The 54,898-nt window shown below is 71.3% G+C and carries 60 protein-coding genes (2 of these 60 running past the window's edge); 25 read left to right on the forward strand and 35 right to left on the reverse strand.

Annotated features, from left to right (window positions below; all coding sequences use genetic code 11):
• Nucleotides 1-211, forward strand: the 3' portion of a protein-coding gene (locus ACZ3I4_RS37060; RefSeq protein WP_465386767.1) for a DUF1028 domain-containing protein. It extends 635 nt beyond the left edge of the window; the window shows 211 of its 846 coding nt (coding positions 636-846); its start codon lies off the left edge, out of view; the stop codon is at nt 209-211.
• Here ACZ3I4_RS37060 and ACZ3I4_RS37065 read toward each other — a convergent pair.
• On the reverse strand, nt 188-1,645 hold the full coding sequence (locus ACZ3I4_RS37065) for a polysaccharide biosynthesis protein (RefSeq protein ID WP_465386768.1): 1,458 nt from the start codon (nt 1,643-1,645) through the stop codon (nt 188-190). The two genes, ACZ3I4_RS37060 and ACZ3I4_RS37065, sit on opposite strands and share 24 nt — an antisense overlap.
• A 4-nt stretch (nt 1,646-1,649) precedes the next feature.
• On the reverse strand, nt 1,650-2,252 hold the full coding sequence (locus ACZ3I4_RS37070; protein ID WP_465386769.1) for a TetR/AcrR family transcriptional regulator: 603 nt from the start codon (nt 2,250-2,252) through the stop codon (nt 1,650-1,652).
• A 70-nt stretch (nt 2,253-2,322) separates the two neighbouring features.
• Between ACZ3I4_RS37070 and ACZ3I4_RS37075 the strand changes: the two genes are divergently transcribed.
• From ACZ3I4_RS37075 to ACZ3I4_RS37120, 10 genes are all read left to right on the forward strand, one after another.
• Complete coding sequence (locus ACZ3I4_RS37075; protein ID WP_465386770.1) at nt 2,323-3,738, forward strand: MDR family MFS transporter; 1,416 nt, start codon at nt 2,323-2,325, stop codon at nt 3,736-3,738.
• The gene (locus ACZ3I4_RS37080) at nt 3,735-4,415 is read left to right on the forward strand and encodes a hypothetical protein (protein ID WP_465386771.1); all 681 of its coding nucleotides are present in this window, start codon (nt 3,735-3,737) and stop codon (nt 4,413-4,415) included. The genes ACZ3I4_RS37075 and ACZ3I4_RS37080 overlap by 4 nt, the downstream gene beginning before the upstream one ends.
• A gap of 98 nt (nt 4,416-4,513) precedes the next feature.
• A complete protein-coding gene (locus ACZ3I4_RS37085) occupies nt 4,514-6,061 on the forward strand; it encodes a long-chain-fatty-acid--CoA ligase (RefSeq protein WP_465386847.1) in 1,548 nt (515 codons plus the stop codon).
• A gap of 94 nt (nt 6,062-6,155) precedes the next feature.
• A complete protein-coding gene (locus ACZ3I4_RS37090; protein ID WP_465386772.1) occupies nt 6,156-7,484 on the forward strand; it encodes a hypothetical protein in 1,329 nt (442 codons plus the stop codon).
• Nucleotides 7,484-8,452: a glutamate ABC transporter substrate-binding protein gene (locus ACZ3I4_RS37095; RefSeq protein WP_465386773.1), complete on the forward strand. Its 969-nt coding sequence runs from the start codon at nt 7,484-7,486 to the stop codon at nt 8,450-8,452. Before ACZ3I4_RS37090 ends, ACZ3I4_RS37095 begins: the two co-directional genes overlap by 1 nt.
• Entirely contained in the window at nt 8,449-9,627 is a 1,179-nt protein-coding gene (locus ACZ3I4_RS37100) for a hypothetical protein (protein WP_465386774.1), read from the forward strand. The genes ACZ3I4_RS37095 and ACZ3I4_RS37100 overlap by 4 nt, the downstream gene beginning before the upstream one ends.
• Nucleotides 9,624-11,810, forward strand: a complete 2,187-nt coding sequence (locus ACZ3I4_RS37105; protein ID WP_465386775.1) for a serine/threonine-protein kinase — start codon at nt 9,624-9,626, stop codon at nt 11,808-11,810. The genes ACZ3I4_RS37100 and ACZ3I4_RS37105 overlap by 4 nt, the downstream gene beginning before the upstream one ends.
• A gap of 76 nt (nt 11,811-11,886) precedes the next feature.
• A complete protein-coding gene (locus ACZ3I4_RS37110) occupies nt 11,887-12,834 on the forward strand; it encodes a PP2C family serine/threonine-protein phosphatase (protein WP_465386776.1) in 948 nt (315 codons plus the stop codon).
• Complete coding sequence (locus ACZ3I4_RS37115) at nt 12,831-14,096, forward strand: vWA domain-containing protein (protein ID WP_465386777.1); 1,266 nt, start codon at nt 12,831-12,833, stop codon at nt 14,094-14,096. The genes ACZ3I4_RS37110 and ACZ3I4_RS37115 overlap by 4 nt, the downstream gene beginning before the upstream one ends.
• On the forward strand, nt 14,093-14,764 hold the full coding sequence (locus ACZ3I4_RS37120; RefSeq protein WP_465386778.1) for an FHA domain-containing protein: 672 nt from the start codon (nt 14,093-14,095) through the stop codon (nt 14,762-14,764). Before ACZ3I4_RS37115 ends, ACZ3I4_RS37120 begins: the two co-directional genes overlap by 4 nt.
• On the opposite strand, the gene ACZ3I4_RS37125 is transcribed toward ACZ3I4_RS37120, so the two are convergent.
• Both ACZ3I4_RS37125 and ACZ3I4_RS37130 read right to left on the reverse strand, forming a co-directional pair.
• Nucleotides 14,761-14,955, reverse strand: coding sequence for a hypothetical protein (locus tag ACZ3I4_RS37125; RefSeq protein ID WP_465386779.1), 195 nt, complete (start codon nt 14,953-14,955; stop codon nt 14,761-14,763). The two genes, ACZ3I4_RS37120 and ACZ3I4_RS37125, sit on opposite strands and share 4 nt — an antisense overlap.
• Nucleotides 14,956-14,965: 10 nt before the next feature.
• A complete protein-coding gene (locus ACZ3I4_RS37130) occupies nt 14,966-15,547 on the reverse strand; it encodes a hypothetical protein (protein WP_465386780.1) in 582 nt (193 codons plus the stop codon).
• 134 nt (nt 15,548-15,681) lie between these two features.
• Between ACZ3I4_RS37130 and ACZ3I4_RS37135 the strand changes: the two genes are divergently transcribed.
• Nucleotides 15,682-16,377, forward strand: a complete 696-nt coding sequence (locus tag ACZ3I4_RS37135; protein ID WP_465386781.1) for a carbon-nitrogen hydrolase family protein — start codon at nt 15,682-15,684, stop codon at nt 16,375-16,377.
• Nucleotides 16,378-16,481: 104 nt separating this feature from the next.
• Complete coding sequence (locus ACZ3I4_RS37140; protein ID WP_465386782.1) at nt 16,482-17,279, forward strand: inositol monophosphatase family protein; 798 nt, start codon at nt 16,482-16,484, stop codon at nt 17,277-17,279.
• Here ACZ3I4_RS37140 and ACZ3I4_RS37145 read toward each other — a convergent pair.
• Nucleotides 17,263-18,027 carry a class I SAM-dependent methyltransferase gene (locus ACZ3I4_RS37145; protein ID WP_465386783.1) on the reverse strand — a complete coding sequence of 255 codons (765 nt, stop codon included), beginning with the start codon at nt 18,025-18,027 and terminating at the stop codon, nt 17,263-17,265. The two genes, ACZ3I4_RS37140 and ACZ3I4_RS37145, sit on opposite strands and share 17 nt — an antisense overlap.
• A 141-nt stretch (nt 18,028-18,168) precedes the next feature.
• On the opposite strand from ACZ3I4_RS37145, the gene ACZ3I4_RS37150 reads away from it, so the two are divergent.
• Together ACZ3I4_RS37150 and ACZ3I4_RS37155 are read left to right on the forward strand one after the other, a co-directional pair.
• The gene (locus ACZ3I4_RS37150; protein ID WP_465386784.1) at nt 18,169-18,924 is read left to right on the forward strand and encodes a hypothetical protein; all 756 of its coding nucleotides are present in this window, start codon (nt 18,169-18,171) and stop codon (nt 18,922-18,924) included.
• Nucleotides 18,891-19,442, forward strand: a complete 552-nt coding sequence (locus ACZ3I4_RS37155) for a GNAT family N-acetyltransferase (RefSeq protein WP_465386785.1) — start codon at nt 18,891-18,893, stop codon at nt 19,440-19,442. Before ACZ3I4_RS37150 ends, ACZ3I4_RS37155 begins: the two co-directional genes overlap by 34 nt.
• A 6-nt stretch (nt 19,443-19,448) precedes the next feature.
• On the opposite strand, the gene ACZ3I4_RS37160 is transcribed toward ACZ3I4_RS37155, so the two are convergent.
• The 8 genes from ACZ3I4_RS37160 to ACZ3I4_RS37195 all read right to left on the reverse strand — a co-directional run bounded on the left by ACZ3I4_RS37160 (nt 19,449) and on the right by ACZ3I4_RS37195 (nt 25,330).
• Nucleotides 19,449-20,588 carry an RNA polymerase sigma factor gene (locus ACZ3I4_RS37160; protein WP_465386786.1) on the reverse strand — a complete coding sequence of 380 codons (1,140 nt, stop codon included), beginning with the start codon at nt 20,586-20,588 and terminating at the stop codon, nt 19,449-19,451.
• Nucleotides 20,585-20,992 carry a YciI family protein gene (locus ACZ3I4_RS37165; RefSeq protein WP_465386787.1) on the reverse strand — a complete coding sequence of 136 codons (408 nt, stop codon included), beginning with the start codon at nt 20,990-20,992 and terminating at the stop codon, nt 20,585-20,587. Before ACZ3I4_RS37165 ends, ACZ3I4_RS37160 begins: the two co-directional genes overlap by 4 nt.
• Before the next feature lie 17 nt (nt 20,993-21,009).
• The gene (locus ACZ3I4_RS37170) at nt 21,010-21,498 is read right to left on the reverse strand and encodes a pyridoxamine 5'-phosphate oxidase family protein (protein WP_465386788.1); all 489 of its coding nucleotides are present in this window, start codon (nt 21,496-21,498) and stop codon (nt 21,010-21,012) included.
• A 78-nt stretch (nt 21,499-21,576) separates the two neighbouring features.
• Nucleotides 21,577-22,065 (reverse strand): nucleotidyltransferase domain-containing protein, encoded by a 489-nt coding sequence (locus ACZ3I4_RS37175; RefSeq protein WP_465386848.1) that lies wholly within the window; start codon nt 22,063-22,065, stop codon nt 21,577-21,579.
• 5 nt (nt 22,066-22,070) lie between these two features.
• Complete coding sequence (locus tag ACZ3I4_RS37180; protein ID WP_465386789.1) at nt 22,071-22,790, reverse strand: HEAT repeat domain-containing protein; 720 nt, start codon at nt 22,788-22,790, stop codon at nt 22,071-22,073.
• A 287-nt stretch (nt 22,791-23,077) separates the two neighbouring features.
• Nucleotides 23,078-23,767 (reverse strand): MOSC domain-containing protein, encoded by a 690-nt coding sequence (locus tag ACZ3I4_RS37185; RefSeq protein ID WP_465386790.1) that lies wholly within the window; start codon nt 23,765-23,767, stop codon nt 23,078-23,080.
• Nucleotides 23,764-24,261 (reverse strand): GNAT family N-acetyltransferase, encoded by a 498-nt coding sequence (locus tag ACZ3I4_RS37190; protein WP_465386791.1) that lies wholly within the window; start codon nt 24,259-24,261, stop codon nt 23,764-23,766. Before ACZ3I4_RS37190 ends, ACZ3I4_RS37185 begins: the two co-directional genes overlap by 4 nt.
• Before the next feature lie 10 nt (nt 24,262-24,271).
• A complete protein-coding gene (locus tag ACZ3I4_RS37195) occupies nt 24,272-25,330 on the reverse strand; it encodes a zinc-dependent alcohol dehydrogenase family protein (RefSeq protein ID WP_465386792.1) in 1,059 nt (352 codons plus the stop codon).
• A gap of 107 nt (nt 25,331-25,437) precedes the next feature.
• On the opposite strand from ACZ3I4_RS37195, the gene ACZ3I4_RS37200 reads away from it, so the two are divergent.
• The 3 genes from ACZ3I4_RS37200 to ACZ3I4_RS37210 all read left to right on the forward strand — a co-directional run bounded on the left by ACZ3I4_RS37200 (nt 25,438) and on the right by ACZ3I4_RS37210 (nt 28,012).
• Nucleotides 25,438-25,998, forward strand: coding sequence for a winged helix-turn-helix domain-containing protein (locus ACZ3I4_RS37200; protein WP_465386793.1), 561 nt, complete (start codon nt 25,438-25,440; stop codon nt 25,996-25,998).
• On the forward strand, nt 25,995-27,332 hold the full coding sequence (locus tag ACZ3I4_RS37205) for an MFS transporter (protein ID WP_465386794.1): 1,338 nt from the start codon (nt 25,995-25,997) through the stop codon (nt 27,330-27,332). Before ACZ3I4_RS37200 ends, ACZ3I4_RS37205 begins: the two co-directional genes overlap by 4 nt.
• Before the next feature lie 65 nt (nt 27,333-27,397).
• A complete protein-coding gene (locus ACZ3I4_RS37210) occupies nt 27,398-28,012 on the forward strand; it encodes a hypothetical protein (protein WP_465386795.1) in 615 nt (204 codons plus the stop codon).
• Here ACZ3I4_RS37210 and ACZ3I4_RS37215 read toward each other — a convergent pair.
• Nucleotides 27,975-30,731, reverse strand: coding sequence for a DEAD/DEAH box helicase (locus ACZ3I4_RS37215; RefSeq protein ID WP_465386796.1), 2,757 nt, complete (start codon nt 30,729-30,731; stop codon nt 27,975-27,977). The genes ACZ3I4_RS37210 and ACZ3I4_RS37215 overlap by 38 nt on opposite strands.
• A gap of 87 nt (nt 30,732-30,818) precedes the next feature.
• On the opposite strand from ACZ3I4_RS37215, the gene ACZ3I4_RS37220 reads away from it, so the two are divergent.
• A complete protein-coding gene (locus ACZ3I4_RS37220) occupies nt 30,819-31,559 on the forward strand; it encodes an HAD family hydrolase (protein ID WP_465386797.1) in 741 nt (246 codons plus the stop codon).
• Between the two features lie 5 nt (nt 31,560-31,564).
• On the opposite strand, the gene ACZ3I4_RS37225 is transcribed toward ACZ3I4_RS37220, so the two are convergent.
• The 8 genes from ACZ3I4_RS37225 to ACZ3I4_RS37260 all read right to left on the reverse strand — a co-directional run bounded on the left by ACZ3I4_RS37225 (nt 31,565) and on the right by ACZ3I4_RS37260 (nt 38,187).
• Nucleotides 31,565-33,199, reverse strand: a complete 1,635-nt coding sequence (locus ACZ3I4_RS37225; RefSeq protein ID WP_465386798.1) for an alkaline phosphatase D family protein — start codon at nt 33,197-33,199, stop codon at nt 31,565-31,567.
• A 69-nt stretch (nt 33,200-33,268) separates the two neighbouring features.
• On the reverse strand, nt 33,269-33,487 hold the full coding sequence (locus ACZ3I4_RS37230; RefSeq protein WP_465386799.1) for a hypothetical protein: 219 nt from the start codon (nt 33,485-33,487) through the stop codon (nt 33,269-33,271).
• A gap of 42 nt (nt 33,488-33,529) precedes the next feature.
• The gene (locus ACZ3I4_RS37235; protein ID WP_465386800.1) at nt 33,530-34,420 is read right to left on the reverse strand and encodes a diacylglycerol/lipid kinase family protein; all 891 of its coding nucleotides are present in this window, start codon (nt 34,418-34,420) and stop codon (nt 33,530-33,532) included.
• Between the two features lie 28 nt (nt 34,421-34,448).
• Nucleotides 34,449-35,411, reverse strand: coding sequence for a twin-arginine translocase subunit TatC (gene tatC, locus ACZ3I4_RS37240; protein WP_465386801.1), 963 nt, complete (start codon nt 35,409-35,411; stop codon nt 34,449-34,451).
• A gap of 9 nt (nt 35,412-35,420) precedes the next feature.
• Nucleotides 35,421-35,780, reverse strand: a complete 360-nt coding sequence (tatA, locus tag ACZ3I4_RS37245) for a Sec-independent protein translocase subunit TatA (protein ID WP_465386802.1) — start codon at nt 35,778-35,780, stop codon at nt 35,421-35,423.
• Between the two features lie 135 nt (nt 35,781-35,915).
• The gene (locus tag ACZ3I4_RS37250) at nt 35,916-36,161 is read right to left on the reverse strand and encodes a hypothetical protein (protein ID WP_465386849.1); all 246 of its coding nucleotides are present in this window, start codon (nt 36,159-36,161) and stop codon (nt 35,916-35,918) included.
• Between the two features lie 15 nt (nt 36,162-36,176).
• Entirely contained in the window at nt 36,177-37,139 is a 963-nt protein-coding gene (locus tag ACZ3I4_RS37255; RefSeq protein ID WP_465386803.1) for a helix-turn-helix transcriptional regulator, read from the reverse strand.
• Nucleotides 37,140-37,203: 64 nt separating this feature from the next.
• On the reverse strand, nt 37,204-38,187 hold the full coding sequence (locus tag ACZ3I4_RS37260; RefSeq protein ID WP_465386804.1) for a helix-turn-helix transcriptional regulator: 984 nt from the start codon (nt 38,185-38,187) through the stop codon (nt 37,204-37,206).
• Between the two features lie 19 nt (nt 38,188-38,206).
• Here ACZ3I4_RS37260 and ACZ3I4_RS37265 point away from each other — a divergent pair, with 19 nt between their 5' ends.
• Both ACZ3I4_RS37265 and ACZ3I4_RS37270 read left to right on the forward strand, forming a co-directional pair.
• Nucleotides 38,207-39,322: a cation diffusion facilitator family transporter gene (locus ACZ3I4_RS37265; RefSeq protein WP_465386805.1), complete on the forward strand. Its 1,116-nt coding sequence runs from the start codon at nt 38,207-38,209 to the stop codon at nt 39,320-39,322.
• A gap of 11 nt (nt 39,323-39,333) precedes the next feature.
• Nucleotides 39,334-40,413, forward strand: coding sequence for a DUF3866 family protein (locus ACZ3I4_RS37270; RefSeq protein ID WP_465386806.1), 1,080 nt, complete (start codon nt 39,334-39,336; stop codon nt 40,411-40,413).
• On the opposite strand, the gene ACZ3I4_RS37275 is transcribed toward ACZ3I4_RS37270, so the two are convergent.
• Nucleotides 40,362-41,810 (reverse strand): GGDEF domain-containing protein, encoded by a 1,449-nt coding sequence (locus ACZ3I4_RS37275; RefSeq protein ID WP_465386807.1) that lies wholly within the window; start codon nt 41,808-41,810, stop codon nt 40,362-40,364. The genes ACZ3I4_RS37270 and ACZ3I4_RS37275 overlap by 52 nt on opposite strands.
• Before the next feature lie 78 nt (nt 41,811-41,888).
• Nucleotides 41,889-42,536 carry an O-methyltransferase gene (locus ACZ3I4_RS37280; protein ID WP_465386808.1) on the reverse strand — a complete coding sequence of 216 codons (648 nt, stop codon included), beginning with the start codon at nt 42,534-42,536 and terminating at the stop codon, nt 41,889-41,891.
• 84 nt (nt 42,537-42,620) lie between these two features.
• Here ACZ3I4_RS37280 and ACZ3I4_RS37285 point away from each other — a divergent pair, with 84 nt between their 5' ends.
• Together ACZ3I4_RS37285 and ACZ3I4_RS37290 are read left to right on the forward strand one after the other, a co-directional pair.
• Nucleotides 42,621-43,904, forward strand: coding sequence for an MFS transporter (locus ACZ3I4_RS37285; protein ID WP_465386809.1), 1,284 nt, complete (start codon nt 42,621-42,623; stop codon nt 43,902-43,904).
• A gap of 28 nt (nt 43,905-43,932) precedes the next feature.
• On the forward strand, nt 43,933-44,412 hold the full coding sequence (locus tag ACZ3I4_RS37290; RefSeq protein ID WP_465386810.1) for an HIT family protein: 480 nt from the start codon (nt 43,933-43,935) through the stop codon (nt 44,410-44,412).
• On the opposite strand, the gene ACZ3I4_RS37295 is transcribed toward ACZ3I4_RS37290, so the two are convergent.
• A complete protein-coding gene (locus ACZ3I4_RS37295; RefSeq protein ID WP_465386811.1) occupies nt 44,395-45,318 on the reverse strand; it encodes an RNA polymerase subunit sigma-70 in 924 nt (307 codons plus the stop codon). The two genes, ACZ3I4_RS37290 and ACZ3I4_RS37295, sit on opposite strands and share 18 nt — an antisense overlap.
• 81 nt (nt 45,319-45,399) lie before the next feature.
• On the opposite strand from ACZ3I4_RS37295, the gene ACZ3I4_RS37300 reads away from it, so the two are divergent.
• Nucleotides 45,400-45,759, forward strand: a complete 360-nt coding sequence (locus ACZ3I4_RS37300) for a nuclear transport factor 2 family protein (protein ID WP_465386812.1) — start codon at nt 45,400-45,402, stop codon at nt 45,757-45,759.
• A 169-nt stretch (nt 45,760-45,928) separates the two neighbouring features.
• Here the strand turns inward: ACZ3I4_RS37300 and ACZ3I4_RS37305 are convergent, their stop codons facing one another.
• On the reverse strand, nt 45,929-46,102 hold the full coding sequence (locus tag ACZ3I4_RS37305; protein WP_465386813.1) for a hypothetical protein: 174 nt from the start codon (nt 46,100-46,102) through the stop codon (nt 45,929-45,931).
• A 94-nt stretch (nt 46,103-46,196) separates the two neighbouring features.
• On the reverse strand, nt 46,197-47,555 hold the full coding sequence (pafA, locus tag ACZ3I4_RS37310) for a Pup--protein ligase (RefSeq protein WP_465386814.1): 1,359 nt from the start codon (nt 47,553-47,555) through the stop codon (nt 46,197-46,199).
• Between the two features lie 64 nt (nt 47,556-47,619).
• Here pafA and ACZ3I4_RS37315 point away from each other — a divergent pair, with 64 nt between their 5' ends.
• The gene (locus ACZ3I4_RS37315) at nt 47,620-48,561 is read left to right on the forward strand and encodes a dTDP-glucose 4,6-dehydratase (RefSeq protein ID WP_465386815.1); all 942 of its coding nucleotides are present in this window, start codon (nt 47,620-47,622) and stop codon (nt 48,559-48,561) included.
• A gap of 25 nt (nt 48,562-48,586) precedes the next feature.
• On the opposite strand, the gene ACZ3I4_RS37320 is transcribed toward ACZ3I4_RS37315, so the two are convergent.
• The 8 genes from ACZ3I4_RS37320 to arc all read right to left on the reverse strand — a co-directional run.
• The gene (locus tag ACZ3I4_RS37320) at nt 48,587-48,847 is read right to left on the reverse strand and encodes a YciI family protein (protein ID WP_465386816.1); all 261 of its coding nucleotides are present in this window, start codon (nt 48,845-48,847) and stop codon (nt 48,587-48,589) included.
• Between the two features lie 66 nt (nt 48,848-48,913).
• Nucleotides 48,914-49,771 (reverse strand): proteasome subunit alpha, encoded by an 858-nt coding sequence (gene prcA / locus ACZ3I4_RS37325; protein WP_465386817.1) that lies wholly within the window; start codon nt 49,769-49,771, stop codon nt 48,914-48,916.
• Between the two features lie 54 nt (nt 49,772-49,825).
• Entirely contained in the window at nt 49,826-50,665 is an 840-nt protein-coding gene (prcB, locus tag ACZ3I4_RS37330) for a proteasome subunit beta (protein WP_465386818.1), read from the reverse strand.
• Nucleotides 50,584-51,270, reverse strand: a complete 687-nt coding sequence (locus tag ACZ3I4_RS37335; RefSeq protein WP_465386819.1) for an endonuclease VII domain-containing protein — start codon at nt 51,268-51,270, stop codon at nt 50,584-50,586. The genes prcB and ACZ3I4_RS37335 overlap by 82 nt, the downstream gene beginning before the upstream one ends.
• A 21-nt stretch (nt 51,271-51,291) precedes the next feature.
• On the reverse strand, nt 51,292-51,507 hold the full coding sequence (locus ACZ3I4_RS37340) for a ubiquitin-like protein Pup (protein WP_202995693.1): 216 nt from the start codon (nt 51,505-51,507) through the stop codon (nt 51,292-51,294).
• A gap of 98 nt (nt 51,508-51,605) precedes the next feature.
• Entirely contained in the window at nt 51,606-53,123 is a 1,518-nt protein-coding gene (dop, locus tag ACZ3I4_RS37345; RefSeq protein WP_465386820.1) for a depupylase/deamidase Dop, read from the reverse strand.
• A gap of 47 nt (nt 53,124-53,170) precedes the next feature.
• The gene (locus tag ACZ3I4_RS37350; protein WP_465386821.1) at nt 53,171-54,427 is read right to left on the reverse strand and encodes an acyltransferase family protein; all 1,257 of its coding nucleotides are present in this window, start codon (nt 54,425-54,427) and stop codon (nt 53,171-53,173) included.
• Between the two features lie 61 nt (nt 54,428-54,488).
• Nucleotides 54,489-54,898: the 3' end of a proteasome ATPase gene (gene arc, locus ACZ3I4_RS37355; RefSeq protein WP_465386822.1), read on the reverse strand. The gene runs 1,372 nt beyond the window's last position; 410 of the gene's 1,782 nt are visible here — the last part of the coding sequence; its start codon lies off the right edge, out of view — the gene reads right to left on this strand; its stop codon occupies nt 54,489-54,491.

Genomic DNA, 54,898 nt, shown 5'->3' on the forward strand with positions numbered 1-54,898 from the left:
CCCCGACCCGGCGACCCTGCTTCCGCTGACCGGCGCGCTGGCCGACGAGGTGGCGTCCCGGCTGGCCGCGGCCGGGCACGTGGGGCCCGACCTGGACGAGTCCTTGGCGTCGTGGGCGGGCATCGAGAACCTCGAGATGCGCATCGTCGAGGGGCACATCGATCCGCTGGTGCTGGAACAGCTGAGGTCAGGCGGCCGGGCGGCTCTCTAGCGGGTCGCACAACCGGGCGAGCGCCCCCGTGAGCCCCTCGGGGGTGCCGTCCGCGGTCAGGTGGCGTACGGCTGCGGGGTCCAGAGGCGGCACGGCGACGTGCGAAATCTGCGGATGGTGCGGCCGGGACGGGTGTTCGCCCGCGCCGAAGAGGACGTCACCCAGCTTCTCGCCGGGACGCAGGCCGGTGTAGACGATGTCGATCGGGCGGCCGGCCAGCGTGATCATCTGGTGGGCCAGCTCGGCGATCGGCACGGGCTCGCCCAGCTGCAGCACCAGGGTCTGGCCGGGCTCGCCCACGGCGGCGGCCTGGATGGTCAGGCTGACCGCTTCCTGCGTGGTCATCAGATAGCGCGTGACGTCGGGGTGGGTGAGCGTGATCGGGCCGCCGTCGGCGATCTGCGCGGAGAACTTGGCGACCACGGAGCCGCGGCTGCCGAGCACGTTGCCGAAGCGGACGCTGACGCCGCCGTGGTGCGCGGTGACCCGTTCGGTGATCCGCTTGGTGTAGCCGAGCACGCTGACCGGGTCGGCGGCCTTGTCGGCCGAGATGTTGACGAACACCCCGGCGCCGGCGGCCGCCTCGAGCACGTTGAGGGTGCCGAGCACGTTGGTCTTGACGGCCTCGGCCGGGTGGCGCTCGAGCAGCGGCTGATGTTTGAGGGCGGCCGCGTGGAAGACCACTTCCGGCTTTCCCGTACGGAACACCTCGCGCACCCGGCCGGCGTCGCGGACGTCGGCGAGCTGGACGGACGGGTCGTGCAGCTCGGCCCGCGGGTCGACGCTGAGCTGGACGGCCTGCAGCGCCGCCTCGTCGTGGTCGAGCATCGTCAGGGCGGCGGGATCGTAGCGGTGGATCTGCCGGCACAGCTCGGCCCCGATCTCGCCGCCCGCCCCGGTGACCAGAACCCGCCGCCCGGTCAGCAGGCCGGCGATCGCCCCCGGGTCGGTCTGGATGCGGTGCCGGCCGAGCAGGTCGGTGACCTGGACGTCGCGGACGTCGGCCGCCCCGAGCTCGTGGTCGAGCGTCTCGCTCGCCTCGGGCACGACGAGCAGCCGGGCGCCGGCCGCGACGGTCCGTTCGCGCAGCTCGCGGATGAGTCCGGCCTCGGCGTTGCCGACGGCGAAGATGACCACCTCGGCGCCGGTGTCGGCCACAACCCGATCGAGATCCTGCCGGGTGCCCAGGACCGAGATGCCGGCCAGCCGCTCGCGCCGCTTGGCCGGGTCGTCGTCGAGGATGCCGACCGGCTCGAACGGGCTGTCCGGGTCGAAGACCATGCTGTGCAGCAGCACGCTGGCGGCGCTGCCGGCCCCGAAGACGAGCGCCGGCACCCGCCCGGGCGCGCTCCCCCGGCGGCGGGCCCACCGCTCGTACCCCACAGCCAGCGTGTAGAGCAGGCGTTCGCCCCGGGTGTCCCTCTGCTGCCGCACACTTTCAGGGTAATTCGGGGCGAACCGCCGCGCGTAACAACGGCAACCACACCTCGTCGATCGTCTCCGTGATCCATTCCTGGGAGACCGGGCGCATGGTCATCAGCATCTCGTTGCGGAACAGGTCGAAGGGCAGATCGACGATCCGGGCCGACCGCGGCACGTCGGGCAGCTCGCCGCGGGCCACGGCCCGGTCGACGATGCGCTGGAAGCCGGTCGGCTGGTTGGCCGGGCGCAGCGAGTCGCGCAGCTCGCGGAAGCTGCTCCCGGTGGCCCGGAAGTACTCGACCAGCTGGGCGCTGATCAGGGTCATCAGGCCGGTGCGGCCCTGGTCGACGTTGCGCAGGAAGCCGATCGCGTCGTCGCGCAGCGAGCCGGTGTCGGGCACCTCGATCGGCTTGGAGGCCCAGAACTTGCGCAGCGTGGCCAGCAGCAGGTCGTCGCGCTGGGGCCAGCGGCGGTAGAGCACCGGGCGGCTGGTGCCGGCCCGGGCGGCGATCGCCTCGAACGTGAAGCCGTTGTAGCCCTGCTCGATCAGCACCGCCCACGCGGCGTCCAGGATCGCGTCCTCGAGCTCGGCGCCGCGGCGGCGCGTTGTAAGACTCACTTGCGTATCTTAACGCGTCGGCCTACCGTGGGCACCGTTAGATACATTTGCGTATCTTAAGGCGGCCGGCATGGCTATCGAACGGCAAACCCTGCGTACGTCCCTGGCGGTGCTCACCGGCGGCGTCGCGGTCATTCTCGACTCGACGATCGTCAGCGTCGCGCTGCACGAACTGGCCACCGACCTCGACGCCGGAGTCGGCACGATCCAGTGGGTCAGCACGGCCTACCTGCTCGCGCTGGGCACGGTCATTCCGACCGTCGGCTGGCTGCAGAGCCGCCTGGGCGCCAAGCGGCTCTGGATGGCCGCGCTCACCCTGTTCCTGCTGGGCTCGGTGCTCTGCTCGTTCGCCTGGGACGCGCCCTCGTTGATCGGGTTCCGCGTGGTTCAGGGCATCGGCGGCGGCGTGATGATGCCGCTGATGACCACGATGATCATCCAGGCCGCGAGCGTCGCCGACCGGGCCAGGCTGATGACCGTCGTGGCCCTGCCGACCGCGCTCGGGCCCATCCTCGGTCCGGTGATCGGCGGCCTGATTCTCGGCGCCGGCGACTGGCGCTGGCTGTTCCTGGTCAACGTGCCGCTCTGCCTGGCCGGCCTGGCCCTCGCCGCGAGATGGATCCCGGCCGGCGAGCCCAGCCGGCGGGTGCGCCTCGACCTGCCCGGCCTCCTGATGATGTCGCCGGCGCTCGTCGCCCTTCTGTGGGGCCTGTCCAACGTCAGCGGCCGCGGTGGCTTCTCCCGTACGGACGTGCTCCTGCCCCTGATCGGCGGCGCACTGCTGCTGGCGGCGTTCGTGCTGTGGGCCCTGCGCCGCCGCGGCGAGGCGCTGGTCGACCTCGAGGTGCTCCGGTCGCGTCCGACGGCGGTGGCCTCCGCGCTGATGTTCCTTTCGGGCGCTTCCCTGTACGGGGCCATGCTGTTGCTGCCGCTCTACTGGCAGGAGCTCCGCGGCGAGGACGCGCTCGGCGCCGGTCTGCTGCTCATCCCCCAGGGCCTGGGATCCCTGCTCAGCCGTACGGCCGCCGTCCGCCTGGTCGACCGCATCGGCGCGCGCGGCGTGTCGGTCCTCGGGTTCGTGCTGGTCGGCCTGGCCACGGTGCCGTTCGCGTTCGCCGGCGAGCACACCCCGATCTGGCCGCTGATGGCCGCCCTGCTCGTCCGCGGCCTGGGCCTGGGCATGGTGATCATCCCGCTGATGACGGTCGCGTTCACCGGCCTGGAGCACGCCAAGATCCCGCACGCGAGCATCGTCACCCGCATCGCCCAGCAGGTCGGCGGCTCGGCCGGCGTGGCCCTGCTCGCGGTGATCCTGTCGTCGGCCTCCTCCCGTACGGGAGATCTCGCGCATGCCTTCGACGTCGCGTTCTGGTGGACGGTGGGCTTCACCGGCGTCGCGGTCCTGGTGTCGTTCGTCCTGCCCGGCCGGACCGCCGACGCGGCGCCCGCCGACGAGGGCACGCCCCTCGTAGGCTCGGCCCGGTGAGCGACAGCAAGATCGATGTGCTGGTGGTGCGCTGGTACGAGCGGCGGAACTCCACGATCGTCCGGCGCTGGCTGGACGCGGCCCGCGAGCATCTGCCCGAGGCGGTGCCGGTGCGGTTCGGCGACAGCGAGCCGCTGCGGGGGCGCGGAGGCGACGCGGAGGTGCAGGCGGCCTGGGCGAGCGCGTCGCCGTTTCTGTTCCTCAGCGGGAAAAAGCCGGTCCACCACATGGCGATGGACGGCGGCGGTTCCGGCTGGCCGGTGAAGCACGGCCCGACCGTGGTGCAGTCGCTGAACATCGCGACCGGGCCGGACGACGCGCGGGTCCGGGCCTTCGCACGCGCCGTGATGGGCGACGACACGTTCTACGTCTCAGCCTCGATCGCGGGCGGGATGACGCTCGACCGCAACACCTTGTGGGGCCCGGCGGAACGACGGGAGGAGCCGTATCTCGCGCCGATGGGCGACTGGCTCGGGCTGCCACCCGCACCGCCCGCGTGGTGCCGGTTCGGGCCGGCCTACGCCCGGCTGGTCGGCGCCGAAGCGTACGAGCAAGGCCCCTGGGTCCCGGCCAAGCTGCAGGCGCGGCTGGAGGAAATCGAGCCGTCCAAGCGATATGCCCGGAAGATGCCGCGCGGCCTGCGCCGATCCACCTGGCAGTTGATAACAGGTCGCTGAGAAGGGGAAACAAAACCGAAACGGAGGGTTTCTCGGGTCCGGGCCACGTGTTGGGATGAGACGGCAGTCACATCACCACCGTGAAGGGGACCGACCGCATGCTCAACCTCTCGATCCTGCTCGAGGACAGCGCCCGCAACTATCCGGAACGGGCGGCTGTCGTCCTCGGTGACCGGCGCCTGACCTACGCCCAGGTCGACGCGGCCGCCAACCAGGTGGCGAACCTGCTCGTCGAGCGGGGCATCCGGCCCGGCGACAAGGTGGCGCTGTCCTGCCCCAACCTGCCGTACTTCCCGGTCGTCTACTACGGCATCCTCAAGGCGGGCGCGGTCGTCGTGCCGCTGAACGTGCTGCTCAAGGGCCGCGAGATCGCTTATCACCTGAAGGACTCCGAGGCCAAGGCCTACCTGTGCTTCCAGGGCACCCCCGAGCTGCCGATGGGCGCCGAGGGGTTCGCCGGCTTCCAGCAGACCGACGGGTGCGAGACGTTCCTGCTGATCACGGCCGACCCGGCCGCGCCGTCGCCGATCGAGGGCGCCGAGACGCTGGGGGCGGGGCTGGCCGGCCGGTCGCCGGTGTTCGAGGCCGTGCTGCTGCCCGAGACCGACCCGGCGGTCATTCTCTACACCAGCGGCACCACCGGTCAGGCCAAGGGCGCCAAGTTGTCGCACGCGAACCTGCTGCTGAACGCGCTCACCTGCAACCGGCTGTTCGGTGGCACCCCGGGCACCGACACGCACCTGCTCGTGCTGCCGCTGTTCCACTCGTTCGGCTCGACGGTGAACATGAACGCGGGCTTCGCCACCGGGGCCACGCTCGTGCTGCTCCCCCGCTTCGACGCCGCGGCCGCCGTCCAGCTGCTGCAGAGCGAGAACGTCACCTTCTTCGCGGGCGTGCCGACGATGTGGTGGGGGCTGCTCAACGCGCTCGGCGAGGGCGTCGACGTGGCGCGCATCGCGGCCAACATGCGCGTGGCCGTCTCGGGCGGGTCCAGCCTGCCGGTCGAGATCATCAAGGCGGTCAAGGAGCGCTTCGGGGTGACCATCCTCGAGGGGTACGGGCTGTCCGAGACCTCGCCGGTGGCCACGTTCAGCCGGCCCGGCGCCGAGCCGCGGCCCGGTTCGATCGGCGTGCCCATCTGGGGTGTCGAGGTCAAGCTGATCGACGCCGAGTGGAACACGGTCGAGGGCGCGGACGAGATCGGCGAGATCGCGATCCGCGGCCACAACATCATGCGCGGCTACTACAACCGGCCCGAGGCGACGGCCGAGGTCATGCGGGACGGCTGGTTCCGCAGCGGCGACCTGGGCCGGCGCGACAAGGACGGCTACTACTACATCGTCGACCGGGCCAAAGACATGATCATCCGCGGTGGCTTCAACGTCTATCCGCGCGAGATCGAAGAGGTTCTGATGACCCACGAGGCCGTCTCGCTGGCCGCGGTGATCGGCGTGCCGCACCCCAGCCACGGCGAGGAGGTCAAGGCGTTCGTGATCCTCAAGCCGGGCGCGACGGCCACCGGGGACGAGCTGGTCGAGTGGAGCAAGGAGCAGATGGCGGCGTACAAATATCCGCGCGTCGTGGCCATTGTGGAGTCGCTGCCGATGACCGCCACCGGCAAGCTGCTCAAGCGCGAGCTGAACTGATCTCCAGGACGACGACGGTGCCCGGCGGCCCCGGCCGCCGGGCACTTGCATGGATGGCGCACAGTGAAGGCCGCACAACAGCGGGGAGAGTAGCTTGACGACTGCGCTGGCGGCACGGCCCGCACCAAGGAACAAAGAGCGGAACGCCGGCGTGTGGCGCCGGGTCGGCGGTCTGCGGCACACGTCCCCCGGCCGGCTGCAGTTGCTCATCGCCACGCTGGTCGCGCTCGGGTTGTTCAGCGGCCTGCTCGCGGGCGTGGCCGGCTCGTCGGCCGCCGCGGGCACGAGCGACCTCGGCGACCGCGCGCAACCGCTGCTGGTCGAGTCCGAGACGATCTATGCGGCGCTGGCCGACGCCGACACCACCGCCGCCCAGGCGTTCCTGGCCGGCGGGCTCGAGCCGAGCGCCCTGACCCGCCGCTACGACGCCGATCTGGAACGCGCGATGACCGCGCTCACCTCGGCGGCCCGGCGCACCCCCGCCGACGGCCCGGCGGCCGAGGCGCTGCGCACGCTGTCGGCCGGGGTCGCGCAGTATTCGGCGCTGGTGGCCACGGCCCGGGCCAACAACCGCCAGGGTCTGCCGGTCGGCTCGTCGTATCTGTCCGAGGCTTCCCGCCTCAATCGCGACACGCTGCAGCCGCAGGCCCGCGAGCTGTTCCGCGGCGCGCAGAACGAGGTCGAGGACGGCTACTCCGCGGCCGGTGCGCTCGGCTGGGTGGCGTTGCTGCTGCTGTCGCTGCTGGCCCTGGCGACCACCCTGATCCTGACCCAGCGCTACCTGAGCCGCCGTACGCACCGCACCTTCAACGTGCCGTTGCTGGCCGCGACCGCCCTGACCGTGGTGTTCACGGTCGGCGCGATCGCGATCCTGGCCGTCCAGCAGGCGCGTCTCGATCGCGCGGCCAACCAGGGCTCGGGGCCGATGGCGTCGATCGCCCAGAGCCGTCTGCTGACCCTGCAGGCCCGGGGCGACGAGGCGCTGACGCTGGCGGCGCGGGCGGGTTCCGGCCCGTACGAGGAGGACTTCGCTTCGGTCACGGCGAGACTGACCCAGCCGGGCGGCCCGATGGTCAACGAGTACTCCCGGCTCGACCCGCAGCTCGGCCGCACGATGGACCGGGCATCGACGCGGCTCGAGCAGTACGCCGGTGTGCACAAGGAAGTACGCGCGCTCGACGACAACGGCGAGTACGACAAGGCGGTGGCGCTCGCGATCGGGCCGGAGACCACCAAGGTCTTCGAGGACCTGCGCTCCGACCTCGACTCCGCGCTGGAGAACCGCAAGACGTTCTTCACCGGCGAGATCGAGCGGGCCGGCAGCGGGCTGGGCCTGCTGACCGTGCTCGGGCCGCTGCTCGGCCTGGCCATCTGCGTGCTGGCGTTCGCCGGGCTCCGCGCGCGACTGGAGGAGTACCGCTGATGCGCATCCGAGCAGTCCTCGCCGTCACCGTGCTCGCCGCCACCGCCGCCCTGGCCGGTTGCTCGGGCGACACCGGCCCGCTGCCCTCCGCGAGCACCCTGCCGAAGGAGAACGGCGTGGCCCAGCCGGCGCCGGCCGAACGGGAAGCCGCGCCCGCGTGCAACCCGCGGGCCAGCCTGCGCCCGGGCCCGGGAGCGTTGCCCACGCCCGGTGACATGCCGGCCGGCACCTACATGGAAACAATCCAGAAGCGCGGCCGCCTCGTGCTCGGCACCAGCCAGGACACGCTGCTGTTCAGCTCGCGCAACCCGTTCACGGGTCAGATCGAGGGCTTCGACGTCGACATGGGCCGCCAGATCGCCGAGGCCATCTTCGGCGACCCCACCAAAATTCAGATCAAAGTCATCGGGTACGACAAGCGGGTCAGTTCCGCGGCCGACGGCAGTGTCGATATCGTCGCGGACACGATGACGGCGAACTGCGACCGCTGGAGGGACGTGCTGTTCTCCAGCATCTATTACGAGGCCGGGCAGAAGGTGCTGGTGTCGAAGACCTCGCCGGCGAAGTCCATCGAGGACCTCGGCGGCAAGAAGGTGTGCTCGGCGGCCGGCTCCACCTCGTTCGAGAACATCGAGAAGGTGGCGTCGAAGCCGGTCGCGGTGGCCAAACCGGCGTTCGGCGACTGCCTGGTCGCGTTTCAGCGCAACGAGGTCGACGGCATCTCGACCGACGACACGATCCTGGCCGGCATGGCCGCGCAGGACCCGTACGCCAAGGTCATCGGGCCTCGCTTCACCGACGAGCCGTACGCGATGGCGATGTCGAAGGCGCACCCCGAGTTCGCCCGGTTCGTCAACGCCGTGCTCGAGCGCAACCGCGCCGACGGCACCTGGAAGAAGACGTACGAGCGGTGGCTGGGCGACTTCGGCGCGGCCCCCACCCCGCCGAAGGCCCAGTACGGCAGATGACGGCGCAGGCGGAGGCGGAGCTGCTGCGGCTCGAGACCGCGATGACGGCGATCGCGGCCAACCTGGTCGACCTCGACGACAACCCGGCCCGCAAGGAGCTGGACAAGTCCCGGCTGACCGGCCGGACCGCCGTCGCCTGGGCCGACGCCACCGCGGCGCTGACCGAGCTGTGGGACGGCTATCGGCTGCTCACCGAGGTCATCACCCGCGGCCGGGCGCTGCGTGACCTCAAGCGGCCCAGTGACGCCGAACGCGGGCAGTTCCGGCACCAGGTGCTCGGCGAGTCGATCACCCTGTCGGTCGACGTCGTTCCGCTGGCCCAGCGCGGCCTGCTCGGGCCGGGCCAGGTGCTCAACACCTGCACACCGGCGCAGCTGCTGTCGGCGATGGAGGCCGCGTTCGCGACGGCGGTCGGGGTGGCCACCCGGGCCGGCGAGGCGTGGGACAGGCTGCTCCCGGCCGCGGCCGAGGCGGCCGGCGCCCTCGAGACCGTACGCCGCCTGACCCGGCAGGCGGGCGGCAGCACGGCCACGATCGACGAGGCGGACCGGCGGCTCGGGCAGTTCACGGCGACGCTGGCCGGCGATCCCCTGGGCGTGCACGAGCGCGACCTGGCCGCCGTACGCACCCTGATCCAGCGGGCCGACGCCGAGCGCACCTCGGCCGGCGAGTTGCGCGAGGCCCTGACCCAGCGGCTGGCCGACGCGCATCGCCTGGCGGCCGAGCTGGTGGTGGCGACCGAGGAGGCCTACGCCGCCGCCGAGAAGGCCGCCGGCCGGTTCCCGCCGCACGAGATCGCCGCCGTGCCCGCCGGTGACCTGCGACCCGACCTGGCCGCGATCGATGCGCTGGCCGCGGCCGGTCACTGGCCGCTGATCAGCGCGCGGCTCTCCGAGTGGACCCGGCGGGCCCGCGAACGGCTCACCACGCTGCGCGAGGGCGCCGCCGGCAACGCCGGGCTGCTGGCGGACCGCAACGAGCTGCGCGGCCGCCTCGACGCCTATCAGGCCAAGGCGCTGCGCCGCGGAGTGGCCGAGCACCCCCGGCTCTCCCCGCTGGCCACGGCCGCGCGCGAGGCGCTCTACGTGGCGCCGTGCGACCTCGGCGCCGCCCGCCGGGCCGTCACCGCCTACCAGGATGCGCTCACCGCCACGATCGCGAAGGACGGCCGATGAAGTGCGAACGTAACTGCCCCGGGATGATCGAGGACGGCTACTGCGACACGTGCGGGCTCGCGCCGCGGGCCGCTGCGGTGCCGAAACCGCGCGAGGCCACGGTGGCCACCGGGCCGTCGTCGCGGACCAGCGCGCTGTCCACCCGTACGGCCGGGTCGGCCCGCACCGGCAGCTCGCGCACCGGGTCGTCCCGGCGGCGCTTCGGCGGTGGCCTGGTCGACATCGCGCCGATCACCCAGGCCGACCCGTCGACCGCCGTGATGGCCGAGGCCGAGGTGCCCGAGTCGAAGCGGTACTGCTCGAAGTGCGGCAACGCGGTCGGCCGGACCCGGGGCGACCGCGAGGGGCGTACGTCCGGCTTCTGCGCCGCCTGCGGCGAGCCCTTCAACTTCACCCCCAAGCTGGTCAAGGGCGACCTGATCGGCGGGCAGTACGAGGTGGTCGGCGCGCTCGCGCACGGCGGCCTGGGCTGGATCTACCTCGCCGTCGACAAAAACGTCTCGGACCGCTGGGTGGTGCTCAAGGGCCTGCTCAACGCGGGCGACGAGGACGCGCTGGCCGCGGCGGTGGCCGAGCGGCGGTTCCTGGCCGAGGTCGAGCACCCGAACATCGTCAAGATCTACAACTTCGTCGAGCACGACGGCGCCGGCTACATCGTCATGGAGTACGTCGGCGGCGAGTCGCTCAAGGGCATCCTCAAGGAGCGCCGCGCGTCGGCCGGCAACACGTCCGACCCGCTTCCGGTCGACCAGGCTCTGGCGTACGTCCTGGAGATCATGCCCGCCTTCGGCTATCTGCACGACCGGGGCCTGATCTACTGCGACTTCAAGCCGGACAACGTGATCCAGGCCGGCGACCAGATGAAGCTCATCGACCTCGGCGGCGTCGTGCACATCGACGACCAGGACGCGGCGCTCTACGGCACAATGGGTTATCAGGCCCCCGAGATGGCCACGCTCGGCCCGTCCATCGCCTCGGATCTCTACACCATCGGCCGTACGCTGGCCGTCCTGACCACCGACTTCCGGGGCTATCAGAGCACGTTCGCCGACAGCCTGCCCAACCGCGGCGAGTTCGAGGTGTACCAGCGCTTCGAGTCGTTCTACCGGCTGCTCGGCCGGGCCACCCGCAAGGATCCGGCGGAAAGGTTCGTCGACGCGGCCGAGATGGCCGAGCAGATGATGGGCGTGCTGCGTCAGGTGCTGGCCACCGGCGGCACCGCCCACCCGGCGCCGTCCCGGCTGTTCACCGGCGAGCAGCGCACCGACCCGCGCTCCGAGACGCCGCGCTGGCAGGACCTGCCGACCCCGCTGATCGACCTCACCGACCCGGCGGCCGCGTTCCTGGCCTCGATGACCGTGACCGAGCCGTCCGAGGTGCTCACGCTGCTCACCACGGCCCCGGTCGACAGCGTCGAGACCCGGCTGCGCGCGTTGCGGGCCCGCATCGACCTGGCCGTGCGCACCAGCGACTTCGGCGAGGCCCGGGAGGCGTGCGACCGGCTGCTCGGCTCCGAGGGCGGGGACTGGCGGGTGGCCTGGTACGACGGGCTGCTGCGGCTGGCCGAGGGCGACTACCCGGCGGCCCGGGTGCGGTTCGACGCGGTGTACTCGGCGCTGCCGGGTGAACTGGCCCCGCAGCTGGCGCTGGGCCTGACGATGGAGCTGGGCGGGGACGCGGCGGCGGCCGGCTATTACGACGTGGTCAGCCGCACGGATCCGTCGTACACGGCGGCCGCGGCCGGGCTGGCCCGCTGCCGTCTGCGCGCCGGCGACCGCACCGGGGCCGTCGAGGCGTACAACCGGGTGCCGGGCACCTCGTCGGCCTATCGCAGCTCGCAGGTCGGGGCGGTGCGCGCGCTCGTGCAGGCGCACCCGTCGGCCGCGCCCGACGTCGACTCGCTGGCCGCGGCGGCGGCCCTGATCGAACGGCTCGAGGTGGAGGCCGCCCAGCTGGCGCAGCTGCGGGCCGAGCTGCTCGAGCAGGCGCTGCGCAACGTGACCGGCCGGGCCACGCTGCCCGCGGCGGTGCTCGGATCCACCCGCAGCGGGGACATCCGGGAACGCGACATCCGGTTCGCGCTCGAGGAGGCGTACCGGGAAATGGCCCGGGCGGCCCACGGGGTCGAGAAGATCCGCCTGGTCGACCTGGCCAACGCCTCGCGGCCCCGGACGCGGACATGACCCGCCCCCTCCCCCACGGCGTACGCCCGGGGGCTCATACTTACGCCCCCGGCACCGGCAGAAACAGCGAGGCACGATGACCATCACCGACTGCGCGTCGTGCGCCGACGAGCGTGCCGCCGGAGCGGCCTTCTGCGAGGTCTGCGGGCGGTCGCTCGTCCCCGGCCCCCCGTGCCCGCACTGCGGGACGTCGGGCAGCGTCGGCGCGGACGGATACTGCGAGAACTGCGGCATGCTGGCCGCGCGGGAACGCGACCACCTCGAGACCGACTGCGGCGAGGTGGCGGCCGCGGTCACCGACCGCGGGCTGCGGCACCACCGCAACGAGGACGCGATGTGGCTGGCCACCCGCGGGCGCGACGTCGACCTGGTGATCAGCGACGGCGTGTCCTCGTCGTTCGACCCCGACGTGGCCTCGCTGACCGCGGTCACCTCGACCGGGTCGGCGCTGGGCGACGGGCTCGACCTGGCCGCGGCCATCGGCACGGCCCAGATCGCGGTGGCCAAGCTGACCGCCGAGGGTGACCCGCGGCGGCAGGCGTCCAACCCGGCCTGCACGATCGTGGCCGCGACGGTCCGCGGCGACGCGGTGACCGTCGGCTGGATCGGCGACAGCCGGGCCTACTGGGTGCCCGAGGAAGGCGTGGCCGAGCAGCTCACCGAGGACGACTCGTGGGCGACCCACGTGATCTCCCTGGGCGCCGACCCGGAGCAGGCGATGCGCGACCCCAAGGCGCACGCGATCACGGCGTGGCTCGGGGCCGACGCGGGTTCGATCTCCCCCCGTACGGCGGAATTCGTGGTCGGTGACCCCGGCCATCTGGTGCTGTGCAGCGACGGATTGTGGAACTACCTGACCGATGCGGGCGCCTTCGCCGCCGCGGTGCGCGAGGGGTTGCGCGAGCAGGGCACGCTGATCTCCGCGGCCCGGTGGCTCGCCGACTACGCGAACACCGCCGGGGGCGCCGACAACATCACCGTGGCCCTGGTACCGATCACGCCGCTTGGGGGATCCGAACAATGACGTACAGCGCCGAGGCCTTCCAGAACGAGTTTCTCGCCCTCGGGGCGACCGAGGTCAACGCGATCGTCACGGTCACCTCGTCCGGCAGTTCGACAGGCGTCCGCACCTCCGGCGCCACCGAGATCGTCATCGTCGACGCGTCCGGCTCGATGCAGGCCGAGGGCCGCATCACCGCCGCCCGGCAGGCCGCCAAGGCCGCGGTCGCCTGCATCGACGACGGCGTGCACTTCGCGCTGATCGCCGGCGTCGGCACCGCGCAGCAGCTCTTCCCGGCGCCCGGCCAGCTGGCGGTGGCGTCGGCGCAGACCCGGGCCGAGGCGACGTGGGCCATCGACCGGCTGCACGCCAGCGGCGGCACCGCGATGGGCGCGTGGCTGCTGCTGGCGGCCCAGCTGTTCGCCCAGCGCCCGGGCGACATCGCGCACGCCATCATGCTGACCGACGGCGACAACGGCGAGCGGGCGGGCTATCTCGAGAGCGTGCTCGCCTCGATCGGCGGCAAGTTCGCGGTCGACTGCCGGGGTGTCGGCACCAACTGGAAGGTCTCCGAGCTCCGCAAGATCGCCGACGCGATGCTGGGCACGGTCGACATCGTGGCCCGGCCGGCCGATCTGACGGCCGCCTTCGAGCAGATGATGACGGCCGCGATGGGCAAGACCTCGGCCGACGTGCAGCTCAAGGTGTGGACGCCGGTCAACGCCACGGTCCGGTTCGTCAAGCAGGTCGAGCCGCAGGTGGCCGATCTGACCGGCAAGCGGGTGGCCGACGGCGCGCGGGCCGGGCGCTATCCGCTGGGCTCGTGGGGCGCCGAGAGCCGCGACTACCACGTGTGCGTCGACGTGCCGCCCGGTGCGGCCGGCGACGAGATGCTGGCGGCCCGGGTGTCGATCGTCGAGGGCGACACGGTGCACGCCCAGTCCCTCGTACGGGCGGTGTGGACCGACGACGCGGCGCTGTCGACCCGGATCAACCGGCAGGTCGCCCACTACACCGGGCAGGCCGAGCTGGCCGACGTGATCCAGGCCGGCATCGAGGCGCGCAAGGCGGGCGACGACCACACCGCGACGATCAAGTTCGGGCGGGCGGCGCAGCTGGCCCACGAGAGCGGCAACAAGGCCACTTCCGAGCTGCTGGCCACCGTGGTCGACATCGAGGACCCGGCGACCGGCACGGTGCGGCTGCGGCGCAAGGTGGAGGCGGCCGACGAGATGGCGCTGGACACCCGCTCGACCAAGACCGTGCGGGTGGGGCGCGGCCAGTGACCACGTACGCCTGCCCCAAGGGCCACGTCTCCGGCGAGAGCGACTTCTGCGACACGTGCGGCGCCAAGATCGACGGTGCCGCCCCCGCTCCTTCGCCGGCCCCGTCGCCCGCTGCGGCCACTGCGGCCACTCCGGCCGCCCCCGCCGTCGCCACCGAGCCCTGCCCGAACTGCGGCACCCCGCGCGCCGGGTCGAGCCGGTTCTGCGAGGACTGCGGCTACGACCACAGCACGGGCCGCGTGCCCACCCTGGTCCCGGCCGCCTCCGCGCCCGTCGAGGTGGCCGGCTGGACGGTCACGATCGCCCCCGACCGCGCCTACTTCGACGAGAACGCGATCGACGGCATCGAGTTCCCGGCCAACGGCGCTTCCCGTACGGTCTCCCTGCCACCCCCGCAGGTGCGGATCGGCCGCAAGAGCAACTCGAAGGGCACCCACCCCGAGATCGACCTGGCCGACGACGACCCCGGGGTCTCCCACTCCCACGCGCTGCTGACCTTGAGCGTCGACGGCGTGTGGCTGGTCTCCGACATCGGCTCGACCAACGGCACCTACATCAACGACGACCAGGCCCCCTTGACGGCCGGCCAGTCGAGGGCCCTGACCGACGGCGACCGCGTCCACGTCGGAGCCTGGACAACCCTGACCCTGCACGCCCCGGCGTCTTAGTCCGGCGGCTCCGGGGCCAGCTCGTCCTCACCCTCGTTGAGGTTGGACCGGTTCTCGTTGATGCCCTTGTTGCTGCTGCCCGAGGCCGGCGTGTCCGACCCGGGCGGGTTGTCGGTGGGAAACTTGTCGGTCTCCGGGCTGCCGGTAACGATCTGATCGCTGCTGGAGCCCGCATTAGGCGTATCTGTCATACCCGCCCATTTACCCGCCCCGCGCCGAGTGATGCGAGAGCACATCGGCCGCTATTTCGGCCGGGGGCGCTGTGCCGTCGATGGTGAGGACGCGGTAGCCCAGGCTGCGGGCCTCGGTGGCGATCTGGGTGGCGAAGCGCTCGTCGCGTTGCATCCAGCGGTCGAAGGCCGAGGCGGGCAGGCCGGTGAGCAGGTCGGCGGCCCACGGGCGGCGCTCGTAGTAGTGGCGCTGGAAGGCCGGCGTGGGCACGAGCCAGACGGCGCGGGCCGGCGGGACGGATTCGGCGGCGAGCAGGGATGGCAGCAGCGCGGCGCCCTCGATGACGGCGGGGTCGGGAAGTTCGGCCAGGATCAGCGGGAACTGCTCGTCACAGAGGCGGAAGACGTCGGCCACCTGCACGTCGACGGGCTGGGCCAGCCGGGCGCCGATCGGCATCGTGGTCACCTTGCGCATCGTGGGGCCGGCCAGGGGCGCGTGGCGGTCGAAGGCGTCGTCGCACGAGTACAGCGGCCAATTCAAGGCCGCGGCGACCAGGGCGGCCACCGTGCTCTTGCCCGCGCACGGGGAGCCGCCGATCCAGACACGCGTCACCGGAGCTCGATCGGCATGCATGGGAATGCACCCTAACGGCGATGTGCGAGCGGCCGGGAAGTCCGGCAGACTGCGGCCATGCCTCAGGACGCGGCCGTGTGTCGCCATTCTCCAACGACCCGCCGGCTGTCCTGATGCTTGTCGGGGTGTGCCAGACGCCGGAGATTCTCGGGGACGTGCGGTCGGCGCTCGAAATCGTGCACGAATACGCACGGCAGGCGGACGGGGTCGACCTGCTGGTCTTCCCGGAATGCTTTCTGCAGGGCTATCTGCCGACCGAAAGCCACGTGCGGCAGTACGCCATGGGGTGCGCCGAGGTGCGTCTGGACGTACGGCAAACGGTCGTTCTGGGCATGATCGAACGCGATGGTGACCGCTTCTTCAACACGGCCGCCGTCGTGCGCGGCGGGCGGGTCGCCGGGGCGTACCGGAAAACGTTTCTGACCCGGGGCGAGCGTGTCTTCACGGCGGGCGACGCGTATCCGGTGTTCACGGAGGCGGGCACGACGTTCGGCATCAACATCTGTTTCGACGGGCAGTTCCCGTACGCCGCCGCGGCGATCGCAAGCCAGGGAGCGAGTCTGCTCGTCTTCCCGGCGCAGAACATGATGCGACGTGCGAACGCGCATCTCTGGGCCGATCGGCACCTCGAACTGCGTCGTCAGCGCATCGCCGAGACGGGCATGTGGCTGGCCTCGGCCGACGTGACGGGGGAACGCGGCCACACCCATCTGGGCCTCGGACCCACGTGCGTCGTCGATCCGGCCGGCACGGTCGTGGCCGAGGTGCCGCGGGGAACGGCCGGGCTGGCGGTGGCCGAAGTCCGCTGACCATCCGCTCGTGGCCGGGCGTTCAAGAACGTGCGGTGTGCTGGGGAGTGAAGCGGGCGACACGCCAGCGATTCGCGCCGGGCGGCCCGCCGAACGAAGGCAGGATGGGTCACGTGGAGACGGATCTTCAGCTCGCTCAGCGCGCCGCCATGATCGGGGCCGCGGTGGCCCTGCCCCATTTCGAGGCGCTCGCCGACCTGCCGCGCGAGGTCAAGGCCGACGGTTCGGTTGTGACCATGGCCGACCGGGCGGTCGAGTCGGCGATCCGGGACGTGCTGACCGCCGCCCGCCCGTCCGACGCGATCCTGGGCGAGGAGGAGGGCCAGACCGGCTCGGACGGACGCCGCTGGATCATCGACCCGATCGACGGCACGGCGCTGTTCGTGGCGGGTGACGACCGGTGGCTCGTGCTGATCGCGCTGGAGGAGGACGGCGAGGTCACCACCGCGGTGGCCGCGCACCCGGCGCAGGGCAGCGTGTGGTGGGCAACGCGGGGCGGCGGCGCGTTCGAGGGCCGGGTGGTCGGCGGCCGGGTCGTCGCCGAGACGCCCGTGCACGTCTCGACGGGCGCCGACATCGTGGCCGGCAGCCGGCTCGGGGTGGTCCCCGAGGACTGGAACCGGGAACTGGTGGCGCCGCTCAAGGAGGTGACGCCCGCGCTGCCGTGGCCGATCCACCCGGCCCTGATGGTCGCGCGCGGCGACCTCGACCTGGCCGTGCAGACCGGCGGCCAGATCTGGGACTTCGCCTCGACGTCGCTGATCGTCCGGGAGGCCGGCGGCAGTTACAGCGGCCTTGACGGACGCTCCAAGCCGGGGCCGGGCGCTTCCGTGTACGCCCGCAGCGAGGCCCTGCGCGAGGCGGCCCTCGAGGTGGTGGGCGTCGTCAGCGGGTCGCGGTGACCACGACGACGTGCTGGCGGACACGGAACGAGCCGTCGGCGGCAATCCGGGCGGCGATGTGCTCGCGCGCGGCGGCCTGTTCGCCGGCCGTCAGCGGCGTGCGCCCCTGGCTGGCCAGATAGCGCAGCACCGGTTCGGGATCCGGCACCTCCAGCGCGCACGGATACCGCTCGACCTCCACATTCTTGAAGACCCTTCCCACGTACGCCGGAGCAGTGCCGGCCGAGATGTCGTTGTGCCCGGGTCGCAGGCGCAGGTCGTCGCGGCCCACCGCGGGCCCGATCTCGTCCACCTCGGCCAGGTGGTCGTCCCCGTTCAGGCCCATGACCAGCCGCCCGCCGGGACGCAGCACGCGCGCGAACTCCCGCAGCCCGGCGTCGGGGTCGTCGAGGTGGTAGAGCATGTGGTTGGCGATCAGCAGGTCGGCGCTCGCGCCGCGGAACGGCAACCGGGTGGCGTCGCTGCGCACCACGCTCGCGCCGGCAACCGACCGGAGCTGTTCGCACATGGCCGGCGAGAAGTCGGTGAGCGTCAGCCGGATCGGATGCGACCGCGGATCGACCCGGCTCCACAATGCACCCGTGCCCGCGCCGACCTCGAGCACGTCCCCGCGCAGGGGCAGGCGTTCACCCAGCCACGAATACCAGTCCTGCGGATTGGTGCGGTGGTCGTAGATGGCGATACGGGCGGCGAGATTACCGGTCGTGGACTGGTACTGCTCTCGGGCGCGCGCTGCGGGGGTCGTCATAAGCGCTTTATAGCCCGGCCACCGGTCCGGTGCCGCAGCGGGCGGACGGCCCGGTGTGGCCCGGAAGCCGAAACTGCTGGCCCGGTTGGCGCCGGTGCGGTTGGGCACTCCGGGTCGCGTACGTCCAATAAGGTTCTGGCCGTGGATGTCGCCCGGACGTTTCTCGAAGAGGTCGACGCCCGGGCGCCCGGGGCATTGACGGGCCTGTTCCTGCACGGCTCGTTGTGCTGGGGCGAGTTCTTCCCGGGCAGCGACGTCGACTTCGTCGGGGTGTGGCGGCAACCGCCGGATCACGCGATGCTCGCCGAGGCGCATTCGGCCACGCAAAAGCGGCACCCCGGCGTGGTGTTCGACGGATTCCATTGCACGCCGGCCGACCTGGCCGTTTCGTCGCTGACCGTGGGCCGGCGACCCGCCTTCTTCCAGGGGGAATTCCAGGCCGACGGCAAGATCGACATCTGCCCGGTGACGTGGCACGAGCTGGCCGAACGGGCGGTCGTGGTGCGCGGGCCGCTGCCGCCGGTGCACACCGATCCCGCCGAACTGCGCGAATTCACCCGGACGAATCTCGATACCTATTGGCGTTCGACGATGACCCAGATCGAGGAAGGCGACATCCAGGCCTTCGGTGAACACGATCCGTCGATCGCCTGGGTGGTGCTCGGGGTCGCGCGGCTGCACCATTTGCTGCGGCTCGGCGCGCTGACGTCGAAGAGCGGTGCGGGCCGTTACATCGTGTCGCATCTCGATCCGCGCTGGCACATGCTCGGGCGGGAAGCGCTGCGCATTCGCGAGGAGCCCGGCTCCCCCAGCGCTTACGACGATCCGAGAGACCGGGGCCAGACGGCGTACGAGTTCCTGAAGTGGGCCGTTTCCGATGGGGTGGGCCGGCCGTGATTCCCACCTTTGCTCTCAGCGATGGGCAGCGCATCGAGATTCGGCGGCTGCTCGATGAGGCCTTTCTCGGCGATTTCTCCAACGACGACTGGGATCACTCGCTCGGCGGGCTGCATTTCATCGTGACGCGGGAAAGTCGGATCGTGGCCCACGCGGCCGTGGTGCAGCGCAGTTTTGTTCATGCCGACCGGGCCTGGCGGTGTGGTTATGTCGAGGCGGTGGCGGTGCATCCGGACTGGCGCGGGCAGGGGCTGGCGGGCCAGGTCATGGACGCCGCCGAAAATGTCATAGACCGGGCCTACGATCTGGGGGCTTTGTCGGCGTCGGACGCGGGGCGCGGGCTCTACGTGGCCCGCGGGTGGGAGGCCTGGCGTGGGCGGACGGCCGTGCTGGCGCCGTCCGGTCTGACGTTCACGCCCGACGACGATGACAGCACGTTCGTCCGGCTCGGGGCCGACGGCGCGTTCGACCTCGACGGCGTGCTGGCGTGCGACTGGCGCAACGGCGACGTCTGGTAGGGCCGCTCACGGGTGCAGCCGCTGCCGCACCCGGGCCGCCTCGCGGGTCAGGTGGTCGCGCTCGGGCACGCTGGTCGCCGCGCGCGACGCCTCGGCGTAGAGATCGGCCGCCTGGTCGAGGTGGCCGGCGCGTTCGAGCAGATAGGCGCGTACGGCGGTGTATCGGGGCAGGCCGGGGTCGACCTTGGCCAGCTCGGCCAGGCCGGCTTGCGGTCCGTCGGCCTCACCGACCGCGACGGCACGGTTGAGACGCACCACCGGGCTGCCGGTGAGCTGCAGCAGTTCGTCGTACCACTCGACGATCTGCACCCAGTCGGTCTCGGCCGTGCTCGGGGCGTCGGCGTGCAGGGCCGCGATGGCCGCCTGGGCCTGATATTCGCCGAGCCGGTCGCGGGCCAGCGCCGCCTGCAGGACGGCCACGCCCTCGGCGATCATGGTGGTGTCCCAGCGGGAGCGGTCCTGCTCGGCCAGCGGCACCAGCCGGCCGCCCGGACCGGTGCGCGAGGCCCGGCGCGCGTGGTGCAGCAGCATCAGGGCCAGCAGCCCGGCAACCTCGGGCGCGTCGGTCTCGGCCGCCAGCTGACGCGTGAGGCGCAGCGCCTCGGCCGCCAGGTCCACGTCGCCGCCGTAACCCTCGTTGAAGACCAGGTAGAGCACGCGGAGCACGGTGCCGAGGTCGCCCGGCTGGTCGAGCGGCCGGCCGGTGAGCTGCCGCTTGGCCCGGCTGATCCGCTGGGCCATGGTCGCCTCGGGCACCAGGTAGGCGGCGGCGATCTGGCGGGTCGTCAGGCCGCCGACCGCGCGCAACGTCAGGGCCACGGCCGAGCCCGGGGACAGCGACGGGTGCGCGCACAGGAAGTAGAGCCACAACGAGTCGTCGGTCTCATTCGCCGGACCGGGCGCCGGCTCGACGGTGACCTCCCGCTTGAGCCGGGCCGACTCGGACCGCGCGGCGTCGACGAACTTGCGCCACGCGGCCGCGACGAGCCAGCCCTTCGGATCGCGTGGCGGATCGTCCGGCCAGGTCTGAAGGGCCCGGATCAGAGCTTCCTGTACGGCGTCCTCGGCCGCGGCGAAGTCGGCGCCGCGCCGGACGAGGATCCCGAGGACCGCCGGGACGAGGTCGCGCAGGAGCGACTCGTTCACTCGGTCACCGTGGGCGCCGACGTCAGGAACGGCCGGATCTCGAGCCACTCCTGAATCGGCTTCCCGCCCGCGCCCGGAGCGGCCGACAGTTCGGCGGCCAGTTCCAAGGCTCGCTCGTACGTGTCCACGTCGATGATCATCCAGCCGGCGATCAGATCCTTGGTCTCGGCGAACGGGCCGTCGGTGACCGGTGGCCGGCCGTCGCCGCCGGACCGGACGAACGTGCCCTGCGGGGAGAGCGCCTGGCCGTCGACGAACTCGCCGGTCTCCTCGAGGCGCGCGGCCCAGTCCTCCATGTACTGGACGTGGGCCGTCAGCTCGGCCGGCGTCCACTGGTCCATCGGCACGTCGTTGATCGGCGCCGGGCCGCCGCGGTAGTGCTTGAGCAGCAGATATTTGGCCATCGTGTTCTCCTCGTCCGTTACTTCGCGGCTCGTGCGCGGATCAGTTCCTCGACCGCGGACGGCAGGGTGGTCTCGAAGTCGATCAGTTTGGCCCAGGTCGGAGTGACCACGATGCGGACCATGCCGTCGTACAGGGAACGCACCTCGGCCTCCCACTCGACCCGCTGCTCCGGTGTCATCGTGTAGCTGCCGTTCATCTGCAGATACTCCTCCGGGATGCCGTCGACGACGTCCAGCTCGGCCCGCCCCCGGATCAGCAGAATCTTGGGCGGGTGCACCTCGGTGTCGATCGTCAGCGCGACCGCCGGATTGTGCCGCAGCGAGGGCAGCTTCGGGGAGTTCTTGGTGGTGCAGAGAACGATGGTTTCACCGTTCCAGGTGAACGCGATCGGAATGCACCGCGGCGTGCCGTCCTTGGCCACGTAGGCCAGGCGGGTCAGGTCGCGGGCCAGCAGTTCCTGGCTGAGCGGGCGGTTCAGCACTTCATTGATCTCGTACGGGTCCACGGTCTTTTGCTCCTGTGCTGCGTCGGGCGCTTCGTGACCCTGGGACGGAGCCGACCGGCCGTTCTCGACATGCACTCGTCAGTGGGGACCGAACCGTTCGCGGAGCAGCCTCAGATCGTGGTGGTCCTTGTCGCGCAGCGGGTAGCCGGAATGCCACTTCATCGACCACTCCGCGGCTTCACAGCGCACCGCCCGGCCCCCGACCCGGCCACTCCCGCCCAGAGCCGCCGCCGGGAACGACACGCCGTCCACCGCCGACCCGTAGTGCAGCTGCCCGTCGGCCCTGACTTCGTACAGGTGCAGGTCGATCCGACGCCGTACGCCGTCGTGCAGCACAAAATTCCAGGGGCGGTCACCGGGCCACGGCAACACCCGGTCGGCACCCAGCTCGGTCAGTGCTTGAAAGGCCTGGTGGAGGTGCTCGGCCGGAAGCCAGAGGTCCAGGTCGTCGTGGTCGCGGGTCTGCTCGTTGAGGAGCGCGTCAACCGCCCAGCCACCACCCAGACAGGGTTCCGCACCTCGCCGCTCGAGCCCCTCGACCACCGCGACGACGTCGGCGGCGCTCATCTCCGTCACCCGAGTTGCTCCCTCAGAAGCCGGGCCCCTCGCCCCCGGTAGTTCTCCAGCGCCTCGGCCAGCGTCTCGCGCACCTCCGGATCCGGGTGCCCGGCCAGAAAGGCCAGCTCCTCGCCGCCCCCGCGCCGTCGCGCCCCCAGCATCATCAGCACGTCGATGATCTCGTCGGACGTCGCGGCCCCGCGCAGCCGGGCCATGAGCTCAGGCTTGGTGGGCCGCGGCCGCCCGATAGGATATCGCCGCCGCAGCCGCGCCGCCCCGAACTCCCCCCGCCCCAGACAGACCGGGCACGTGCACGGTCGCTGCCCGTGAGCATCGGGCTTGTATCGCCACCCCACACCCTGCGGCACCCGCCGGACCCGCCGCACCTCGGCCGCGGTCACGGCTCGGGGCACGAACACCTGCCACCCTCGCGGATCGTCGAGCCGCCGCACCACCGCAACAGCCTCGGCCGCCGTCACCCGCCGCGGCTCCGACCCGTAACGCCCGACCGTGACCGGCTCGTCATCGGCCACCCGCAGCTGCACCGCCGCCAGCACACCCGGATGCCACCGCCGCAGTTCCCGAACCCACTGATGCGTCAGCCCGAACGACGCCAGCACAGGCATGCAGAAGACGCCGCGCTGCCCGAACCAGTCGCGGCTGCGGGCACGCACGCCGTCCCGGAGGATCCGACCCGAGGCCGCCTCCGGCGCGAGGTGAACGAAATGAGCCATCGCCGGGAGGTTAGGGGGTCGGGGCTGGGCCGGCCAGCGAATTGCTGGGCCTGTGGACAACCTGCGGGGTGGGTTTTGTGGCCTGTGGACAGGCGGCGCCGCCAGCTTGACAGGCCCTTAAGGTCCACCCCAATCCCCCGGGCGGGGGGACTGGGCGGTGGAGGGCCGAGGGGGGACCGGGCGGTGGAGGGCCGAGGGGGGACCGGGCGGTGGAGGACCGAGGGGCGACCGGGCGGTGCAGGGCCCAGGAACGACAGAGCGACGCAGCACGACAGGTCCACGGCGCCTCACCCCAGGACGCACTCATCCCCCACGGTCACCCTGCCCCGGCTTTCCACGGCGGCGAACACACCGAAGGTCATGTCGTGCGTGGCGGCCAATTCCTTCAGCAAGTCGTTCCGGGCCGGCGCCCCGCCCTGCGCCATGTCGATCATCACGCAGCGGGTCAGTGGCCGGATCACCCGCAGCGCGACCGACGGCCCAACCCGCAGCACCCGGCCGGTCCACGCGTCCTCGGGGAACCCCTCGCCCGGCGCGTCGACCAGCAGGTTGGCCCGGAAACGCTGCGGGTCCACTGTGTGCCGGCCCGGGTCCGGACCGCACAACGACGTCAACCGGGCCAGCCCGGCCGTTGTCACGATGCTCACCGCGCCCTCGTCGTGGTGCGGGATCGAGGTTTCCGGGGTGATGGTCACGGCACGGCCGAGGAAAGCGCTGACCGCATCGCCGGCCGGCAGGACGCGGCCGTCGGGTAGGCCGACGGACGGCACAGGCGTGTCCGCGTACGCCTGGAGCTCGAACAATCCGGGCATCCGGCGGAAGCGGCGGGTGTTTTTTCCGCTGCCGAACTTGCCGTCGGCGTCGCGCACGGCCCACAGGCGGTCGCCGGCCAGACCGCGGTCGGTCACCTCGGCCGAGGTCACCGAGGCGCCCAGCAGCGACTTGATCGGATAGGTGCGGATCTCGGTCAGTCTCACGGGCGGAACCAGCCGCGGCGCAGTTCGAGGGTCAGCTCGTCGCGGATTTCGATGCCGTACTCCCCCACCAGCGGGATGGACGGCTTGAGGGCCCGGGATTCTTCGACGGCGCCGGGGGCCAGGCCGGCCAGGCGCATGCCGCGGCGCTGATAGAAGCGCAGCGCGTCGAGGTTGTCGTTGGTGGTGATCAGCCAGAGCCGGGAGGCGCCGGCCGCCCACGCGCGGTTGGCCGCGGCCTGCAGGAGGGCGCTGCCGACGCCGGCGCCGGACACGACGGCGTCCAGGGTCACCACCTCGAGGCCGTCGGGTCCCAGCTCGTACGTCACCAGGCCGACCGGGCCGCCGTCGAGCCAAGCGATCAGCGCGGGAAGGGCCGCCGCGTCGTAGCTGACGCCGTGCGCCACCACGGTGGTGCCGCCCCAGGAGCCGATCAGCAACGCGGTGACGATGTCGCGTTCGGAGGGACCCGCCGCGCGCACGACCAGTTCCCCCATGGACCCCAGCCTATGTGCTGGGGCGCAGCATGACCTTCACGGCCCGCCGCTCGTCCATCGCCGCGTAGGCCTCCGCCGCCTCGTCCAGCGGCAAGGTCAGGTCGAAGACCTTGCCGGGTGTGATCCGGCCGTCCATGACCTCGGGCAGCAGCTCCTCCATGTAGTCACGGACCGGAGCCACCCCACCCCGTACGCCGACGTTGGTGCCGAACATGAGCGGCACCGGCAGTTCGGGGCCGCCCGCGGGCACGCCGACGAATCCGACCTGCCCGCCGGGCCGGGCCGAGCGCAGCGCCTGGTCCATCGACTCTCGGGTGCCCACGCATTCGAGCACCACGTCCGGCCCGACGCCGTCGAACATCCGCTTGAGCGCGGCGATGCCCTCCTCGCCGCGTTCGGGCACGATGTCGGTCGCACCGAAGTCGCGGGCCAGAGCCTGGCGGGGCTCGTGGCGCGACATGGCGACGATGCGGGACGCGCCGAGCCGCCGGGCCGCGATGATCGCGCACAGGCCGACCGCGCCGTCGCCGACCACCGCCACGGTCGAGCCTTCCCGCACGCCGCCCGAGACGGCCGCGTGGTGTCCGGTGCACATCACGTCGGAGAGCGTGAGCAGGCCGGGGAGCAGCGCGTCGCCGGGCTGCCCGCCGGGCACGACGAACAGGGTGCCGTCGGCCAGCGGGACCCGTACGCTCTCGCCCTGGCCGCCGTCGGCGAAGCCTTCGCCGCGCACCTCGGCGCCCCACGCGCCGCCGTGCAGGCAGGACGTGCTGAAGCCGTTGCGGCAGTTCACGCAGGTGCCGTCGCAGACGTAGAACGGGGCGATCACGAAGTCGCCGGCCTTCACCTTCTCGACGGCGTCCCCGACCGCCTCGACGACGCCGATGAACTCGTGGCCCATCCGCCGCGGGCCGCCGGCGCTCCGCACCCCGCGGTAACCCCACAGGTCGGATCCGCAGACGCACGAGGCGACCACCCGCACCACGGCGTCGCGACCGGTTGTGACCGCGGGTTCCGGCACGTCTTCGACGCGGATGTCCCGTTCCCCGTACATGAATACAGCGCGCACGTGTCCAGCATGCCCGCCGATCGCCGACTTACTCGTCGCAGTAAATGCAGAGGTTCTATGCATAGGATGCTTGCACTGCTGAACGCCGCCCGCCTACCGTCCACGCCATGACGGATCGAACCGAGGTAGTGCTCAGCAACGCCGAGATGATGCGGGTCATGGCGCACCCGCTGCGCATGCAGATCGTCGGGTCGCTGCGGCTCGACGGCCCCGCCACCTCGGCGATCCTCGCGCGCCGTCTGGACACGGATTCCGGGCAGACCAGCCACCATCTGCGGCTGCTGGCCCGGCACGGGTTCGTCGCCGAGGCTCCCGAGCGGGGCCGGGGCGTACGGGGAAGGGAACGCTGGTGGAAGGCCGCGCACGCCTCGACGACCTGGGACGCGCCGGGGGACGCCGAAGCGGTGGCGGCGGTCGAGCGTACGGCCCGGGCGGTCTGGGATCTGATGATGGAACAGTTCCATCGGGAGGCGTCGCACGGCAAGTGGAGCCCCCAGTGGTACGACGCGGCGGCCAGTTCCGACCGGGTCATCCGTACGACTCCGGAAGGTCTTGATCGTCTGCGCAGCCGGATCGACCAGCTGATCCTCGAGGCCGACGCCCCGGAGCCGGGGGCCGAGACGGTGCTGGTCGTCACGCACGCCTATCCGCGCCGGACGCAGCCGTGACGACGGTGAGCCTGTGGCGCAACCGCGAGTTCAATCTGCTGTGGTCCTCGCAGTCGCTGTCCGACCTGGGCGACGGCATCGCCTCGCTCGCGCTGTCCCTGCTCGTGCTGGTGCGGACCGGTTCCCCGGTCAGTGCGGGCCTGGTCGGCACGATGACCCAGGCCACCCGGCTGCTGCTCCGTCTGCCCGCGGGCGTCCTGGTGGATCGTTTCGACCGGCGCCGTACGCTCGTGGCCTGCGACGCCCTGCGGCTGGCGGGTTTCGCCGCACTGACCGCGGCGGTGCTCACCGACCGGGCCGGGCTCGCGCTGATCATCGTGGTCGCGGTCGTGGACGCTGCCGCGAGCGCGGTCTTCGGCACCGCGGAGGATGCCTCGCTCCGCAGCATCGTGCCGATCGGGCAGTTGCCCGGCGCGGTGGCCCGCAACGAGGCCCGCTCGTACGGCACCGCGCTCGCCGGCCCGCCGCTCGGTGGTCTCCTGTTCGGACTGGGTCACGCCATCCCGTTCGCCGCCAACGTCGTGTCCTATCTGGTGTCGATCGGGGCGGTTCTCGCCATCCGCAAGCCGCTCCAAGCACCCCGGGAGGACAAGCCGCAGCCGTACGGGGCCGCGCTCGCCGAGGGACTCCGGTTCGTGTTCACCCACCCATTCCTCCGGGTGCTGATGCTGGTCGCGGCGCCGCTGAACTTCGCCATCAACGGAGTGATCTTCACGCTGATCGTGGCTCTGCAGCGCAACGGCACGGCGCCCGCGGTGATCGGCCTGACCGAGACCGTCGTGGCCGTGGGCGGGCTGCTGGGCGCGTTCGTGGCGCCGGCCATCCATCGCCGCCTCGGCCTGGTCGCGCTGACCCGCTCGATCTGCTGGGCCGCCGCCCTGCTGCTGGCCGGTTCGGCCTTTCTGACCTCGAGCATCGCCGGCGCCGTCCCGCTGGGCCTGGCCGTGTTCCTGGGCCCGGCGGCCAACGCCGCGCTGTTCGGCTTTCAGGCGGCGATCACCCCGGACCGGCTGCAGGGCCGGGTCATCAGCGTCATCATGGTCGCCGCCACCTCGATGGCGGCTGTCGCGCCGCTGCTCGGCGGTGTGCTGCTGGCCTGGCGGGGACCGGCCACCGCGATCCTGTTCTTCGCGGCCGCCGTGGCCGGCTCGGCCCTGGTCGCGACGTTCGCCCGGGGCCTGCACCACACCGCAGGGCCGGAACCGGCCGGGCCAAAACCCGCCGGGCCAGAACCGGCCGGGCCAGAACCGGCCGGGCCAGAACCGGCCGGGCCAGAAACCGCCGGACCCGAATCGGCCGAGACCGGCCCGGAACAACACTCCGCTCGCGGGTGAAGCACCGCCGGACCGGTGTTGCCGCGGGCGTAATCTGGCATGGCCTTGCCGCATCGGGGGTGATCATGGGCGAACCGGCCCTTGGCCCGGGGGAACACCCGGGCACCATCATGCGCCGCGGCGACCTCGGCGCCACCGCGCGCGGCCGAGTGCGCGCCGACCGGGCGCCGGATGCCGCCGAGGGGCTGGCCCGGGCCACGGCCGAGCGCCATCGCGCCGAGAGTGACCTCGTGCGGATCCGCGGCTACATCCAGCAGCAGGCGGTCGACGGGGAGACCCGGGCGACCCGGCGCGACCTGCTCACCGATCTGCGCCGGCGGCTGCGCACCGACCCCCGGGCCCTGGCCGGCGAGGCTTTCCTCGCGGCGGCCGACCCCGGCACCGTGCACGCCGCGATACTGATGGCCGCCTCCGTCGTCGGCGCGGCCGATGCCTGTGAGCTGCGGCTAGAGGACGCGACCACCGTACGGCGGCACGACGGCGACGGCGGCGGCGTGGACGGGTACGCCGTCGTGCGCACCTGTCCACTGCACGGCGACGACGGCCGCCTGCTCGGCGTGCTCTCGATGTACTACCGTTCGGACCTGCCGCCGACCGGCCGCCCCGAGATCGTCGCCGAGTCGGCCGGCCGGGCCCTGGCCGTCACAGCCCGGTCTGGTAGGCCAGAACCCCCCGGTTGACCGCGGTGATCGCCTTGCGCGCGGTGGCCCGCAGGGTCTCGGACGCCGCCGACGCCTCGCGGAGCTGGCCGAGCAGGTCGAGCACCTGCCGCGCCCACCGCACGAAGTCGCCCGCCGGCATGTCCGCGTCGTAGTTGTGCCCGCTGGCCAGCACCTGGGCCAGCGGCTCGCCGCGGGCCCAGCGGTACATGGGCCAGACGAAGCCGGTGTCGGGCTCGCGGGTCAGGGTCAGCCCGTGGTCGGACTCGTCGGCGGCGATGTCGCTCCACAACTTGCCGCAGGCGTCGACCGCCTCGGTGATCGGGCCCTTGGGCACCGAGGCGCGGTCGTCGGTCTCGCGGCGCGACTCGTAGAGCACCATCGAGACCGCGGCCGCCAGTTCCTCGGGGCCAAGGCCGTCCCACACGTTGTGGCGCAGGCACTCGGCGATCAGCAGGTCGGCCTCCGACCAGATGCGCCCGAGCATGCGGCCCGTCCCGGTGACCTCACCGGCCGCGGTCAGGTAGCCGCGGCCGGCCAGCACCGCGCACACCTGGTCGAACGTGCGGGCGAGCGACCCCGTGCGCCCGGACACCTTGTCGCGCAGCGCGTCGGTGTCGCGGGCCAGCCGGTGCCGCCGCTCGGCCCAGCGGGCGTGTTCCTCGCGGTCGGGGCAGGCGTGGCACGGGTGCTGCCGCATCTGCACCTTGAGCAAAGCGATCTCGGCGTCCTCGCCGGAGTTGCCGCCGCCCTTGGTGCGCCGGCGGCCGCCCGGATTGCGGTCGTGGCCGGTCGCGCTGACCTGGGCGGCGAGGTCGCGGCGGGCGGCGGGCGAGCGCGGGTTGAAGTGCTTGGGCACGCGCAGGCGGTCGAGCACCTCGGCCTCGCCCGCGAAGTCGGCCGGACTGACCCGCCCGGCCCACCTGTCCTGGGTGAGCACCATCGGGCGGGGCTCGCCGAACCCGCCGGTGGGCGCTTCGAGCACGACGGCCAGCCCGGCCCGGCGGCCCTGGGCCACCCGGATCACGTCGCCGACCCGCAGTTTCTCCAGCGAGGTGACGATGGCGGCGCGGCGGTGCGAGGCGCCCTGGCGGGCGAGCGCGCGTTCCCGGTCGGCGATGGCGACGCGGAGGGCGAAGTATTCGTCGAAGTCGCCGTGGTGGCAGGCGGCGTCCTCCCCGTACGTCTGCATGGTGTCGACGTTGCGCTGCACCTGGCGGGCCAGGCCGACCACCGAACGGTCGGCCTGGAACTGGGCGAACGACGACTCGAGCAGGTCGCGGGCCTTGTCGGCGCCGACCGAGCCGACCAGGTTGACCGCCATGTTGTAGGACGGGCGGAACGACGAGCGCAGCGGATAGGTGCGGGTGGAGGCGAGGCCGGCGACGTGCCGCGGGTCGACGTCGGGGCTCCACAGCACGACCGCGTGTCCCTCGACGTCGATGCCGCGGCGCCCGGCCCGCCCGGTGAGCTGCGTGTACTCCCCAGGGGTGAGGTCGACGTGGGCCTCGCCGTTGAACTTGACCAGACGCTCGAGGACGACGCAGCGCGCGGGCATGTTGATGCCGAGCGCGAGGGTCTCGGTGGCGAAGACCGCCTTGACCAGGCCCTGGACGAAGCATTCCTCGACCGCCTCCTTGAAGGCGGGCAGCATGCCGGCGTGGTGGGCGGCGATGCCGCGCTCGAGGCCGTCGAGCCACTCCCAGTAGCCCAGTACCGAGAGGTCTTCCCGCGGGATCGAGGCGACCTTGGCCTCGGCGATGCGGCGGATCTCGGTGCGTTCCTCGGCGCTGGTCAGGCGCAGCCCGGCGGACAGGCACTGCTGCACGGCGGCGTCGCAGCCGGCCCGGCTGAAGATGAACAGGATGGCGGGCAGCAGGTCGGCCCGTTCGAGCCGGTCGACCACCTCGGCCCGGGGCGGCGGCTGCCAGCGCCGGCCGCGCCCGCCGCGACCGGGGCCGTAGCTGCGGTCGGTCATCTCGAGGCGGCGCAGCATCTCGCGGGAATAGCGCAGCAACTCGGGGTGCACGTCGTGCTTCTTGGCCGCGTCGGCGTCGTGGAACAGGTCGAACATGCGCCGGCCGACCAGCATGTGCTGCCAGAGCGGGACGGGCCGGTGCTCGCTGACCACGACCTCGGTCGTGCCGCGCACGGTGACCAGCCAGTCGGCGAATTCCTCGTAGTTGCTGACGGTGGCCGACAGCGAGACCAGGGTGACCGAGGCCGGGAGGTGAATGATCACTTCTTCCCAGACCGCGCCGCGGAACCGGTCGGCCAGGTAGTGCACCTCGTCCATGACCACGTAGGCCAGGTTTTTCAGCGCGGACGAGCCCGAGTAGAGCATGTTGCGCAGCACTTCGGTGGTCATCACGATCACCGGGGCGTCGCCGTTGATGGCGTTGTCGCCGGTCAGCAGGCCGACCTGGTCGGGGCCGTAGCGCTCGACCAGGTCGTGGTATTTCTGGTTGGACAGCGCCTTGATCGGCGTGGTGTAGAAGCACTTGCGCTGGCCCGCGCGCAGCGCGAGATGCACGGCGAACTCGCCGACCACCGTCTTGCCGGCGCCGGTGGGAGCGCACACGAGCACACCGCTGCCCCGTTCGAGCGACTCGCAGGCGGCGCGCTGGAAATCGTCCAGGTCGAAACCGACGTCGAGCATGAAATCCTCGAGCGCGGGAAACTCGGCCACCCGAGCCGCCCGCCTCTTGGACTGCGCATACCGTTCGGCGGGACTCGTCATGAACACCAGGCTAGTTCGTGGGTGTGACAAGTCGGAGCACGGGCGGTTGCGTCCCGGCCTGTACGGCGTGGTGGGTATGGTGCTCCCGTGCCGGATGTTGCATCGACCGATCACCCTCCCCATCGGCCGCACCGTCAGGTCGACGCCGTGCTGTTCGATTTCCACGGCACGTTGGCCCAGGTGGAAGACCCTGTGACCTGGGTCGTGGCGGCCGCGCTGGCCTGCGGCCGCGAGCTCGACCGTGGCAAGGCGACCGTGCTGGCCGACAGATTGGTCACAGCCGGGCGGGCCGGTGGTCCGGTGCCCCACCGGGTGCCGCTTCACCTGGCCGAACACTGGGCCGACCGCGATCTTTACGCGCAGAGCCACCGGGCGGCGTACACGGGATTGGCCTCGACGGTCTCGACGGACGTGGAGGGGCTGGCCGACGCCCTCTACGAGCGGCTGCTGGCGCCGGACGGCTGGCTCCCCTACGCCGACACCGGCTCGACGCTGCGCACGCTGCACGAGGCCGGCATCAAGGTCGCGGTGGTCAGCAACATCGGCTTCGACATCCGTCCCCTGTTCGACTCGTGGGGCATGAGTTCCCTGATCGACGCGTACGCCCTGAGCTACGAGATCGGGCGCACCAAGCCCGATCCCGCGATCTTCCTGCGGGCCTGCGGGATGCTCGGCGCCGACCCCGAGCGCACTCTCATGGTCGGTGACACCCCGGCCGACGCCGGAGCCGTGGCCGCCGGGTGTGCCGCGCTGGTGCTGCCGGCGGCCGAGCCGGGCCGCCCCAACGGCCTGGGGGCGACCCTGGCGCTGGCCGGGTGCCAGGTCTGAGCCGCTCAGGGACGCACGGTCTCCTGCTCGACGGTGTCGATTCCGCCCGCTGAGCGCAGCGACGGGCTCGGGTTGTCGGCGGTCTGGTGCAGGCCGGGCCGGCGGTCCTCGACGACGAAGGTGGCGCGGGTGTGCACGGGCGCTCCGGGCGTGGTCACGTACGGGACGATCCGGAAGTCCGCCGTCAGGGAGTCCGGCGTGATCCGCGTACGGACGTAGCCCCGCTGGTTGTTGTAGAAGCGCAGGTGCGGGTTCCAGGCGGCCCACGGGTGCTGCCCGGAGGGGACGTCGGCGCCGTCGCCGGTGGACGTGATCGACGAGCAGACCAGCTCGGTGCCGACGGTTCTGGAGGTCGGGTCGGCGTAGTCCAGTTTGAGCTCGTCGGCCCAGTGCGCGTGCACGTCGCCGGTGAGCACCACGGGATTGCGCACTCCGGCGTCCACCCAGCCGCGGGTGATCCGGTCCCGCGATGCGGCGTACCCGTCCCACGAGTCCATGCTGGTCACGACCGGCGGGCCCGAGTTGTTGTCGCGCCGGCCGAAGAACACCTGCTGGCCGAGGACGTCCCAGCGTGCCGAGGAGCGGCGGAAACCGTCGAGCAGCCACTTCTCCTGCCGCTCGCCGGTGATCGAGCGGGCCGGGTCGTCGGCGGCGGCGCATTCCTTGTAGCCGTCGCCGCAGGCCTGGTCGTCGCGGAACTGGCGGGTGTCGAGCATGTGGAAGGTGGCCAGCCGGCCCCAGTGCAGCCGCCGGTAGAGCTGCATGTCGAGGCCGCGCGGGATCGAGGTGCGGCGCAGCGGCATGTTCTCGTAGTAGGCCTGGAAGGCGGCCGCGCGCCGGGCCGGGAAGCCGGGGTCGGGCTGCTCGGGCACCTCGTCGGCCCAGTTGTTCTCGACCTCGTGGTCGTCGAACACCACGGCCCAGGGCGCCACGGCGTGCGCGGCCTGCAGGTCGGGGTCGGTCTTGTACTGCGCGTGCCGCTGCCGGTAGTTGGCCAGGGTGACGGTCTCGGGGCCGGCGTGGTCGCGCGGGTTGCCGCCGGGGATGGTGTAGACGCCGGCCTGGTACTCGTATTGGTAGTCGCCCAGGTGCAGCACGATGTCGGGCTCGTCGGCGGCCAGGTGGCGGTACGCGGTGAAGTAGCCGTGCTCGTACTGCGAGCAGGACGCGAAGGCCATGGCCAGGGTGCCGCCGGTCGCCCACCGGGGCGGGGCTGTGCGGGTGCGGCCCACCGGCGAGATGTAGCCCTCGGCCCGGAAGCGGTAGAAGTATTCGCGGCCGGGCAGCAGGTGGTCGAGCTCGACGTGCACGGCGTGCGCCGACTCGGGCCGGGCCGCGGTCACGCCGCGCCGTACCACCTTGCGGAAACGCTCGTCGGCGGCGAGTTCCCACTGGACGGGCACGATGCGGGCGGGCATGCCGCCGAGTCCGTCCTCGGCCATCGGGGCGGGGGCGAGGCGGGTCCAGAGCACGAAGCCGCCGGGTTCGGGGTCGCCCGAGGCGATGCCGAGCATGAAGGGGTCGGAGCGCAGCGGGCCCCGGTAGGGCGCGGCCACGGCGGCGAGCGGCCAGGTGGTCGCGGCGCCGGCCACACCGGCCGCGGCCGAGCTGAGCAGCAGAGTACGTCGGGAGAGGGCCATGCCCGCAGCCTGGCGGGCATAGATGGACCTAAATTGGTCTGGATCTTAAGCGGGGGTCAAGCGCTGGTGTCAGGCGTACGAGTCGAGGTTGACGCCCTGGCGCTGGCCGGGGACGGGCTTGGCGGCCTCGGTGGCCTCGGCCTTCGCGGGCTCGGGGGTCTTGGCCAGGGCCGGCTTGACCGCTTCGGCCTGGCCGGACTCGGCGGCGGCCTCGGCCATGCTCTTGAGGTTGGAGCGGGCGGTGTCGTAGGCGGAGGTGACCAGGGAGCTGAGCGAGTTGATCTGCATGTCCTCCCCGATCGGCCGATTCCCGGCGATCTGATGGAGAATTCACCGGAGCAACCGAACGGCACCCGGCGCGCACGTCAGGTCGAGGTCGAGGGGGCCCAGGCGCTCCCCGTCGGCGTACGCGACGATGCCGTCGGACCGCAGCCGCACGTGCCGGGCGCGAAAGACGGTGACCCGCGGGTCGGTGACGTGGGTGCCGCGCCGCAGCCGGGGTTTGAGCCGGGCGAGGGCGGCCCGGCCGAACGGCGCCGCGATCACGACGTCGAGCAGCCCGTCGGCCGGGTCCGCCTCGGGCAGGATCCGCATGCCGCCGCCGTAGCTGGCGCAGTTGCCGACGGCCACGAGCATGCCCTCGAAGCTGTAGTCCTCACCGTCGAGCTCCAGCTGGTATTTGCGGGGGCGCAACCGGGCCAGTTCGAGCAGGATCGCCAGGTCGTAGCGCCGGGGCCCGCGCGGCCAGCGCATGCCGTTGGCCCGCTCGTTGACCAGCGCGTCGAAGCCCCCGGCCAGCACCGCCCCGAACCACCGCACCGGCGCGCCGGGCGCGGTCACCCGGGCCAGGTCGATCGGGGTGTGGCGGCCCTCGGCCAGCGCGGCCGCGACGACCTCGGCCGCGGCCCCGGGGTCGGGCGGCATGCCGACGCCGGCGGCGAAGTCGTTGCCGGTGCCGGCCGGGACGACGCCGAAGCGCACCGGCTGCTCGGCCACCGCCTGGAGCGCCCGGTGGATCGTGCCGTCCCCGCCCACCGCGACCAGGGCCGTGGCCCCGGCGGCGACGGCCGTCCGGCACGCTTCCTCGGCCTCCTCGCCGCTGTGGGCCTCCAGCAGGCGGGCCGCCGGGCCCAGGCGCCGCAGGACCCCGGAAAGCAGATCGCGGTGCCGGCCGCGCCCCGCCGAGGGGTTGGCCAGCACCGCGATGTCGTCGCTCGTCACAGCCGGGCAGCATAGCCCGGCCGGTGACCTAGGTCATGTCGTCGAAGCGGCCGGCCAGCGGCCGGGGCTTGGCGACGGGCTCGGGCGCCTCGACCGGGGCCGGGGCTTCGATCGGGTCGGACGCGCCGACCGGCACGCGCTCGTCCTCCAGCGGCGAGATCTGGTCGTCGTCGAGCCCGGCGTAGATCTCCTGGCCGCGGCCCTTGCGTTTGTCGTTGATGGCGGCCACCCCGGTGGCGATCAGATAGAGCACGACCATGCACAGGGCCAGCAGCGTCATGCCGAACGGGCCCGGGTCGGGGGTGGCGATCGCCGCGAACGCGAACGACAGGAAGACCACGATGCGCCACCAGCCCATCAGCTTCTTCGCCGACACGACGCCGGTGAAGTTGAGCATGAGCAGGATCAGCGGGAACTCGAAGGCCACGCCGAAGATCAGGATCATGTTGGTCACGAACCCGATGTACGACGAGACTTCTAGTTTGGTCGCCTCCCCGAGGACGCCGGCCTCCATGATGAACGCCAGGCTGTGGCCGACCACGAAGTAGGCCAGGATGCCGCCGCCGGCGAACAGCGGGGCGGCGATCGCGACGAACACGTACGCCCACTTGCGCTCGTGGCGGTGCAGGCCCGGGGCGATGAATGCCCACAGCTGGTAGAGCCAGACCGGCGAGCCGACGATGATGCCGACCCAGAGCGCGATCTTGAGGCGGAGGATCAGCGTGTCGGTGACGTTGAGGACGACCCAGTCGCAGTACTGCGTGCCGTCGGGGCGCGTGGCGATCGACGACGGCAGGCGGCAATACGGCTGCTCCAGCAGGTGGAACACCCACTGGGAGAGGATGAAGCCGACGATCAGACCGACGACCAGCCCGAGCGACGCGATGAACAGGCGGTTACGGAGCTCCCGGACATGGTCGATCAGCGTCATGGAGCCATCGGAGGCCTGCTGGAACTTGGTGGGCCCCTGACGGCGAAGGGCTAGTTTCATGCCCGCGGATCAGCGGTCGTTGGTGCGCTGCTGCACCGGGTCCACGTAGGGCTGCTGCGGGTAGCCCTGGGGCGGCGGGGCGGCCTGGTAGCCGTTGGCCGGCGGGGCCTGCTGGTAGCCCTGGGGCGGCGGGGCCTGCTGGTAGCCGCCGGGCTGCTGCACCTCACCCTGGAGCGGCGTGCGCGTGTACGGCGGCTCGGCCTTCTCGGCGACGTCGTTGTTGTCGTCGACCAGCCCCTTGGTCTCGGCCTTGATGATCCGCAGCGACCGGCCCAGCGAGCGCGCCGCGTCCGGAAGCCGCTTCGCGCCGAACAGCAGCACGAGGACGACCACGAAAACAATGATGTGCCATGGCTTGAGGGCGCCCATGGGTGAACTCCAGTCGGTCGGATCAGGTGTGCGGGGTCCATCGTACGTGTCAAATCTGGTGATGCAGCCCACGGACCCTCGTGGGTTTGCCACCATCGCCCAAATCCTTGGACAACGAGGAAGGAACGCCGCAGGTTACCCGTTCTTGTCGGCCGGCGACAGGGCCGCGACGTGCTCCTGAACGAGTTCGGCCCGCTGCTGCACGACCAGCAGCGTCTCTTGCAGCTCGGCCGCGGCCGCCTGCAGCTTGGCCGCCTCGGCCTGGCGCTTCTGCAGGCGGGAGGCCGCGCGGCGCAGCCCGTCGAGCCGCCCGAGCAGCCGCACCCCGGCCGCCCCCATGATGATCACGGCCACGACAACGACGGCGATCCAGATCCACATCAGCACCGGGCCACCCTACCGGCCGGGGGTGCTGTACTGGTCGAGCGCCGCCGTGGCCTGTTCGCGGATGCGGGTCAGCAGCTCGGGCGGGCCGACCACGGTCACGTCGGGGCCGAGGCCGAGCAGCAGCCGCTGGGCCCAGCCCAGGTCGGTGACCCGCATGGTCACGATCCACTCGTCGCCGCTTTCCCGGCGCACCTCTTCCACCGGGTAGTACTCGGTGATCCACCGGCTGCCCCGGCCCACCCGCAGCGTGACCAGCTGCAGGTCGGGGGTGGGGTGGAAGACGCCGTCGGTGACGTCGTGGGGCACGGCCTCGGCGGGCGGGCGCGACGGCTCGGCCAGCTCGGTGAAGTCGTCGATCCGGTCGATCCGGAACAGGCGGGTGGCCTCGGCCCGGCGGCACCAGGCCTCCAGGTATGCCTTGCCGCCGACCATCAGAACCCGCATCGGGTCGACGACGCGGTCGGTCGTCTCGTCGCGGGCCGCCGTGTAATAGGTCATCCGCAGCGCGTGGCCGGTCTCGACCGCGGCCCGCACCTTGTCGACCCGCTTGGAGTTGGCCGGCAGGCGTACGGCCACGGGCGCGTCGGCCAGGTCGCCCGCCGCGTTCTCGATCTTGGCGAGGGCACGCTCGATGACGTCGCGGTGGCCCGTGCCCGGCGTCTCGGCCAGCATCCGCAGCGCGACGACCAGGGCGAGCGCCTCGTCCTGGGTGAGACGCAGCGGGCGGTTGATGCCGGCGTCGTGGCTGATCGTGACCCGGTCGCCGTCCAGCGCCATGTCGATGAGGTCGCCCGGGCCGTATCCGGGCAGCCCGCACACCCAGAGCAGTTCGAGGTCCTCGCGCAGCTGGCGTTCGCTGATGCCGAGGTCGGCCGCCGCCTCGGCGACCAGGATGCCGGGCCGGGCCAGCAGGTAGGGCACCAGGTTGAGCAGCCGGCCGAGACGGTCGGCGGATTGGCGTGGCCCGGTCATGCGGAGCCTCCCGGGGCGTGCTTTCCTGGCCCTGCGACCACTTCGCTGACTTCGGTGCAGTCGCTCATGCCGCAGCCACCTCGTGCCGGGTGACGACCTCTTTGAGCAGCTGGATGACGGCGTCGCGGACCTCGGGCGGCCCGTCGGCGCGCACGTCCGGCCCGTAGCCGACGATCGTGGCGGCGAGCCGTTCGGCGTCGGCGTACGGGATGGTCAGCCGGTCGCCGTCCGCCCCGGGCACCGACTCGATGGCCCAGCGGCGCAGCCCGGCGGCCCGGCCCGGCCGCACGGTGACGGTGGCCCGCCCGTTGTGCGGCACCGGCCCCGACCAGCGGGCGACGTGGCTGATCAGATCCTCGTTCTCGGGCGGGGTGAACGCGCCCGGGCGGCCCAGCGCCTTGACCGTGCCGACGATGCGCGACAGCCGGAAGCAGCGGGTCGCGGCCCGGTCGCGGTCGTGTCCGACCACATACCACCGGCCCTGCCAGCAGACCACGCCCCACGGCTCGAGCTTGCGGACCGCCGGGTCGTCGACCTCGGGCACCCGGTAGCTGAAGGTGACCGCGCGACGGTCACGGGCCGCGCTGGTGAGCGGGCCGAACGCCGGGTCGACGGTGACCACGGGCTCGACGCCGAGGGTGGCCTGCGGGTCGACCTCGACACCGGCCGCGCGCAGCTTGGCCAGGCCCGACGACGCGGCCGCGGCCAGACCGGCGTGCTGCCAGAGGCGGGCCGCGATGCCCACGGCGGCGGCCTCGTCGGGCTCGAGGATGATGGCGGGCAGCGCGTATTCGCGGTGGGCGATGCGATAGCCCGGCTCCTGGTCGAAGACGCTGGCCGTGCCGGTCTCGAGCGGGACACCGAGGTCACGCAGCTCGGCCTTGTCGCGTTCGAACTTGCGCTGGAAGGCCTCGTGGTCGCGCGGGTCCTCCGGATCGTGTTCGTAACCGGGGACGGTCGCGGCGATTTGCGCGGCGGTCAGGAACCGCCGCGTGGAAAGCAGGCAGATTACCAAATTCACCAGGCGCTCGGTGCGGGTCCGCGACACGATTGGCAACGCTAGCAGGGTGGACGCGGCAGTGACGTACGCGCTACGCCGGGACGGTTTCCCGATGGCCCGTACGTGGAATGGAGGGCGGGTGACCACCCCGCAGACCCCCGATGACCAACTCCCGGTCGGCCTGGCCGCCGCGCTGCCGCTCGATCCGACCCATTCGCCACAAGAGTCCGAACAACCGGAGAACGAGAGTGTCGGCACGGTCATCATCGCCGGCCTGGCCAATCTGGCCATCGCGGTCGCGAAGCTGGTCGCCGGGCTCTTTTCCGGATCCGCGGCCATGGTCTCGGAGTCGGCCCACTCGCTGGCCGACACCATCACCGAGGTCTTCCTGTTCGTCGCGTTGCGCCGGGGTGTGCGGCCGGCCGACGAGGAACACCCGTTCGGGTACGGCAAAGAGAGCTTCGTCTGGGCCTTCATCGCGGCCGTCTTCACCTTCGTGGGCGGCGCCGGCTTCTCGATCTACCACGGCATCGAGACGATCGTGCACGGCGAGGAGATGGGCGCCTTCCTGTGGTCGTACATCGTGCTGGCGGTGTCGTTCGTGGCCGAGGGCACCTCGTTCCTGCGCGCCCGGCGCCAGGTCGCCGGGGAGTCGCGGCGCTGGGGGGTCAGCCCGTCGCGTTTCCTGCGGCTCACCCCCGACACCACGGTCAAGGCGGTCTATTTCGAGGACTCGGCCGCCCTGATCGGCCTGATCCTGGCCGGCGCCGGTCTCGCGCTGACCGAGCTGACCGGCAACGCGGCGTGGGACGGCATCGCCTCGATCGCCATCGGCCTGCTGCTGTTCGCGGTGGCCGCGATCCTCGCCCACACCAACGCGTCGCTGCTGGTCGGCCGGGCGGTGCCGCGCCGGATCCACAACCAGATCGCCGCCGACCTCGCCTCGATCCCGGTCGTCGACTCCGTGCCGACCCTGCTGACCATGCAGCTCGGGCCGGACGAGGTGCTGGTCGCGGCCAAGGTCGACTTCCGGGACACCGTGAGCGGCGGCGAGATCGAGGCGGCCTCCGACGACGCCGAGCGGCGCCTGCGGTCGCGCTTCCCGGCCATCCGGTACGTCTTCCTCGACCCGACCCGCGGCCGGGCGGGCCGCAACCACATCGACGGCGGGGTCGACCTATAGGGTTGGCGGCCATGGTGCGGTGGCGGTCCGGGACGGTGCAGGCGGTTCGGCGGCGCTGGCGGGGCGCGGTCGAGCTGGACGTGGCCACCGGCGACGGTCCGCTGCGGGCGCTGGCCTATCCCGAGCTGGTCGGCGAGCCGGTCGCCGGGGACCGCGTGCTGCTCAATGTGGGCGCGCTGGTCATGGGGCTCGGCACGGGCGGTTACGCGCTGGTCGTGGCGCTGCCCGACCGGCTGCCGGCCGACCCGCCCGACGAGGGCACCACCCGCGACTCGGGGCATCTGGTCAAGGCCCGTTACACGCCGTTGCAGGTCATCCGGCTCGGCGTCGACGAGGAGGCCTCCCCGCACCGCGAGGTGATGGCCGCGGCCGAGTCGCTCGGCGGCATGCCGGTGGTCACCGCCGATCTGCACTCGGCGCTGCCGGCCATTCTCGCGGGCATCCGCCGGGACAAGCCACAGGCCCGGGTCGCGTACGTCATGACCGACGGCGGGGCGCTGCCCGCGTGGTTCTCGCGCACCCTCGACGGCCTGCGATCGGAGCTGGCCGGCACGGTCACGACCGGTCAGGCGTACGGGGGTGATCTGGAGGCGAGCACCGTGCACACCGGGCTGCTCGCCGCGCGCCACGTGCTGCGGGCCGACGTCACGATCGCCGCCCAGGGGCCGGGCAACCTGGGCACGGGCACGACCTGGGGGTTCTCGGGGGTGGCGCTGGGCGAGGCGGTGAACGCGATCGGCACCCTGGGCGGGCGGCCGGTCGGCTCGCTGCGGATCTCCACCGGCGACGGGCGGCCGCGGCACCGCGGGGTGTCGCATCACAGCCTCACCGCGTACGGGAAGGTCGCCCTGGTCCCCGCCGACCTGCCGGTGCCGGACGGCCTCGAGCCCGCCCTGGCCGCGGAGATCGACGCGGCGCTGGCCCCGCTGACGGCGAGACACCGGCTGCCGCGCGTCCCCGCCGACGGGCTGGACGCGGCGTTGCGGGCGAGCCCGGTGCCGCTGTCGACGATGGGCCGCAAGCTCGACGAGGACTACGCCTACTTCCTGGCCGCCGCCGCGGCGGGCCGGTTCGCGGCCTCGCTGATCTGACGACGGCCGTCCGACTTGGCGCGGTACAGCGCGGTGTCGGCCCGTTCGATCAGCTCGTCCGACGTCTCGGCGCCGTCCCACACGGCCAGGCCGGCCGAGAACGACTGACCGAGCGGGGTGGCCGCCAGCGCCCGTTCGAGCACCTCGCGGGCCTCGCCGGCATCCGCGCCGGGCAGCAGCACGACGAACTCCTCGCCGCCGTACCGGGCCAGCGTGTCCACCGCGCGCAGGGTGCCGAGCCAGGTCGCCGCGGCCGACTTGAGCAGGCGGTCACCGGCCGGATGCCCGTACGTGTCGTTGAACTGCTTGAAATGGTCGAGGTCGAGCACCGCCACGCTGACCGGGCGCCCGTCGCGACGGGCGTGCTCGAGCGCGCGGGGCAACTCGTCGTTCCAGGCGCGCCGGTTGGGCAGCCCGGTCAGGTCGTCACGGCGGGACAGCTCGCGCACCTGCAGCGCCTGCCGCTCGACCTCGCGCACCAGTTGCGCCATCCGGGTGACGACCAGCAGGAACAGGGCGGCCGAGCCGATCACGATGGCCATGCCGTCGTGCACCCCGCCGCTGACCACCTGCACGGCGAGCAGCGCCGGCGCGATGAGGGACGCCGCGGTCAGCAGCAGCAGGTGCACCCGTCCCAGCCGGGTGACCTCCGTGCCGGCCGGGGCGGCCAGCGAACGCGCGTCCGGGTGCAGCGCGCCCACGCCGAACAGCGTGAACGCGGCCAGGAAGATCGACTCGACGGCCCGGTTGACCCAGAGGGTGTCCTCGACCGGGTAGCCCTGATCGATCAGGTTGCTCAGGACCACCCAGACGGTGTCGCCGAGCAGGAACGCGGCCAGCGACCCGGTGACCCACCAGAACGGCGCGCCGCGCCGGCCGCCGCCGCGCAGCAGACGGGTCATCATGGCGATCATGATGAGGTCGCCGATCGGGTACGCCACCTGGGTCGCCTCGCCCAGCATGGTCATGTTGCCGCCGTCGGCCGACGGCGCGATCATGTAAACCCAGGCCAGCAGCCCGAAGCCGGTGGTGATCGTGGTCGCGTCGACCATCGCGGTCCAGTTCCGTTCGCGGCCGGCCTCGCGGCGCCGGATCAGCACGGCGATGCCGGCCGCGCAGAGCGGGTAGAGCAGCAGGAAGAACGGGTCGGCCGGGGTGGGCAGGTCGGACATGTTCAGCACGTTCTCGCTGAAGACGCCGACGCCGATCCCGGTGACGTTGGCGCCGATCCCGGCCGCGAAGCACCACCAGGGCAGGCGCTCGCGGCGCGGCATCCGGCGCGCGCCGATCAGCACCGCGGCCACACCGGCGTACCCGATGCCCATCTGCCAGCCGGCGGTCCACCAGGGGTTGTCGGGCAACAGCTGATAGACGGCGATGGCCAGAGTGACAGCCACCGCGAACACCTTCGACATTCCTCCAAGAAGACCTCAGCCCGGTTGTCGTCGCGGTCGCTCCGGGTTGCCGGCCGGTTGCTATCCCTTCTTGCGGATGAGCGTCACCCCGTCCCGTACGGGGAGCATGACCGACTCGACCCGGTCATCGCGCACGATCTGGTCGTTGAGGGCGCTCACCACCTTGTCGCTCTCGTCGGCCGGGTCGAGCACCCGGCCGCCGCGCAGCACGTTGTCGAGCGCGATCAGGCCGCCCGGCCGCATCCGCGGGACCAGCTGCTCGTAGTAGCCCGGATAGCCGGTCTTGTCGGCGTCCACGAACGCGAAGTCGATCACCGGATCGGGGCTGAGCCCGGTGATCGACTCGGCGGCGGGGCCGAGGGTAAGCTCGATCCGGTCGGCCACGTCGGCCCGGGCCCAGTAGCGGCGGGCGACGTCGGTGAACTCCTCGGAGACGTCGAAGGCCATCAGCCGGCCGTCCGCGGGCAGGCCGCGGGCGATGCAGATCGACGAATATCCGGTGAACACGCCGATCTCGACCGCCCGGACCGCGCCGACCAGCCGGACGAGCATGGTCAGCAGCTCGCCCTCGTCGTGCGAGATCTGCATGCCGGCCGCGTCGGGGAACGACTCGCGGGTCTCCGCGGCCAGGTCGCGCAGGACGTCGTCGGCCGGGGTGCAGTGGTCGAGCAGGTAGTCGCCGATCGCCGGGTTCAATATGTCGCTCATGCGCACCACCGTTCCACAGTTCCTTGCGTCTCACTGACCCCGGCGACGCTCGCCGCCGATACATAAGTGGCTTATGCTTTGTTCGTGCGATCCACTCTTCTTCAGCAGCCCAAGGCGGTCTTCGCCGTCGCCTTCGCCTGCGTCGTCAGCTTCATGGGCATCGGCCTGGTCGACCCGATCCTGCCCGCCCTGTCGGAGCAGCTGCACGCGTCGCCCAGCCAGGTCAGCCTGCTGTTCACGAGCTACCTGGTGGTCACCGCGATCGCCATGCTCGGCGTGAACTGGGTGTCCAGCCGGATCGGCCCCAAACGCACCCTGATCACCGGCCTCGCTGTGATCGTCGTGTTCAGCGCGCTGGCCGGCCTGTCCGGCTCGATCGGCGGCATCGTCGGCTTCCGCGCCGGCTGGGGCCTGGGCAACGCCATGTTCATCGCCACCTCCCTGGCCGTCATCGTGGCCTCGGCCTCCGGCGGCTTCGCGGGCGCGATCGTCCTCTACGAGGCCGCCCTCGGCCTGGGCATCGCGGCCGGCCCGCTGATCGGCGGCCTGCTCGGCGACATAAGCTGGCGCGGCCCGTTCTTCGGCGTCGCCGCCCTGATGGCCATCGCGCTCATCGCCACCGCCACGCTGCTCGACAAGACTCCCCCGCCGCCGCGCAAGGTCGCCCTCTCCGAGCCGCTGCTCGCGCTGCGCCACCGCCCGCTGCTCACCATGTGCGTCGCCGCCCTGTTCTACAACTGGGGCTTCTTCACCATGCTCGGCTACGCGCCCTACCCGATGGAGCTGTCGGCCATCCAGCTCGGCTTCGTGTTCTTCGGCTGGGGCCTGCTCGTCGCCATCTTCTCCATCACCGGCGCGCCCTGGCTGCAGGCCCGCTTCGGCACGGCCCCCGCCCTCTACGGCGCGCTCGGCTCCTTCGCCGTGCTGCTGCTGCTCATCGGCCTGTTCACCGACGTGCGCTGGGCCCTGATCGCCTGCGTCGTCCTGAGCGGCATCATGGTCGGCATCAACAACACCCTGACCACGCAGGCGGTCATGCTGGTGTCCCCGGTCGACCGCCCGATCGCCTCGGCCACGTACGGTTTCGTGCGCTTCATCGGCGGCGGCCTGGCCCCCTTCGCGGCCGGCAAGATGGTCGACCACTGGAACATCCACGTGCCGTTCCTGGCCGGCGCCGTCGCCGTCCTGCTCGGCGTGCTGGTGCTGACCACCGGCCACCGCGTGCTGTCCGAGGCCGACGCCCGGCTGGCCGCACCCGCCGCCGCCCCCGACGTGACCGGCGAGGTGGCCGACGAATTCGGCGGCGCCCCCGACGCCATCGACACCGAGCGGCAGCACGAGCGGGCCGGTCGCGGCTCCCGGAGCTGATTTGCGGGCGGGCCGTTGAATGACCGGCATGTTCAATCACGAACCCGACGGTTACGCCTGCCCGTTCTGCCGGCTGGTCGCGGGCGGCGAGGACCCCGCCGGCATCAACCGGCAGCAGGACATCGTGCGACAGAGCGCGCTGGCCACCGCGTTCGTCTCGCCGTCGTGGTGGCCCAACAACCCGGGAAACGTGCTCGTCGTGGCCAACGCGCACTACGAGAACCTCTACGACCTGCCATCGGAGTACGGGCACGCGGTTCACGACCTCGTCCGCGATGTGGCGGTCGCGATCCGGCACACGTACGGCTGTGACGGCACCTCGGTGCGGCAGCACAACGAGCCGAGCGGCCACCAGACCGCCTGGCACTACCACGTGCACGTGTTCCCGCGATATCCCGGCGACGAGCTGTACGCGCTGCCCTCCCTGCCGGGTTTCGTCCCGGCGGCCGACCGGCTCCCGTACGCGGACCGGCTGCGTTCCTACTTCCGGTCAGAAGCGGCCGGCTAGCGCGGGGTCGTGGAAGCGGGTGATCGCCGCGATCCGGCCGCCGGCGCCCGGCGTCAGGACGATGATTCCGGCCGGCCCGTCCAGCCCGGCCGCGAACGCCGGTTGCCGGTTGGCGCCCGTACGCACCAGCGTGAGCCCCCGCCCGGCCGCGTGGGCCAGGCTGACGGTCAGGAACGCCCGGACGGCGGCCTTCCCGGCGTACTCGTGCGGCGCCGGCGGCATGCTCAGCCACACGTCGTCGGTGAGCAGCGCGACCACCGCGTCCACGTCCCCGCGGGTGAACGCGTCGGCGAACCGGTTGACCACGGCCTCGTCGGGTGGCTCGGCGCGCCCGGCCGGCACCGCGGCGCGGGCCCGCTGCAGTGCGCCCTTGACGGCGGTCGCGGTCGTGCCCAGCATCGCGGCCACCTCCGGCGCCGTGTAGCCGAGCACGTCGCGCAGGATCAGGGTCGCGGCCTGCCGGGGCGGCATCCGCTGCAGGGCGGCCACGAACGCCAGCCCGACCGACTCCTTGAGCTCCAGGCGCGCGTCCGGTCCGGGGGCGTCGCCGGGCAGCCCGTCCAGCAGCGCGTCCGGGTACGGCTGCAACCACGTGACCTCGCCGCGCCGCGTCGGGGCGGGCGGCTCGAACGGCGGCACCGGCTCTGTCGGCCGCCGGCGCAGCGCGTTGAGGCAGCGGTTGGTGGCGATCCGGTACAGCCAGGTCCGCAGCGACGCCCGCCCCTCGAACCCGGGCAGCCCCTGCCAGGCGGCCAGCAGCGTGTCCTGCAGCAGATCCTCGGCATCGGTCAGCGACCCCAGCATGCGATAGCAGTGCAGCAGCAGCTCACGTTCGTGCGGCCGGGCCAGCTCGCGGAACGCGTCGGCGTCGCCGCGCCGCGCCCGGTCGAGCAGGGTCGGATCCACGCGGAAAATCCTGCCACGGCACCGTTCCGATCCGGCGCCGCCCGGTGTCTATCCCGGTGAACCCTGATCGGAGGAGACACTGTGAGCACTGCCTTGAAGACCGCGCTTGCCTATCACGAGGCGTGGGCGGCCCGGAATCTCGACCTGGCCATGACCTACATCGCCGGCGCCATCGTCTGCGACGCCCCGGCCGGCCGCATCGAGGGCGCGGAGGCCTTCCGGGCCTTCATGACCCCGTTCGTCGGGTCGTTGAAGTCGACCACCATGCTGGGCGCCTTCGGCGACGAGACAACCGCCTTGCTCATGTACGACACCGCGACGCACCCGGTCCCGTCCGCCCCCGGAGCCGAGCTGGTCACCGTCGAAAACGGCAAAATCATCCGCAGCCGCTTCCTGTTCGACCGTCTCCCCTTCGAACAAGCACGCCGCACACTGCCCTGAGCCCGGCCACGACGTCGTTGCCGTTGGGCGCAACCACTCACGCAGGCCGCCCGGGTGGGGTGAGCGTTCTGGGCGCGCCAGCGCCCTGCTCGCCCCGCCCGGGCCCTCGGCGGGAGCAGCGGTCCGTCACCACCCACCCCGCTACGACATCAGCTTTTGACCTGGGGGTTTACGAAGAGGCAACCAGATACACCCAGCCCAGCAGAATGATCGCGAGGACGACGACCAGCATCCAGGTTGGCACGCGGTGGCCGCCTTCGCGGTTGCGCCGGATCTCGGAACGGATCCGCTCACGCCGGCGCTCGGCGCGACTCGGCTCGGGGTGCTGGTCGGGTCGCGTCATAACTTGGAACGGATCCGCTCACGCCGACGCTCGGCGCGACTGGGCTCGGGGTGCCGGTCGGGTCGCGTCATGACCCGACCAGCGTAAACCCCGGTCACATGCTGGCGATGAGCCGTTCCACCCGTTCGTCGTAGGCGCGGAACGGGTCCTTGCAGAGCACCGTCCGCTGCGCCTGGTCGTTGAGCTTGAGGTGCACCCAGTCGACGGTGAAGTCGCGCCGCTTCTCCTGGGCATGGCGGATGAACTCGCCGCGCAGGCGGGCCCGCGTGGTCTGCGGCGGCGTCTCCTTGGCCTCGTAAATCTGCAGGTCGTTGGAGATGCGGTCGACCTGCTTGCGCTTCTCCATCAGCGCGTAGAGGCCGCGGCCCCGGCGCACGTCGTGGTAGGCCAGGTCGAGCTGCGCGATGCGCGGGTGCGACATCGGGATCTCGTGCTTGGCCTGGTAACGCTCGATCAGCTTGTACTTCGAGACCCAGTCGATCTCGCGTGACACCGGGTCGAGGTCGCCGCTCTCGATCGCGTTGAGCACCCGGCCCCACAGCTCGACGACCCGCTTGGCGGTCTGGTCGCCGCCGCGCCGCTCGACGAACTCGGTCGCCTTGGCCAGGTATTCCTGCTGGATCTCGAGCGCGCTGACCTCCTTGTTGTTGGCCAGGCGGATCTTGCGGCGGCCGGTGACGTCGTGGCTGACCTCGCGGATGGCCCGGATCGGGTTCTCCAGGGAGAGGTCGCGCATCACCACGCCGGCCTCGATCATGCGCAGGACGATGTCGGCGCTGCCCACCTTGAGCAGCGTCGTCACCTCGTTCATGTTGGAGTCGCCGACGATCACGTGCAGGCGGCGGTAGCGCTCGGCGTCGGCGTGCGGCTCGTCGCGCGTGTTGATGATCGGGCGGGACCGGGTCGTCGCGCTGGAGACACCCTCCCAGATATGCTCGGCCCGCTGCGACAGGCAGAACACCGCCCCGCGCGGGGTCTGCAGCACCTTGCCGGCGCCGCAGATCAGCTGACGGGTCACGAGGAACGGGATCAGGACGTCGGCGAGCCGGCCGAACTCGCCATGCCGGGACACGAGGTAGTTCTCGTGGCAGCCGTACGAGTTGCCGGCCGAGTCGGTGTTGTTCTTGAAGAGGTAGATCTCGCCCGCGATGCCCTCGTCGTGCAGCCGCTTCTCGGCGTCGACGAGCAGGCCTTCCAGGATGCGTTCGCCGGCCCGGTCATGGGCGACGAGATCGGTGACGGAGTCGCACTCGGGAGTCGCATACTCCGGGTGGGAACCGACGTCGAGATAGAGGCGGGCACCGTTGCGGAGGAAAACGTTGCTGCTGCGTCCCCAGGACACCACTCGGCGGAACAGGTAGCGGGCCACCTCGTCCGGAGACAGCCGCCGCTGCCCCCGGTAAGTACACGTGACTCCGTACTCGGTCTCGAGGCCGAAAATTCGCCGTTCCATGACGAAACACTAGCCGCATAAGCCACCCATTGGCAGTCACCCGGCGCCGCTAGACTCGTTACGGATGAACGTTCTGGTCACCGGCGGCGCCGGTTTCGCCGGCTCGCACTTCGTGCGGGCGCTTCTGGCCGACCGGTTGCCGGGCCTCGAGGGCGTTCAGGTCACGGTTCTCGACAAGCTGACGTACGCGGGAAACTTCAGCAACCTGGGCGAGGTCGCCCACGACAAGCGCCTCGACTTCGTGCCGGGCGACGTGGCCGAGGCCGCCCTGACATCGGCCCTGGTCCGCAAGCACGACGCGGTCGTCCACTTCGCGGCCGGCGACGAACCCGCGTCCAACATGCTCGGAGCCCACGCCCTGCTCGACGCGGCGCACCGCTACGGGCTGGACCGATTTGTTGGGGTATCGGCGGCTTCGGTGTACGGGCCGACCGGGCCGGAGCTGAGCACGGAAACCACGCCGGTCAACCCCACCACCCCGTACGCGGCGTCCAAGGCGAGCGCCGACCTGCTGGCCCTGGCCTACCACCGCACCCACGACGTGCCCGCCCTGATCGTCCGCCCGACCAGCACCTACGGCTCCCACCAGCACCCCGGCAAACTCATCCCCCGCTTCCTCACCCGCCTGCTCACCGGCCGCCCGGCCCCGCTCTTCGGGGACGGCTCGGCCACCCGCGACTGGCTGCACGTCCACGACCTGACCCGGGCCGTGGCCACGGTCCTGACCGACGGCCGCCCCGGCGAGACCTACAACGTCGGCGGCAGCATCGAACTGACCAACCGCGACCTGACCGCCCAGCTGCTCGACCAGCTCGACCTGACCTGGGACAACGTCGAAACCATCGACCATCCCCCACGGCACGACGCCCGCCACGCCCTCGACGACGACAAGATCCGCGAGGAACTGGGCTGGCAGCCGCGGGTCGAGTTCGACGCCGGCCTGCACGCGACGGTCCGCTGGTACCGCGACAACCCCGGCTGGTGGCGGCCACTGCTGACCGACTGAAAACCCGTGCCCCCACATCCGGGCCTCACGTCAGGAACGGCACCCATTCCCGCACCCGGACCACGGTCACACCCGGCGTCGCAAAATACGGGTCGGCCGCCAGAACCGCGTCGACCTGCTCGCGGGAAGGCAGATCAAAGACGATGAGAGCGCCACTGTCGTCCCCGAACGGGCCGGCCAGGCGCACCGTGCCCGCCTCGTGCAGCGAAGTCAGCAGCTCACGATGGGCCGGTCGGGCCTCGAGACGATCAGGCGTGTCGGAAAAGGACAGCTCCACGGTCCACATGCCCCGGCACCCTAGGCGGCGAGGTCAACCCGGGACGCGGCGCGGGCCGCGTCCCGGGATCACAACCTAGGAACCGTCGCCGTTGACACCGTCGACCGGCTCGGCCGGGTCGGCCGGCGTCGACGGGTTGGGCTCCTCCTCGGAGGCAGCCGACACGGTGGGCTTGTCGGTGGCGGGCGGCGGCGGCGCGGCGTCCACATCGCCCAGATCCTTCTCCGGCACGTCCTTCTCGCCCAGCAGCAACGTCACCAGCGACGGGCCCTGAATGCGGCGGAACGCGCGGCCCTTACGCCGGCGGTCGAGCACCGCCACCTCGAGCTGCTTGGCGTCCAGCTTGCGGGTCTGGCCGTTCTCCCCACCCACACTGCCCAGCGCCTCGGCGGCCAGATGCAACGCCGTCGACAGATCGGCCGCACCGTCGTGGCGCTCGCGCAGCACGGTCGAGATCGCCTCGGCCTGCCCGCCCATCGCCATGAACCCCGGCTCGTCCATGACCGACCCATCGTACGTGATCCGGTACAACTCGTCGGTCTCGGGCGACGCGCCGACCTGCGCGATACAGATCTCCACCTCGTACGGCTTCTGCGTCTCGGTGAAAATCGCACCCAGCGTCTGCGTGTACGCGTTGGCCAGGAACCGGCCGGTCACGTCACGCCGGTCATAGCTGTAACCGTTCACGTCGGCCATCCGGATGCCGGCCCGGCGCAGACTCTCGAACTCGTTGTACCGCCCGACCGCGGCGAACCCGATCTTGTCGTAGATCTCGCTGATCTTACGAAGCGTGGTGATGTTCTCGGCGACCAGCAGAATGCCGCCCTCATAGGTGAGCACCACGGCGGACCGGCCGCGGGCAATGCCCTTACGGGCATACTCCGAACGGTCACGCTGGACCTGCTCCGGTGATGCGTAGAACTGCATGGCCACGGGTGGCTACTCCCTCTCGTCCCTGGTGAATTCGGCTGCGAACAACAACCGGACTCAGCCGCCCGGATTCTCCATGCGCCCGGCGACGACCTGCTCGGCCACCGCGGTCACCTCGGCCTCGGTCAGCCGGTGCACACCGTTCGCCGTCGCCGTCATCACCACCGGGAAAATCTTGCGGGTGAGATCGGGACCGCCGGTGGCGGTGTCGTCGTCGGCCGCGTCATACAGCGCCTCGACCGCGAAACGGACCGCCTCGTCGGTGCTCAGACCGGCCCGGTACTTCTTCTTCAGCGCCGACTTCGCGAACAACGAGCCCGAACCGATCGAGTCGTAACCGGTCTCCTCGTAGAGCCCACCGGCCACATCGAAACTGAAGATGCGCCCGATCCGGCCCGTATCGGCCGACGACACGTCGAAGCCCGCGAACAACGGCACCACGGACAGGCCCTGCATCGCCGCGCCCAGATTGCCGCGCACCATGCCGGCCAGACGGTTCGCCTTACCGTCGAGCGAGAGCATCGTGCCCTCGATCTTCTCGTAATGCTCCAGCTCGACCTGGAACAGCCGCATCAACTCGATGCCGATGCCGGCCGTGCCCGCGATACCGATCAGCGAATAGGAGTCGGCCGGATGCACCTTCTCGATGTCCCGGCTGGCGATGAGATTGCCCATCGTCGCCCGCCGGTCGCCGGCCATCACCACACCGTCGGCGGTGGCGATCGCCACGATGGTCGTGCCGTGCGGCGCGATGTCGGCCGACAGGCCGGGCGGCAGCGGGCGGCGGCCCGGAAGCAGCTCAGGAGACACGTGGGTCAGGAACTGCGTGAAGGACGACGTTCCCGCGTTGACGAAGAAATCCGGTAGACGCCCGGATGGATCAAAGTCCTTTGGCACGTGGTCCCCTTCAGGTATTCGATCGCGCCGGCCAGGTGATCCAGGTTGTCCCTGAACTGACCCAGGCCGCCGTTGCAGTTGAAGCACAATATCCCGCGCACCTCGCCGGTGCGATGATCGTGATCGACGTGTTGGGGATCGGGCGCGCGGCAGATCGCGCACTTCCCGAACTGCCGCCACAGAAGCTCATCGAACTCAGCCTGGCCGATCCCATACCGGCGCCGCAGGTGATACTCCCGCGTTCCGCCGTAAAGCCGCTGCTTCGACTCCCGACCTCGAGTGTTGTGGCACGGCTTGCAATAACGGCCACGGCCGCCGGTATCGTTCTGGCTCCGGGGGAACTCCGTAAGAAGCTTCGTCTCCCCGCAATCCGGGCAGTACCGATGGCCCTCTGGCACGTCTCGCCGGGTCTTGACCTCTCGGCCCTGATTCTCCCGTAGCCGCTTGGCATAGCTGGCCTTAGACCTCACGTTGAAGCAGTCTTTGCAATAGCTGCCGCGGCCGTCAGGCCGCTTGCTGTTCGCACAGAAGAGATCGAGCGGCTTCCACTCGTCGCAATCGCGACAGCGGCGCCGCCCGTTCTCATCGTCGTTTGGCCGAGGCATGTCCGTTTTGCCGGTTATGCCTCATTGGCCCCCTTTTTGTACGTATCCGCGGACAAATTCCTCGGCATTTTCCTCGAGGACGGAGTCGATTTCGTCCAGGAGGTCGTCGACGTCCTCGGTGATCTCGGCATGCCGCTCGGCTACCTCAGGGTTGGCTTCAGTGGTGGTCTCGTCGACTTGCTCGTCCTGCCGGCCCTTGCCCGACTGCGACTGCCCGCCGGTGTCCCGAGTTGCCATCGGTATCCCCCTTCTGCGCCACCCGAAGCCTGCGACTACGGGTTGAGAAAAATCTACCTCGCGCCTGTGACAAAACGACTCGCCGGACCCGGTGTTTCTCAGCGACTGGTGATCACTTCGAGAAGGTCCTTGGCGCTCTCGCACTTGTCGAACAGCGCGCCCACGTGCTTCTTGGTGCCGCGCTCGGGCTCCATCATCGGCACCCGCACGAGCGACTCGCGGCCGACGTCGAAGATGACCGAGTCCCAGCTGGCCGCGACCACTTCGGACGCGTATTGGGCCAGGCACCGGCCGCGGAAGTAGGCCCGGGTGTCCTCGGGCGGCTGCGACATAGCGAGCTGCGTGTCGTCCGGGTCGAGCAGCGTCTTCATCGAGCCGCGGGCGACCAGCCGGTGGTAGAGGCCCTTTTCGGGGCGCACGTCGGCGTATTGCAGGTCGACCAGTTGGAGTTTGGGTGACGACCAGCCCAGGTTCTCGCGTTCGCGGTAGCCCTCGAGCAGTCGCAGTTTGGCCACCCAGTCGAGGGTGTCGGCGCATTCCATGGGGTCGCGTCCGAGCCGGTCGAGCACGTCTTCCCACCGGTCAAGGATGTCGCGGGTCTGGTCGTCGGCGTCGTCGCCGGCGCGTTCGTCGACGAATTGGCGGGCTCGTTCGTAGTAGGCCCACTGCAGGTCGAGGGCGGTGAGTTTGCGGCCGTCGCGCAGCCGGATGAGGTGTTGCAGGGACGGGTCGTGGCTGACCGCTTTGAGTTCGCTGACGGGGTCGGCGATGCCGAGGTCGCCGCTGAACACCTTTTCCTCGATCATGTTGAGCACCAGCGAGGTGGTGCCCATCTTGAGGTAGGTGGCGATTTCCGACAGGTTGGCGTCGCCGATGATGACGTGGAGCCGGCGGTATTTGTCGGCGTCGGCGTGGGGCTCGTCGCGGGTGTTGATGATGGGCCGCTTGAGCGTGGTTTCCAGGCCGACCTCGACTTCGAAGAAGTCGGCGCGGGAGGACATCTGGAAGCCGGCGCCGGAGCCGTCCTGGCCGAGGCCGACGCGTCCGACGCCGGTGAAGATCTGCCGGGTGACGAAGAACGGCGTGAGGTGGGCGACGATGTCGGCGAACGGGGTCTGCCGTTTCATCAGGTAGTTCTCGTGGGACCCGTACGAGGCGCCCTTGTTGTCGGTGTTGTTCTTGTAGAGCTGGATGCGGTGGGTGCCGGGGATGGTGGCCGCGCGCCGGGAGGCTTCGGCCATCACGCGTTCGCCGGCTTTGTCCCACTTGACGATGTCGAGGGGGTTGGTGCACTCGGGGGTGCTGTATTCGGGGTGTGCGTGGTCGACGTAGAGCCGGGCGCCGTTGGTCAGTATCACGTTGGCCAGGCCGAGGTCTTCGTCGGCGAGGGCGTCGGCCGGGTCGTAGGCGGCGCCGCTGTAGGTGAATCCGCGGGCGTCGCGCAGTGGTGATTCTTCTTCGTAGTCCCATCGGGCGCGTCCGCCGCGGTTGAGCTCGGGTCGCGCTCCGTACGCGTTGACCACCTGCGATGAGGTGACCATCGGGTTGGCGCCGGGCTGACCAGGAACGGAGATGCCGTACTCGACCTCGGTGCCCATAATTCGTCGAACGCTCATGCGACCACCCCGCCCGCCATGCTGCCCCTGCTGCTCATGTATCGAGCCTAGACGCTCTCGCGCGTGTTCTCGCCCCGCCTCGTGCCCGGCGCGGCACGCTGGGTTGCCGGAATCGGCCGCGCGTGGTGACGGCTATCGATCTTGTTGATGAGGATGCGCCCGAGTTCCTGCGCCGGCTGTTCCACGATGCGGTACGACAGCCAGGCGAGGCCGAGGACCGCGATCAGGTACGTAAGCCCGATAACCACGCGAACGGGTACGGTTTGCGTCTCGGCATCCGGGACGATTCGCGGCAGCAGGAAGAGCGCGATGACGTGCAGGAGATACAGCGAGTAGCTGATCCGGCCCAGCCACGGGAGCGCTTTGGGCATCGGGCGGTGGCGGAATACGTACGCGATAAGGAAAATCGTCGCAACTGCGAACACGTTGGCGAGCCACGCGCGCTGTGTCCAATGCGCACCGACGACGCTTGCGGCGACCACTGTGAGGGCGATCGGACCGGCCGTCTGTCCGATCTGCCGGTGTTGCCAGCGGTAGATCACGGTGCCGGCGAACATGACGGCGAGCAGCAGCAGGGCCTGTTGCGACGACCGTACTGTGCTGGCCGCCGTGGGATGCCCGTTGAGCGCGGGCACGAGCACGAAGGCGAGGCCGACCATTCCCGCCGCCCGCGGGCGACCCTTGAAGATCAAGGTCAAGGTCAGGATCAGACCCAGCAGCAGTACGCCTCCCAGCGCGCGACGGCTCCCCGAGGAGCTCGCGAACAGGGCGTCGGGCAGATACGGTCCCCCGGCCCACGCGGTCAGGCCGAGCGCCGCCGCGTACCAGGCGCTGTGCCGGTGCCATCGCCAGGCGAACAGTCCGGTTACGACGAGGTAGAACACCATCTCGTAGGACAGGGTCCAGAAGACGCGGACGACGCCGCGCACGCCGACCAGGTCGGGCATCATCGTGACGTGGGCGAGCAGGCCGGCGCCGGTTTCGGCGCGCAGCGACGCCGGCCAGTGCAGCAGGCCGGCCGTGGCGAGCAGCGCGAACAGGGCGATCGTGGCCAGGTAGGCGGGGTAGATCCGCAGGAGCCGCCCGATCCAGAATCGGCGCAGGGAGCCGTGCCGTTCCAGCGACATCGGGATGACGTATCCGCTGACCAGGAAGAACAGCAGTACGGCGGTTTTGCCGAGGTCGATGTGGCGCATGACCGCCAGGTGCGTCTCGGTGCCGATCAGCTGGGGGCTGAGGTGGAACAGCACGACGGTCAGGGCCGCGAGCCCGCGTAGCGCGTCGAGCCAGTCCAGGCGTCTCATGCCGGGTGCAACGACAACGCGGGCCGGGGGAAACCCCCGGCCCGCGTTGGAGAAGCGGCTGTTACAGGTACTGACCGGTGTTGCTGGCCGTCTCGATGGAGCGGCCGGCTTCGGCGCCCTTGCCGCCGGAGACGAGCGTGCGGATGTAGACGATCCGCTCGCCCTTCTTGCCGGAGATGCGGGCCCAGTCGTCGGGGTTGGTGGTGTTGGGCAGGTCCTCGTTCTCGCGGAACTCGTCGACGCAGCTGTCGAGCAGGTGCTGCAGGCGCAGCCCCTTCTTGCCGGAGGTGAGGAATTCCTTGATGGCCATCTTCTTGCCGCGGTCCACGATGTTCTGGATCATGGCGCCGGAGTTGAAGTCCTTGAAGTACAGGACTTCCTTGTCTCCGTTGGCGTAGGTGACCTCGAGGAACCTGTTCTCCTCGGTCTCCGTGTACATCCGGAGCACGACTGCTTCGATCATCGCGGCGA

This window comes from Actinoplanes sp. NPDC021490, assembly GCF_055562135.1.

Excerpts from the sequence above, each read along its gene's own strand:
- ACZ3I4_RS37230 (WP_465386799.1), bottom strand. The coding sequence starts at position 33,487 with ATGCAGATCAACTCGCTCAGCTCCCTGGTCACCTCCGCCTACGACACC.
- ACZ3I4_RS37305 (WP_465386813.1), bottom strand. The coding sequence starts at position 46,102 with ATGACGCGACCCGACCAGCACCCCGAGCCGAGTCGCGCCGAGCGCCGG.
- dop (WP_465386820.1), bottom strand. The coding sequence starts at position 53,123 with ATGAGCGTTCGACGAATTATGGGCACCGAGGTCGAGTACGGCATCTCC.
- ACZ3I4_RS37145 (WP_465386783.1), bottom strand. The coding sequence starts at position 18,027 with ATGACGACCCCCGCAGCGCGCGCCCGAGAGCAGTACCAGTCCACGACC.
- ACZ3I4_RS37215 (WP_465386796.1), bottom strand. The coding sequence starts at position 30,731 with ATGACGAGTCCCGCCGAACGGTATGCGCAGTCCAAGAGGCGGGCGGCT.
- ACZ3I4_RS37315 (WP_465386815.1), top strand. The coding sequence starts at position 47,620 with ATGAACGTTCTGGTCACCGGCGGCGCCGGTTTCGCCGGCTCGCACTTC.
- tatA (WP_465386802.1), bottom strand. The coding sequence starts at position 35,780 with ATGGGCGCCCTCAAGCCATGGCACATCATTGTTTTCGTGGTCGTCCTC.
- ACZ3I4_RS37340 (WP_202995693.1), bottom strand. The coding sequence starts at position 51,507 with ATGGCAACTCGGGACACCGGCGGGCAGTCGCAGTCGGGCAAGGGCCGG.
- ACZ3I4_RS37280 (WP_465386808.1), bottom strand. The coding sequence starts at position 42,536 with ATGAGCGACATATTGAACCCGGCGATCGGCGACTACCTGCTCGACCAC.
- ACZ3I4_RS37290 (WP_465386810.1), top strand. The coding sequence starts at position 43,933 with ATGTTCAATCACGAACCCGACGGTTACGCCTGCCCGTTCTGCCGGCTG.
- ACZ3I4_RS37110 (WP_465386776.1), top strand. The coding sequence starts at position 11,887 with ATGACCATCACCGACTGCGCGTCGTGCGCCGACGAGCGTGCCGCCGGA.
- ACZ3I4_RS37175 (WP_465386848.1), bottom strand. The coding sequence starts at position 22,065 with ATGAGCGCCGCCGACGTCGTCGCGGTGGTCGAGGGGCTCGAGCGGCGA.
- ACZ3I4_RS37105 (WP_465386775.1), top strand. The coding sequence starts at position 9,624 with ATGAAGTGCGAACGTAACTGCCCCGGGATGATCGAGGACGGCTACTGC.
- ACZ3I4_RS37210 (WP_465386795.1), top strand. The coding sequence starts at position 27,398 with ATGGGCGAACCGGCCCTTGGCCCGGGGGAACACCCGGGCACCATCATG.
- ACZ3I4_RS37250 (WP_465386849.1), bottom strand. The coding sequence starts at position 36,161 with ATGTGGATCTGGATCGCCGTCGTTGTCGTGGCCGTGATCATCATGGGG.
- ACZ3I4_RS37095 (WP_465386773.1), top strand. The coding sequence starts at position 7,484 with ATGCGCATCCGAGCAGTCCTCGCCGTCACCGTGCTCGCCGCCACCGCC.
- ACZ3I4_RS37255 (WP_465386803.1), bottom strand. The coding sequence starts at position 37,139 with ATGACCGGGCCACGCCAATCCGCCGACCGTCTCGGCCGGCTGCTCAAC.
- ACZ3I4_RS37350 (WP_465386821.1), bottom strand. The coding sequence starts at position 54,427 with ATGAGACGCCTGGACTGGCTCGACGCGCTACGCGGGCTCGCGGCCCTG.
- ACZ3I4_RS37115 (WP_465386777.1), top strand. The coding sequence starts at position 12,831 with ATGACGTACAGCGCCGAGGCCTTCCAGAACGAGTTTCTCGCCCTCGGG.
- ACZ3I4_RS37125 (WP_465386779.1), bottom strand. The coding sequence starts at position 14,955 with ATGACAGATACGCCTAATGCGGGCTCCAGCAGCGATCAGATCGTTACC.
- tatC (WP_465386801.1), bottom strand. The coding sequence starts at position 35,411 with ATGAAACTAGCCCTTCGCCGTCAGGGGCCCACCAAGTTCCAGCAGGCC.
- ACZ3I4_RS37200 (WP_465386793.1), top strand. The coding sequence starts at position 25,438 with ATGACGGATCGAACCGAGGTAGTGCTCAGCAACGCCGAGATGATGCGG.
- ACZ3I4_RS37335 (WP_465386819.1), bottom strand. The coding sequence starts at position 51,270 with ATGCCTCGGCCAAACGACGATGAGAACGGGCGGCGCCGCTGTCGCGAT.
- ACZ3I4_RS37165 (WP_465386787.1), bottom strand. The coding sequence starts at position 20,992 with ATGGCCAAATATCTGCTGCTCAAGCACTACCGCGGCGGCCCGGCGCCG.
- pafA (WP_465386814.1), bottom strand. The coding sequence starts at position 47,555 with ATGGAACGGCGAATTTTCGGCCTCGAGACCGAGTACGGAGTCACGTGT.
- ACZ3I4_RS37135 (WP_465386781.1), top strand. The coding sequence starts at position 15,682 with ATGCTTGTCGGGGTGTGCCAGACGCCGGAGATTCTCGGGGACGTGCGG.
- ACZ3I4_RS37225 (WP_465386798.1), bottom strand. The coding sequence starts at position 33,199 with ATGGCCCTCTCCCGACGTACTCTGCTGCTCAGCTCGGCCGCGGCCGGT.
- ACZ3I4_RS37270 (WP_465386806.1), top strand. The coding sequence starts at position 39,334 with ATGGTGCGGTGGCGGTCCGGGACGGTGCAGGCGGTTCGGCGGCGCTGG.
- ACZ3I4_RS37180 (WP_465386789.1), bottom strand. The coding sequence starts at position 22,790 with ATGGCTCATTTCGTTCACCTCGCGCCGGAGGCGGCCTCGGGTCGGATC.
- ACZ3I4_RS37075 (WP_465386770.1), top strand. The coding sequence starts at position 2,323 with ATGGCTATCGAACGGCAAACCCTGCGTACGTCCCTGGCGGTGCTCACC.
- ACZ3I4_RS37140 (WP_465386782.1), top strand. The coding sequence starts at position 16,482 with ATGGGTCACGTGGAGACGGATCTTCAGCTCGCTCAGCGCGCCGCCATG.
- ACZ3I4_RS37320 (WP_465386816.1), bottom strand. The coding sequence starts at position 48,847 with ATGTGGACCGTGGAGCTGTCCTTTTCCGACACGCCTGATCGTCTCGAG.
- ACZ3I4_RS37190 (WP_465386791.1), bottom strand. The coding sequence starts at position 24,261 with ATGGGGGAACTGGTCGTGCGCGCGGCGGGTCCCTCCGAACGCGACATC.
- ACZ3I4_RS37085 (WP_465386847.1), top strand. The coding sequence starts at position 4,514 with ATGCTCAACCTCTCGATCCTGCTCGAGGACAGCGCCCGCAACTATCCG.
- ACZ3I4_RS37100 (WP_465386774.1), top strand. The coding sequence starts at position 8,449 with ATGACGGCGCAGGCGGAGGCGGAGCTGCTGCGGCTCGAGACCGCGATG.